Annotated in this window: 56 protein-coding genes, 3 tRNA genes and 1 riboswitch (2 of these 60 cut by a window edge); of the genes, 29 read left to right on the top strand and 30 right to left on the bottom strand. The window is 67.6% G+C overall.

Features of this window, described 5'->3' with window-relative positions:
- From MFF07_RS06320 to MFF07_RS06300, 5 genes are all read left to right on the top strand, one after another.
- A protein-coding gene (locus MFF07_RS06320; RefSeq protein ID WP_147813123.1) for an enoyl-CoA hydratase/isomerase family protein crosses the window boundary here: on the top strand, window positions 1–821 show its 3' portion. Its footprint begins 241 nt before the window's first position; 821 of the gene's 1,062 nt are visible here — the last part of the coding sequence; its start codon lies off the left edge, out of view; it ends in the stop codon at window positions 819–821.
- A 13-nt stretch (window positions 822–834) separates the two neighbouring features.
- The gene (locus MFF07_RS06315) at window positions 835–1,305 is read left to right on the top strand and encodes a DUF6163 family protein (RefSeq protein WP_147813125.1); all 471 of its coding nucleotides are present in this window, start codon (window positions 835–837) and stop codon (window positions 1,303–1,305) included.
- A gap of 231 nt (window positions 1,306–1,536) precedes the next feature.
- Complete coding sequence (locus tag MFF07_RS06310; protein WP_238231119.1) at window positions 1,537–2,211, top strand: PspA/IM30 family protein; 675 nt, start codon at window positions 1,537–1,539, stop codon at window positions 2,209–2,211.
- Window positions 2,212–2,250: 39 nt separating this feature from the next.
- Window positions 2,251–2,526, top strand: a complete 276-nt coding sequence (locus tag MFF07_RS06305; protein WP_147813129.1) for a YiaA/YiaB family inner membrane protein — start codon at window positions 2,251–2,253, stop codon at window positions 2,524–2,526.
- Window positions 2,527–2,605: 79 nt separating this feature from the next.
- On the top strand, window positions 2,606–3,301 hold the full coding sequence (locus MFF07_RS06300) for a hypothetical protein (RefSeq protein WP_238231116.1): 696 nt from the start codon (window positions 2,606–2,608) through the stop codon (window positions 3,299–3,301).
- Here the strand turns inward: MFF07_RS06300 and MFF07_RS06295 are convergent.
- Together MFF07_RS06295 and MFF07_RS06290 are read right to left on the bottom strand one after the other, a co-directional pair.
- Window positions 3,298–5,076 (bottom strand): ABC transporter ATP-binding protein, encoded by a 1,779-nt coding sequence (locus MFF07_RS06295; protein ID WP_147813133.1) that lies wholly within the window; start codon window positions 5,074–5,076, stop codon window positions 3,298–3,300. The genes MFF07_RS06300 and MFF07_RS06295 overlap by 4 nt on opposite strands.
- Before the next feature lie 832 nt (window positions 5,077–5,908).
- Window positions 5,909–7,633, bottom strand: coding sequence for a GGDEF domain-containing protein (locus MFF07_RS06290; RefSeq protein ID WP_147813135.1), 1,725 nt, complete (start codon window positions 7,631–7,633; stop codon window positions 5,909–5,911).
- Window positions 7,634–7,991: 358 nt separating this feature from the next.
- Between MFF07_RS06290 and MFF07_RS06285 the strand changes: the two genes are divergently transcribed.
- The gene (locus MFF07_RS06285) at window positions 7,992–8,369 is read left to right on the top strand and encodes a nucleotidyltransferase domain-containing protein (RefSeq protein ID WP_238231114.1); all 378 of its coding nucleotides are present in this window, start codon (window positions 7,992–7,994) and stop codon (window positions 8,367–8,369) included.
- Window positions 8,370–8,527: 158 nt separating this feature from the next.
- Here the strand turns inward: MFF07_RS06285 and MFF07_RS06280 are convergent, their stop codons facing one another.
- Together MFF07_RS06280 and parE are read right to left on the bottom strand one after the other, a co-directional pair.
- A complete protein-coding gene (locus MFF07_RS06280) occupies window positions 8,528–9,475 on the bottom strand; it encodes a hypothetical protein (RefSeq protein WP_238231112.1) in 948 nt (315 codons plus the stop codon).
- 64 nt (window positions 9,476–9,539) lie between these two features.
- On the bottom strand, window positions 9,540–11,606 hold the full coding sequence (gene parE / locus MFF07_RS06275; RefSeq protein ID WP_147813139.1) for a DNA topoisomerase IV subunit B: 2,067 nt from the start codon (window positions 11,604–11,606) through the stop codon (window positions 9,540–9,542).
- A 319-nt stretch (window positions 11,607–11,925) separates the two neighbouring features.
- On the opposite strand from parE, the gene MFF07_RS06270 reads away from it, so the two are divergent.
- A complete protein-coding gene (locus tag MFF07_RS06270) occupies window positions 11,926–12,120 on the top strand; it encodes a hypothetical protein (protein WP_147813141.1) in 195 nt (64 codons plus the stop codon).
- Window positions 12,121–12,130: 10 nt separating this feature from the next.
- Here MFF07_RS06270 and MFF07_RS06265 read toward each other — a convergent pair whose 3' ends face one another.
- The 10 genes from MFF07_RS06265 to MFF07_RS06230 form a co-directional block, all read right to left on the bottom strand.
- Entirely contained in the window at window positions 12,131–13,183 is a 1,053-nt protein-coding gene (locus tag MFF07_RS06265) for a threonine aldolase family protein (protein WP_373322256.1), read from the bottom strand.
- 33 nt (window positions 13,184–13,216) lie between these two features.
- Window positions 13,217–13,326, bottom strand: a riboswitch (SAM-I-IV-variant riboswitch).
- 43 nt (window positions 13,327–13,369) lie between these two features.
- On the bottom strand, window positions 13,370–13,495 hold the full coding sequence (locus tag MFF07_RS22475) for a hypothetical protein (RefSeq protein ID WP_283206812.1): 126 nt from the start codon (window positions 13,493–13,495) through the stop codon (window positions 13,370–13,372).
- Window positions 13,443–13,664, bottom strand: coding sequence for a type II toxin-antitoxin system RelE/ParE family toxin (locus MFF07_RS22655; protein WP_147813143.1), 222 nt, complete (start codon window positions 13,662–13,664; stop codon window positions 13,443–13,445). The genes MFF07_RS22475 and MFF07_RS22655 overlap by 53 nt, the downstream gene beginning before the upstream one ends.
- On the bottom strand, window positions 13,661–13,885 hold the full coding sequence (locus MFF07_RS06260; protein WP_147813145.1) for a hypothetical protein: 225 nt from the start codon (window positions 13,883–13,885) through the stop codon (window positions 13,661–13,663). The genes MFF07_RS22655 and MFF07_RS06260 overlap by 4 nt, the downstream gene beginning before the upstream one ends.
- Before the next feature lie 78 nt (window positions 13,886–13,963).
- Window positions 13,964–16,633: a type I DNA topoisomerase gene (gene topA / locus MFF07_RS06255; protein ID WP_238231110.1), complete on the bottom strand. Its 2,670-nt coding sequence runs from the start codon at window positions 16,631–16,633 to the stop codon at window positions 13,964–13,966.
- 137 nt (window positions 16,634–16,770) lie between these two features.
- Window positions 16,771–17,208 carry a hypothetical protein gene (locus tag MFF07_RS06250; RefSeq protein ID WP_147813149.1) on the bottom strand — a complete coding sequence of 146 codons (438 nt, stop codon included), beginning with the start codon at window positions 17,206–17,208 and terminating at the stop codon, window positions 16,771–16,773.
- Window positions 17,205–17,480 (bottom strand): type II toxin-antitoxin system Phd/YefM family antitoxin, encoded by a 276-nt coding sequence (locus tag MFF07_RS06245; RefSeq protein ID WP_306424627.1) that lies wholly within the window; start codon window positions 17,478–17,480, stop codon window positions 17,205–17,207. Before MFF07_RS06245 ends, MFF07_RS06250 begins: the two co-directional genes overlap by 4 nt.
- A gap of 114 nt (window positions 17,481–17,594) precedes the next feature.
- Window positions 17,595–18,587 (bottom strand): molybdopterin-dependent oxidoreductase, encoded by a 993-nt coding sequence (locus MFF07_RS06240; RefSeq protein ID WP_147813151.1) that lies wholly within the window; start codon window positions 18,585–18,587, stop codon window positions 17,595–17,597.
- A complete protein-coding gene (locus tag MFF07_RS06235; RefSeq protein WP_147813408.1) occupies window positions 18,584–19,441 on the bottom strand; it encodes a cytochrome b/b6 domain-containing protein in 858 nt (285 codons plus the stop codon). Before MFF07_RS06235 ends, MFF07_RS06240 begins: the two co-directional genes overlap by 4 nt.
- 108 nt (window positions 19,442–19,549) lie before the next feature.
- Window positions 19,550–19,846 carry a hypothetical protein gene (locus MFF07_RS06230; RefSeq protein WP_147813153.1) on the bottom strand — a complete coding sequence of 99 codons (297 nt, stop codon included), beginning with the start codon at window positions 19,844–19,846 and terminating at the stop codon, window positions 19,550–19,552.
- Window positions 19,847–20,081: 235 nt separating this feature from the next.
- Here MFF07_RS06230 and MFF07_RS06225 point away from each other — a divergent pair, with 235 nt between their 5' ends.
- The 5 genes from MFF07_RS06225 to dprA all read left to right on the top strand — a co-directional run bounded on the left by MFF07_RS06225 (window position 20,082) and on the right by dprA (window position 24,967).
- On the top strand, window positions 20,082–21,032 hold the full coding sequence (locus MFF07_RS06225) for an aspartate carbamoyltransferase catalytic subunit (RefSeq protein ID WP_147813155.1): 951 nt from the start codon (window positions 20,082–20,084) through the stop codon (window positions 21,030–21,032).
- A gap of 272 nt (window positions 21,033–21,304) precedes the next feature.
- A complete protein-coding gene (locus MFF07_RS06220) occupies window positions 21,305–21,841 on the top strand; it encodes an endonuclease domain-containing protein (protein WP_306424626.1) in 537 nt (178 codons plus the stop codon).
- Window positions 21,838–23,142 carry a dihydroorotase gene (locus MFF07_RS06215; protein ID WP_238231108.1) on the top strand — a complete coding sequence of 435 codons (1,305 nt, stop codon included), beginning with the start codon at window positions 21,838–21,840 and terminating at the stop codon, window positions 23,140–23,142. Before MFF07_RS06220 ends, MFF07_RS06215 begins: the two co-directional genes overlap by 4 nt.
- Window positions 23,139–23,741, top strand: a complete 603-nt coding sequence (gene plsY / locus MFF07_RS06210) for a glycerol-3-phosphate 1-O-acyltransferase PlsY (RefSeq protein WP_147813161.1) — start codon at window positions 23,139–23,141, stop codon at window positions 23,739–23,741. The genes MFF07_RS06215 and plsY overlap by 4 nt, the downstream gene beginning before the upstream one ends.
- A 35-nt stretch (window positions 23,742–23,776) precedes the next feature.
- The gene (gene dprA / locus MFF07_RS06205; RefSeq protein WP_147813163.1) at window positions 23,777–24,967 is read left to right on the top strand and encodes a DNA-processing protein DprA; all 1,191 of its coding nucleotides are present in this window, start codon (window positions 23,777–23,779) and stop codon (window positions 24,965–24,967) included.
- A 4-nt stretch (window positions 24,968–24,971) separates the two neighbouring features.
- On the opposite strand, the gene MFF07_RS06200 is transcribed toward dprA, so the two are convergent.
- A complete protein-coding gene (locus tag MFF07_RS06200; RefSeq protein ID WP_147813165.1) occupies window positions 24,972–25,649 on the bottom strand; it encodes a gamma-glutamylcyclotransferase in 678 nt (225 codons plus the stop codon).
- Window positions 25,650–25,810: 161 nt separating this feature from the next.
- Here MFF07_RS06200 and MFF07_RS06195 point away from each other — a divergent pair, with 161 nt between their 5' ends.
- Window positions 25,811–26,482, top strand: coding sequence for a DJ-1/PfpI family protein (locus MFF07_RS06195; protein ID WP_147813167.1), 672 nt, complete (start codon window positions 25,811–25,813; stop codon window positions 26,480–26,482).
- Here the strand turns inward: MFF07_RS06195 and ruvX are convergent.
- On the bottom strand, window positions 26,472–26,969 hold the full coding sequence (gene ruvX, locus MFF07_RS06190) for a Holliday junction resolvase RuvX (protein ID WP_147813169.1): 498 nt from the start codon (window positions 26,967–26,969) through the stop codon (window positions 26,472–26,474). The two genes, MFF07_RS06195 and ruvX, sit on opposite strands and share 11 nt — an antisense overlap.
- The gene (locus MFF07_RS06185) at window positions 26,966–27,568 is read right to left on the bottom strand and encodes an SMI1/KNR4 family protein (protein WP_147813171.1); all 603 of its coding nucleotides are present in this window, start codon (window positions 27,566–27,568) and stop codon (window positions 26,966–26,968) included. The genes ruvX and MFF07_RS06185 overlap by 4 nt, the downstream gene beginning before the upstream one ends.
- Before the next feature lie 163 nt (window positions 27,569–27,731).
- Between MFF07_RS06185 and MFF07_RS06180 the strand changes: the two genes are divergently transcribed.
- The 4 genes from MFF07_RS06180 to MFF07_RS06165 all read left to right on the top strand — a co-directional run bounded on the left by MFF07_RS06180 (window position 27,732) and on the right by MFF07_RS06165 (window position 30,283).
- Window positions 27,732–27,938 (top strand): hypothetical protein, encoded by a 207-nt coding sequence (locus MFF07_RS06180; protein ID WP_238231106.1) that lies wholly within the window; start codon window positions 27,732–27,734, stop codon window positions 27,936–27,938.
- A gap of 84 nt (window positions 27,939–28,022) precedes the next feature.
- Window positions 28,023–28,310 carry an Asp-tRNA(Asn)/Glu-tRNA(Gln) amidotransferase subunit GatC gene (gene gatC, locus MFF07_RS06175; protein WP_147813173.1) on the top strand — a complete coding sequence of 96 codons (288 nt, stop codon included), beginning with the start codon at window positions 28,023–28,025 and terminating at the stop codon, window positions 28,308–28,310.
- A gap of 174 nt (window positions 28,311–28,484) precedes the next feature.
- Complete coding sequence (gene gatA, locus MFF07_RS06170) at window positions 28,485–29,966, top strand: Asp-tRNA(Asn)/Glu-tRNA(Gln) amidotransferase subunit GatA (protein WP_147813175.1); 1,482 nt, start codon at window positions 28,485–28,487, stop codon at window positions 29,964–29,966.
- Window positions 29,967–30,016: 50 nt separating this feature from the next.
- A complete protein-coding gene (locus MFF07_RS06165; RefSeq protein WP_147813412.1) occupies window positions 30,017–30,283 on the top strand; it encodes a hypothetical protein in 267 nt (88 codons plus the stop codon).
- A 68-nt stretch (window positions 30,284–30,351) separates the two neighbouring features.
- On the opposite strand, the gene MFF07_RS06160 is transcribed toward MFF07_RS06165, so the two are convergent.
- From MFF07_RS06160 to MFF07_RS06150, 3 genes are all read right to left on the bottom strand, one after another.
- On the bottom strand, window positions 30,352–33,522 hold the full coding sequence (locus MFF07_RS06160; RefSeq protein WP_238231104.1) for a multidrug efflux RND transporter permease subunit: 3,171 nt from the start codon (window positions 33,520–33,522) through the stop codon (window positions 30,352–30,354).
- Window positions 33,523–33,537: 15 nt separating this feature from the next.
- Window positions 33,538–34,734 carry an efflux RND transporter periplasmic adaptor subunit gene (locus MFF07_RS06155; protein WP_238231145.1) on the bottom strand — a complete coding sequence of 399 codons (1,197 nt, stop codon included), beginning with the start codon at window positions 34,732–34,734 and terminating at the stop codon, window positions 33,538–33,540.
- Between the two features lie 379 nt (window positions 34,735–35,113).
- A complete protein-coding gene (locus MFF07_RS06150; protein ID WP_147813179.1) occupies window positions 35,114–35,437 on the bottom strand; it encodes a hypothetical protein in 324 nt (107 codons plus the stop codon).
- Between the two features lie 386 nt (window positions 35,438–35,823).
- Here MFF07_RS06150 and MFF07_RS06145 point away from each other — a divergent pair, with 386 nt between their 5' ends.
- From MFF07_RS06145 to MFF07_RS06135, 3 genes are all read left to right on the top strand, one after another.
- The gene (locus MFF07_RS06145; RefSeq protein WP_238231143.1) at window positions 35,824–36,354 is read left to right on the top strand and encodes a L,D-transpeptidase; all 531 of its coding nucleotides are present in this window, start codon (window positions 35,824–35,826) and stop codon (window positions 36,352–36,354) included.
- A gap of 257 nt (window positions 36,355–36,611) precedes the next feature.
- Window positions 36,612–38,855 carry a putative bifunctional diguanylate cyclase/phosphodiesterase gene (locus tag MFF07_RS06140; RefSeq protein WP_238231101.1) on the top strand — a complete coding sequence of 748 codons (2,244 nt, stop codon included), beginning with the start codon at window positions 36,612–36,614 and terminating at the stop codon, window positions 38,853–38,855.
- A 138-nt stretch (window positions 38,856–38,993) separates the two neighbouring features.
- Window positions 38,994–39,794: a TSUP family transporter gene (locus tag MFF07_RS06135; protein WP_147813414.1), complete on the top strand. Its 801-nt coding sequence runs from the start codon at window positions 38,994–38,996 to the stop codon at window positions 39,792–39,794.
- 44 nt (window positions 39,795–39,838) lie between these two features.
- On the opposite strand, the gene MFF07_RS06130 is transcribed toward MFF07_RS06135, so the two are convergent.
- Together MFF07_RS06130 and MFF07_RS06125 are read right to left on the bottom strand one after the other, a co-directional pair.
- Window positions 39,839–40,885, bottom strand: coding sequence for a MaoC family dehydratase (locus tag MFF07_RS06130; RefSeq protein ID WP_147813185.1), 1,047 nt, complete (start codon window positions 40,883–40,885; stop codon window positions 39,839–39,841).
- Between the two features lie 157 nt (window positions 40,886–41,042).
- On the bottom strand, window positions 41,043–41,333 hold the full coding sequence (locus tag MFF07_RS06125) for a YggT family protein (protein ID WP_147076177.1): 291 nt from the start codon (window positions 41,331–41,333) through the stop codon (window positions 41,043–41,045).
- A 119-nt stretch (window positions 41,334–41,452) separates the two neighbouring features.
- Between MFF07_RS06125 and MFF07_RS06120 the strand changes: the two genes are divergently transcribed.
- Window positions 41,453–41,528: transfer RNA gene (locus MFF07_RS06120), tRNA-Ala, on the top strand.
- Window positions 41,529–41,774: 246 nt separating this feature from the next.
- On the opposite strand, the gene MFF07_RS06115 is transcribed toward MFF07_RS06120, so the two are convergent.
- From MFF07_RS06115 to MFF07_RS06105, 3 genes are all read right to left on the bottom strand, one after another.
- Window positions 41,775–42,392 (bottom strand): SCO family protein, encoded by a 618-nt coding sequence (locus MFF07_RS06115; protein ID WP_238231098.1) that lies wholly within the window; start codon window positions 42,390–42,392, stop codon window positions 41,775–41,777.
- The gene (locus MFF07_RS06110) at window positions 42,385–43,503 is read right to left on the bottom strand and encodes an MBL fold metallo-hydrolase (RefSeq protein WP_238231095.1); all 1,119 of its coding nucleotides are present in this window, start codon (window positions 43,501–43,503) and stop codon (window positions 42,385–42,387) included. The genes MFF07_RS06115 and MFF07_RS06110 overlap by 8 nt, the downstream gene beginning before the upstream one ends.
- A 392-nt stretch (window positions 43,504–43,895) precedes the next feature.
- A complete protein-coding gene (locus MFF07_RS06105; protein ID WP_147813240.1) occupies window positions 43,896–44,174 on the bottom strand; it encodes a DUF2312 domain-containing protein in 279 nt (92 codons plus the stop codon).
- Between the two features lie 673 nt (window positions 44,175–44,847).
- Between MFF07_RS06105 and MFF07_RS06100 the strand changes: the two genes are divergently transcribed.
- Window positions 44,848–45,858 (top strand): NAD-dependent epimerase/dehydratase family protein, encoded by a 1,011-nt coding sequence (locus tag MFF07_RS06100; protein WP_306424628.1) that lies wholly within the window; start codon window positions 44,848–44,850, stop codon window positions 45,856–45,858.
- Between the two features lie 60 nt (window positions 45,859–45,918).
- Here the strand turns inward: MFF07_RS06100 and MFF07_RS06095 are convergent.
- The 3 genes from MFF07_RS06095 to MFF07_RS06085 all read right to left on the bottom strand — a co-directional run bounded on the left by MFF07_RS06095 (window position 45,919) and on the right by MFF07_RS06085 (window position 46,603).
- Window positions 45,919–45,994: transfer RNA gene (locus MFF07_RS06095), tRNA-Lys, on the bottom strand.
- 70 nt (window positions 45,995–46,064) lie between these two features.
- A tRNA-Leu gene (locus tag MFF07_RS06090) sits at window positions 46,065–46,149 on the bottom strand.
- Between the two features lie 148 nt (window positions 46,150–46,297).
- On the bottom strand, window positions 46,298–46,603 hold the full coding sequence (locus tag MFF07_RS06085; protein WP_147813244.1) for a FliM/FliN family flagellar motor switch protein: 306 nt from the start codon (window positions 46,601–46,603) through the stop codon (window positions 46,298–46,300).
- Window positions 46,604–46,747: 144 nt separating this feature from the next.
- Here MFF07_RS06085 and lipB point away from each other — a divergent pair, with 144 nt between their 5' ends.
- The 3 genes from lipB to MFF07_RS06070 all read left to right on the top strand — a co-directional run bounded on the left by lipB (window position 46,748) and on the right by MFF07_RS06070 (window position 48,274).
- The gene (gene lipB / locus MFF07_RS06080; protein WP_238231093.1) at window positions 46,748–47,449 is read left to right on the top strand and encodes a lipoyl(octanoyl) transferase LipB; all 702 of its coding nucleotides are present in this window, start codon (window positions 46,748–46,750) and stop codon (window positions 47,447–47,449) included.
- Window positions 47,450–47,621: 172 nt separating this feature from the next.
- Window positions 47,622–47,831: a hypothetical protein gene (locus MFF07_RS06075; RefSeq protein ID WP_147813246.1), complete on the top strand. Its 210-nt coding sequence runs from the start codon at window positions 47,622–47,624 to the stop codon at window positions 47,829–47,831.
- A 203-nt stretch (window positions 47,832–48,034) separates the two neighbouring features.
- Window positions 48,035–48,274 (top strand): hypothetical protein, encoded by a 240-nt coding sequence (locus MFF07_RS06070; RefSeq protein WP_147813248.1) that lies wholly within the window; start codon window positions 48,035–48,037, stop codon window positions 48,272–48,274.
- A gap of 80 nt (window positions 48,275–48,354) precedes the next feature.
- Here MFF07_RS06070 and MFF07_RS06065 read toward each other — a convergent pair whose 3' ends face one another.
- Window positions 48,355–49,134, bottom strand: a complete 780-nt coding sequence (locus tag MFF07_RS06065) for an MOSC domain-containing protein (protein WP_147813250.1) — start codon at window positions 49,132–49,134, stop codon at window positions 48,355–48,357.
- A gap of 236 nt (window positions 49,135–49,370) precedes the next feature.
- Between MFF07_RS06065 and clpB the strand changes: the two genes are divergently transcribed.
- The 4 genes from clpB to MFF07_RS06045 all read left to right on the top strand — a co-directional run bounded on the left by clpB (window position 49,371) and on the right by MFF07_RS06045 (window position 54,935).
- On the top strand, window positions 49,371–52,001 hold the full coding sequence (gene clpB, locus MFF07_RS06060; protein ID WP_147813252.1) for an ATP-dependent chaperone ClpB: 2,631 nt from the start codon (window positions 49,371–49,373) through the stop codon (window positions 51,999–52,001).
- Between the two features lie 81 nt (window positions 52,002–52,082).
- The gene (locus MFF07_RS06055) at window positions 52,083–52,757 is read left to right on the top strand and encodes a metallophosphoesterase family protein (RefSeq protein WP_147813254.1); all 675 of its coding nucleotides are present in this window, start codon (window positions 52,083–52,085) and stop codon (window positions 52,755–52,757) included.
- Window positions 52,758–52,820: 63 nt separating this feature from the next.
- Window positions 52,821–54,290 carry a short-chain fatty acid transporter gene (locus tag MFF07_RS06050; protein ID WP_147813256.1) on the top strand — a complete coding sequence of 490 codons (1,470 nt, stop codon included), beginning with the start codon at window positions 52,821–52,823 and terminating at the stop codon, window positions 54,288–54,290.
- Window positions 54,291–54,311: 21 nt separating this feature from the next.
- On the top strand, window positions 54,312–54,935 hold the full coding sequence (locus MFF07_RS06045) for a carboxymuconolactone decarboxylase family protein (RefSeq protein ID WP_147813258.1): 624 nt from the start codon (window positions 54,312–54,314) through the stop codon (window positions 54,933–54,935).
- A 3-nt stretch (window positions 54,936–54,938) separates the two neighbouring features.
- Here the strand turns inward: MFF07_RS06045 and MFF07_RS06040 are convergent, their stop codons facing one another.
- Window positions 54,939–54,962, bottom strand: the 3' end of a protein-coding gene (locus tag MFF07_RS06040; protein ID WP_147813260.1) for a DUF423 domain-containing protein. 348 nt of this gene lie beyond the right edge of the window; the window shows 24 of its 372 coding nt (coding positions 349–372); its start codon lies off the right edge, out of view; it ends in the stop codon at window positions 54,939–54,941.

Below are 54,962 nucleotides of genomic sequence, written 5' to 3'. Positions count from 1 at the left end.
GCTGCTTCGAGGAGACCCTCGCGTTCTGGCTCGCCGAGTACCAACTCGACGCCTACGTGAAGCGCTACCCGAAGCCCTACGTGGCCCTGATCGAGGGCGTGGTCATGGGCGGCGGCGTCGGCATCTCGGTGCATGGCGATATCCGCGTGGCCTCCGAAAAGTACATGTTTGCGATGCCCGAGACCGGCATCGGTTACTTTCCCGATGTCGGGATGACCTACGCGCTGCCGCGCCTGCCCGGCCGCACCGGCACCTACCTCGCGGTGACGGGCGCACGCGTGGGCGCGAGCGAGGCCCTCGCTCTCGGCCTTGCCACGCATTCGGCCAAGGCCGCCGACTTCGACGCCATCGTCGATGCGCTTGCCCAGGGTGACGACATAGAAGCGACGCTTGCAGCCTACGCGGCCGAGCCGCCCGGGACCGGCCCGCTCGTTACCGAGCGCAGCCTGATCGACGAGTGTTTTTCCGCCGACAGCGTGCACGACGTTCTCGGCCGCCTCGACGTGGCGGCTTCCTCCGGCGCATCCTTCGCCGCAGAGACGGCGGCCCTGATCCGCTCGCGCTCCCCGACGAGCGCGCTCATTGCCTTCGAGCAGATGCGGCGGGGCGTCGACTTGAGTTTCGAGGAAGCGATGCTGATCGAGTACCGCCTCTGCACCCGCGTGATGCGTGGCCACGACTTCTACGAGGGCGTGCGCTCTGTCATCGTCGACAAGGACGGCAAGCCCAGCTGGCAGCCGGCCACCCTCGACGCGGTCGACATGGCTGCAATCGCCACCGCTTTCGAGCCGATCGGCGGCTCCGAACCGTCCTTCGCTTGAGCAGGCCACATCTGTGAAGGCTCTGACCAAAGTCGGTACCACACGGGACGGCCGCGGCCGTATCGGCAGTGCCGAGGGCGCCAACGACCGTATTGAGCGCGTCGAACGCCGGCAGACCCGCTGGGACACCGTCCTCGTCTGGTTCATGCGCATTGTAGCGCTTGTCTGGATCGCCAAGGGTATTCTGACCTGGGCGGACATCGTCGATGTGCTGCCCGGCGCACCTTCCTTCGAAAGCGAGCCGCTCGGCCGCCAGACGGTGATCGTCTACTTCGCCGTGATCGACTTCACCGCCGCGGTAGGCCTCTGGCTGACCAGCGCATGGGGCGGCGTGGTGTGGCTCCTCGCTGCCACCAGCGGCATCACGCTGGCCGTACTGACACCGCAGTTGCTGCCGATGCCGATCGTGCTGGTCGCAATCCAGGGCTTGGCCATCTTCGTATATTTCACGCTGTCCTGGCTCGCCGCCCGCGAGAACCAGTGAGTTTCTCGAAGCCGCGATGGCGGACCGGGTGCCGCCTCCGAGGCACCGGAAGACTGCCAATTTCGAGACCGCGCGCCGTGACGTGAACAACGGCAGTGCATCGTACCGTCCACGGATCGCCTACCCGATCGAAGCCTCTCTTTGCACGACGTGCAAAATGTCACTTGAACAGCGTGCAAACTCGTGTGACTCATCCTGCGTGACACCGCTCACGCATGTGGAGACGCAACGATGTTCAAGCTGGTCCGCATCCTCGCCAGAGGCGCCACCGCCCGCGCCAGCGAGGAATTTCTCGATCGTAATGCCCTTCTGATCCTCGACCAGCAGGTCCGTGAGACCCGCGCCTCGCTCGAGCGCAGCCGGCGGGCGCTGGCAGCGGCAGTCGCCGCCGATCTCGCCGAAGGCCGCAAGCTTGCGGAGGTGGAAGCCCGCGCCGCAGACTTGGAAACGCGCGCCGTCGCCGCGCTCTCCGGAGGCCGCGAGGATCTCGCCAGAGAAGCCGCGCAGGCCATCGCAGAGCTCGAATCCGAGCGCGATGCGATCCGCGCTGCCCGCAGCCGCTACGAGACAGAGGTCGTCCGCATCCGTTCTCTCGTTGCCGACGCCAACAGGCGACAGGCCGAACTCGAGCGCGGACGCCGGACTGCGGCCGCCGCGGAAGCGGTCCGCCGCATGCGGGTTAATCCGGGCCCAGGCGAGTTGGCGACACTTTCCGAAGCCGAGTCCACGCTCGAGCGCCTGCGTGAACTGCAGCAGGAGGCCGCCGACACCGAGGCTGCGCTCTCCGAAGCCGATCCCGGCGCCGACATCGCCGAGCGCATGGAGCGCGAAGGTTTCGGCCCGCACAGCAACACGAGCGCCGATGCCGTTCTCGACCGCCTGCGCCGACGGGCCGAAGCCGCCTGACCCCTCACCGCATCACAGCCGTCCAAAGGAGCCTCCGCCATGACCACCGAAACCATTCATCAGCATTCCGGCGCCTGGGTGACCTTCACCTACGGCTCCTTCATCGCCTCGGCCGGCATGGTCGCCATCGGTATTCTGTTCATGCCGATCGATTTCTGGATGAAAGGCTACTTCGCCATGGGCGTGGTGATGCTCGTCCAGTCCTGCGTGACCTGCACCAAGACGATGCGCGATGTTCACGAAGGGCGCCGCATGCATAACCGTATCGAGGATGCCCGCACCGAGCGCCTGCTGATGTCGGTCGGCAAGGATTGAGGAAACGCACCGCTTGCACTCGCGGCGGTACGATGCCGCCGCGGGCCATCACCAGCCGATGAACGCCCCGGAGACGACGATGACCTCCCCGACCGCCGTCTCGACGGCAGCCATCAACTCGCCGCCAAACGACAAGAAAATCCCGATCGCAGTGAAGCTCGCCTATACGGCCTTCGCCGCCCTGCTTCTCCCGGTCTACCTCACCCATTACGGGCCGACGAACTTCCTTTACTTCTGCGATCAGGCCGTGCTGCTGACGCTGGTCGGGATCTGGATCGAGAGCCCACTGCTGATCTCACTCTGCGCCGTCGGCATCCTCGCACCGCAGTTGCTCTGGATCGTCGATTTCCTCGGCGGTGCCGTCGGAATTCCGATCACCGGCATGACGGAGTACATGTTCGACGCCTCCAAACCATTGCTCTTGCGGGCGTTGTCGGGCTTCCACGGCTGGCTGCCGCTGCTGCTCGTCTTCCTGGTCGCCCGGCTCGGCTACGACCGGCGGGCGCTACCGATCTGGAGCGCGATGGCGGTCGCAACCCTTTTGATCTGCTTCTTTCTGATGCCGTCGCCGCGGCCGGATGCCGGCCTACTGCCGGTGAACATCAACTACGTCTGGGGCTTCAGCGATGCGGTCGCGCAAGCCTGGATGCCGGCCTGGGCCTGGCTCGCGGCGATGGTCGTCGGGCTGCCGGCCCTGCTGTTCCTGCCGACGCATCTCGTGCTTCGCCGGCTGATGCCCAGCGTCGGCGGGACACGCATCCTGGCAGAGGCTTAAGCCTCCGTCGTCTGTCCCGGCAGAACCTTGGCGAGTTCGGGGATCACGATCTCCGGCGGGCCGGAAGTCACCAAGCGGCCGGCCTCCAGAACGTGGACCATGTCGGCGTGGCGCAGCGAGGTCAGGCGGTGGGCGATCATGATGATCGTGCGCGTGCCGGCAAGCGCTCCGAGGGCCGCCATCACCGCCGTCTCGGTCTCAGCATCAAGGGCGCTGGTGGCCTCGTCGAACACGATGACGTCCGGGTCGTGATAGAGCGCGCGGGCGATGCCGATGCGCTGGCGCTGGCCGCCACTGAGCCGGGTACCGCGCTCGCCGACGCCGGTGGCGTAGCCCTGGGCCAAGCCGAGCACGAAATCGTGGATGCCGGCGAGCCGCGCGGCACGCTCGATCGCACCCTGGTCCACCTCATCCGCCGGAACGCCGAGCGCGATGTTTTCGGCGATCGTCCCGTCGATCAGGAAGACGTCCTGCGGCACGTAGCCGATGCGGTTCTGCCAGGCCGGCAGACTCGCCGCATCGAGGGCGTGACCGTCGATGCGGATGGTGCCGCGGGTGGGCGTCAGGATGCCGAGCACGAGCCCCACCAGCGTCGACTTGCCGGACCCTGTGCGGCCGACGAGCCCGATGGTGGCGTTGGCCGGGATCGTCAGGTCGATGCCGTCGAGCGTTGGGCGGCCGGGCTCGTAGTCGAAGCCGAGGCCGCTCAGCCGTATCGCCTTCGAGAAGGGCAGGCGTTCCTGCCCACGCGGTTCTGGCAAGCGCTCGCTCTTCAGTTCGTCCGCCACCACCTTCACTGCCGGCAGGTAAAAGCGGATGAGCGCCAACGAGTTGAAGATGTTCTGGAAGGCCGGCAGCATGCGGTAGCCGGCGAAGGCGAACAGCCCGAGCAGCGGTAGCAGCCCGGCGGTATCGTAGCCCCGAGACAGGGCGAACAGCACCACGACGATGACGCCGCCGAAGGCCAGGGATTCGATGACGTAGCGCGGCAGTTGCCCGGTCACCAGGCTCTCGGCGGAGTCCCTGGCATAGGCCCGGGCCGGCGCATCGAAGCCCGAGGAGAAGGTCTCGGCCCGTCCGTAGAGCTTCAGTTCCGTCAGCGCCCCGAAGGTCTCCTGCACGATCCGGTAGCGCCGCTCGTTGTCGACCACCGCACGGGCGCCGATCCGCGCCAGCCGCGCCCGCATCACCAGGAAGATCAACACGTAAAGTCCGCCGAAGCCGCCCCCGAGGAGCAGCGCGAGACGCGGCTGATAGAGGATCAGAAACACGATCACGGCGAGCGCCGAAGCGCCGCGCGAGGCGATCACCAGGGTCGGCGTCAGCACGCCGACGACGAGCCGGTCGGTCTCGCTGAGCACGTTCTTGGCGAGTTCGGCGCTGTTCGTATGCGCGAAGAACATCCGCTCGCGGTCGACATAGACGGCGAGCAGGCGCCGCGCGAAGCCGTAGCCGGCGAGGTTCGTGAAGAGGAGCTGGGTGAATGCGAGAGCGGCGTTGACGACGCTGGTGGTGAGGATGGCGATGAGGGCCGCGATCCCCGTCGTCACTAGGAAGGCGTGGTCGTCGACGAGGCCGAGCGATTGCCGGATCGCGGCGAGGGCAGGGATGCGCGCCGCCGCCGCCGGGTCGCCGACGAGCGTCAGGAACGGCACCACCGAGGCGACGCCGACCACCTCGAACAGGGCCGCCAGGGCGAGCCCGATCAGCAGCAGCACCAGCCGCCGCCGGTCGCGGGGGCGCATCACCCGCACGAGATCGACGAGGGGCTTCACGCCGCGGCTCCGGCGGGGCTCGAATGGGCAGGCGTGTCGCTCACGGGTGTCCTCAAGCCGTCGATGCCCGGTCTCTGCTCGCTCAGGCCGCGCAGGGCAAGGGCGGGGTCACGGCCGCCAGTCGCTGACGCCGGCGACGCAGCCGAGCCGGCGGTGGGCGAGGAGGGCCGGGGTGGCGAGGCTCTGGCGGAAGTCGGGGAGCACGGTCGGGGCGTATCGCACGAGTACCCGGCCGGGAAAAAGGGCGCCGGCCCGAGGGGCTCGGCCGCCGTTCGTTTCGCCGGAAATTCGGGACGTTCGTCCCGCCTGTCCCAGGCCGTCCCACGCGATCCGGGCCGCGAAACCGCCCCGTTTCGTCGCGCGCACGCGACGCCGGACGGTCTTGACGGCGCGCCGCTCCTATGCTAATAATCCTACACTATCCAGAAGACCACCGTCTGCGGTCGTGGGGCCGGCGAGGGGCGCCAGCCGCGAACGTGGGAGTGAGACCGTTTCCAGCAGATCAGGTTGCTTGGTGCGCGTGCCCCCTCTCCCCGCATGCTGGGAGTGGCCCGCACGGACCGTATCGTCCATGTGGGTAGCGGAGGCGAAGCCGAAGCGACGGTGAGGGGGCGACGCCGATCGTGGCTCCTCCGCCGAAGCCCCCTCACCGTCGTCTGCCACCACGCTTCGGCGACGACGAGGTCGCCGAAGCCCTCTCCCCGCAAGCGGGGCGAGGGGATGCGCACGGCCCGACCGGATCAACCGGAAGCGGTACGAGGGACAGGGACGCCGACACTGCAAGCTACGGCTTCCGACACGCCGCCATCACCAATGCGCCTCTCCAAAACCATCACTCCGCGGCGATGGGCAACACACCATCCCCGCTCTCGCCCCCGTCCGCCCAGCTGCGCCGTCCCGCGCGCACCGGGGCGAGCGCGACCCGGTTGCGACCGTTGTGCTTGGCCTTGTAGAGGGCGGTGTCGGCCGCCTTGACGAGGTCGGCGCTGTTGCTCGACGTGCAGGGCACCGAGGAGACGCCGAGGGAGGCCGAGACCTGGGCGCCGTGGGCGCCCGAGAGGCTCTCGATGCGGGCGCGGATCTGCTCGGCCTTGATCGCCGCGTCCTCGAGGCTGCAGTCGGGCAGGAACACGATCATCTCCTCGCCACCGTAGCGGCAGGCCACGTCGGTCTCCCGCAGGGTGCCGACGATCGCCGCCGCGGCCTCGCGCAGCACGGCATCGCCGGTGGCATGGCCGTGCTCGTCGTTGAGCCGCTTGAAGTGGTCGAGGTCGATCATGATCACCGAGACCTTGCGGCCCTCGCGCTCGGCGAGGCGCACGTAGCGGTCGAGGCTGTCCTCCATGTAGCGCCGGTTGTAGAGGCCCGTCAGCGGGTCGCGCAGGGCCTGGTTGCGCAGCTTTTCGCGCAGAGCGATGTTCGAGAGGGCGAGCGACATGGCGTCGCCCAGCGCCGAGCTCAGCGGCAGGATCGCCGCCAGCCGCTCTTCGGCACCCGCCCCGTGCGCGAAGATCTGCAGGAGGCCGAGATTCTCGCCGCGCGCCGCCATGGGGATTTCCAGGGCGGCGAGGCTGGAGGCGTGGTGCTCGCAGCAGAGCGCCCGCGCGCCGCTGCGGTTGATGTGCGGCTTGCCGCGCTTCATCGCCCAGCACTGATTGACCGTGATCTGCTCGGGCAAAGCCGCGGCATCGTCGCAGGCCCAGGAGGTCGAGAGCACGAGGCGGTCGCGCGAGTTGTTGAAGACGTAGAGCGCGCCGCCGAAGCCGCCGATCAGCTCGCCGGCCGTCGCCCGCAGCACCGCGTTCGCATCGTGATGGTCCGCTGCGCTCTGCAGCATGTCGGTCATGCCGAAGAGGTGGCCGACCTGGGTGCGCGACCGGTCCATCTCGGCCATGGCGGCGAGCCGCGCCTTCGCATCCCGCGCGCCGGAGCGGAAGGCGAAGATCATCATCGCGCCGATCAGGATCTGAGCGACGAGCACGAAGACCTTGCCGATCTCGATGCGGCTCTCGTGGATCGCGAAATGCGCGTTCCAATCGGTGAGGAAGGCGTCGAACGCGCTCCGGAGCCGGGCCACCTGGGCCGCACTGCGGCGCTGCTGCAGCAGACCCCGCGCCTCGGCGAACCGGCCGTCGCGCGCGACCGCCAGGACCTCCGTCCAGCTCGTCTCCAGCGCCTTCACGAGCGCGACCGCCGAGGGCCGCGTGCCGTCCTGCGCTCGCAGGAAGCGGTCGAGCTGCGCCAGCTTGTCTTCACGGCTGTGCAACGCCTCGAAGGCCCGGCTGTAGGCGGAATACTCTGTGTCCTGGTCGCCGAGCGAGGTGTTCAGAACATAGGCCTCGGCCTCCATCAGGCCTTCCTGCGCAATGCGCATCTGCCGCCCGCCCTCGCGCAGGTCGATCAGCCTCTGCTGGTTCCAGTTGGTGAAGAAGAACCCCGACAGGACGATGGTGATCATCAGGCCGACGAGGCAGATCTGCCCGACGAGCCGCCGCCCGATCCGGCCGCCGCGCCCGCCGGGCTCGGACGGCGCCGGCGCGGTGTCTGTCGTGATCATGGCGCGCGCTTTCAGCTCTCGGTGATCGAGACTGTCACCCGGCACCACAGCACGGGGGGTGAAACGCCGACGTTAAGATGTATCGTAAATTGCATTCTGGAGGTCGGGCCAGTGACGGTCCGCTCGGCTTCGTCCGAGACGATGCCGGCATGGCTCCGAGGGCCGCCAACGGCGTCGCAGCCCGCTCCGTCATCGCGAGCGCAGCGAAGCGATCCAGGGCCACAACCGCACCGTCGGCGCGTCGGCCCTGGATTGCTTCGGCTCCGCCTCGCAATGACGGCGAAGCCTCCTGCTGATGACGCGCTGGCCGGCGACGCCGACGGGGAACGCGAGAGTTGCGGGCGGCGAGCCCCGCCCCGTGGCGGAACTGCCGATCTCCATGCTATTTCTCACGCATCCGAGGAAGGCAGTCATGGCCGTCAATCCAGCGGACGATCCAGTCTTGATGCGCTTCCGCACCGCCGTGGACCGTATCTACGGCAAACGGATCGACCGCATCGTGCTGTTCGGCTCGCGGGCGCGAGGGGACGCACGGCCCGATTCCGATTACGATATCGGCCTCTTCCTGACCGAGCTGCATAGCTTCGACCGCGAGTCCCAGGCTCTCGCCGAGATCGAAACCGATATCCTGATGGCGACCGGTGCCGTCTTCAACGCTCTGCCGCTGCAGGCCGGCGCCTACACAGAGCGGACTGCATGGATGGGCGAACTGCGGCGCGACGGCGTGACGCTGTGAAACCGGGGGTGAGCCTATCTTGACAAAGCCGCCGAAGACTTGACGGACGCCCGGAAAATCATGACAATTTTCTTGCCGAACGTTAATACTGAGAACGTCCGAAATTTTGCGCCTTACGCGATTTTTGGCACTTCTCGGCACTGAAAATATTTCCGGTACTATTTATTTTTTAAATGTTTATTTAGAATGACCGGAAATTTTTTCCCGCCAATGTCGAAACTTAGTTCAGACCAATTAAATTCTGCATTGGTCGCATGAATAGCGGCATGTAGATTAGGAGATAAAACAATCATATTATCCTTTTCATCAGAGCCCCCGCGCGTTAGCCATCTAATATGATGGGCCTCTGTTATATCTACTGAAAAATCTTCCAAGACTTTCTGACCGGAAATCTGGCATCGTCCACCATACAGCTTTTTTAATTCTTTCACATGCTTGGCATCTCGGACAAAAACTTCGCGTAGATACTCTCTACGCTCAGAAGTAGCCCCATCAAGATTGTCGATAATATTTTTTAAAGCTTTATTTTCTAAAATGCTTTTTGTTTCAATATAATCTCTAAGACTTAAAATCCATTCTTGATTGCTGTTTTCGCTGGGATAAAATGCAGGCGATACGCCTGGGTACCCTTTTATCATAGCTGGAACTTCAAATATTCGATCTACTTCTTTAAGGAGACAGCAATCAAAAGCATTTGCAGAGGCTATATATATAAGTTTGTCTATATCCTTTAATTCTTTTGCAGCCGCTATTTTGGACCGCTCCAGCATGTCGGCCGAGACACGGGCTTTGTTATACCACCCTACGACGTATCGATATCTCCGTTTGCTTATCGGATCTCTTTGAGAAGGGTGCGTTGCAGTCCAAATAACGAGAATATTATCTAAGTATTCAGCCTCGGTATCACCACCAAGCTTTTGGAGATTTACACGACCATTGCTAACAGCAGCATAACCATAACATCGGTCTTTATAGGGAAGAAAATTGAATGCTTTGTGAGGGCTTCCACCCTGTGTCATATGCCCAAACTGACCATAAGGCTTATCATTTTTTAACCCACAGTAATCTCTCATCCAAGCAATATGCAGAATCAAAATCTGTTTCATGCCTTAGCTCACAGGTAATTTTTGGACGTTTCCGTCTCTCAAACTAACTGCTCAATCAGAAAATTCAAATATCCAACTCAGCCCCATCCGCGAACGCTGCCCGCTCCTGAATGAACGCGAACCGCGCCTCCGGCTTGTTGCCCATCAGCCGGTCGACGGTGTCGCCGGTGCTCTCGCGGGCCTCGTCCAGAATCGCGACCCGGAGCAGCGTGCGCTTCTTCGGGTCCATCGTGGTCTCCTTCAACTGGGCGGGCATCATCTCGCCGAGGCCCTTGAAGCGGCCGATCTCGACCTTGCCGGCCTTGAAGACGGTCTTGATGATCCGGTCCTTGTCGGCGTCGTCGCGGGCGTAGTGGATCTTCGCGCCCTGCTGCAGGCGGTAGAGCGGGGGGATCGCGAGGTAGAGGTGGCCCTTGTCGATCAGTTTCGGCATCTGCCGGTAGAAGAAGGTGATCAGCAGCGAGGCGATGTGGGCGCCGTCGACGTCGGCGTCCGTCATGATGATCACCTTGTCGTAGCGCAGGTCCGCCTCGCGGAAGTTGGCGAGGGTGCCGCAACCGAGCGCCAGGGTCAGGTCGCCGATGAGCTGGTTGGCGCCGAGCTTGTCCCGGCTGGCCGAAGCGACGTTCAGGATCTTTCCGCGCAAGGGGAGAATGGCTTGGGTCTTCCGGTCGCGCGCCTGCTTGGCGGAGCCGCCGGCCGAATCGCCCTCGACGATGAAGATCTCGGAGCCGGCCGTGCCGGCGGCCGAGCAGTCGGCCAGCTTGCCGGGCAGGCGCAGCTTGCGGGTGGCGCTCTTGCGGGCGACCTCCTTCTCCTGGCGGCGGCGCAGGCGCTCCTCGGCGCGGTCGATCACCCAGTCCAAGAGCTTGTTGGCCTGGGCCGGGGAGGCGGCGAGCCAATGGTCGAAGGCGTCTCGGATCCCGGTCTCGACGATACGCGAGGCCTCGACGGTGGCGAGCTTGTCCTTGGTCTGGCCCTGGAATTCCGGCTCGCGGATGAACACGGACAGCATCGAGGCGCAGGTGGCCATGACGTCGTCGGTGGTGACGTGGGCCATGCGCTTGGCCTGGTTCACGCGCTCGGCATGCTCGCGGAGCGCCCGGAGCAGCGCGACGCGCAGGCCCGCCTCGTGGGTGCCGCCCTCGGGCGTCGGGATCGTGTTGCAGTAGGAGGACGACACCCCGTCGTCCTGCACCATCCAGGCGACGGCCCATTCCATGGAGCCGTGGCCGCCGGGCTTGGTGATCTTGCCCGAAAACACCGCTTCGGTGACGAGCTCCTTGCCGTCGATCTCGCGGCCGAGATAGTCGCGCAGGCCGCCGGGGAATTTATGCACGGCTTCGGACGGGACTCCCTCCATGCCCTCGACGAGGGACGGCGCGCAGCGCCAGCGGATCTCGACGCCGCCGAAGAGGTAGGCCTTGGAGCGCGCCATCTTGAAGAGGCGGCGCGGGTCGAAATGGTGGGCCCCGAAGATTTGGGCGTCGGGGTGGAAGCGCACGCGGGTGCCGCGCCGGTTGTTGACGCGCCCGACCTCGACGATCGGCCCCTGCGCATGCCCGCGGGAAAAATTCTGGCGGTAGAGGGTCTGGTTGCGGGCGACCTCGACTTCGAGAACGTCCGACAGGGCGTTCACCACCGAGATGCCGACGCCGTGCAGGCCGCCGGAGGTCTCGTAGACCTTGGAATCGAATTTACCGCCGGCATGCAGCGTGGTCATGATGACCTCGAGCGCCGACTTGCCGGGAAACTTCGGGTGCGGGTCGATGGGGATGCCGCGGCCGTTATCGGTCACGACGAGGCTGCCGCCTTCCTCGAGCTCCACCTCGATGAAGCTGGCATGGCCCGCCACCGCCTCGTCCATCGAATTGTCGATCACCTCGGCGAAGAGGTGGTGCAGGGCGCGGTCGTCCGTGCCGCCAATATACATGCCGGGCCGGCGCCGCACCGGCTCCAACCCCTCCAGCACCTCGATGTCGGAGGCGTTATAGCCCGCCTCGGCGCTCTCGACCGCCGGCACGACCGCGACCTTGCGGCGGCGCTCGGCGGCGTCCGGCTGGACGTCCTTCGGCGTGGCGGCTGCTCCCTTGGCTCCGGGACCGAACAGATCGCGTGCGGGGTCGCTCACGCGGCGGCTCCGGACGCCTGGGTTTGGTCGCGCAGCATTCGCCTTCATCCCTCGATCGTACCAGAACAGAACGGAAACAAACAGCGCGATTCCGTCGCCCGGGCGCAGCGCATCATCGCATGCGGGCCGGGGCCGAGCCAGTGAGCGGCCGACACGCCGGCCGGCGCAGGCAGCCCGGTGTCATCGGAGTGTCGGCTCGCCGTGGTTAACATCGCGTCGCAGGCCGCCTCCGGCACGGAACCGGGTGCGACATTCGCGCGTTGGTTAACGCAATGGTCAAGCTTTGCCGCCGACCCGACGCCACAGGGAGACTTTTTCGATGACCACCGCCGCCGCCCAAGCGCGTCATCTCTCCCTCGTCCGCCTCGAGCAGGCGGCCGGACAGGCTTTCGGGTGTGCCGACGAGGGGGAGCGGGTCTCCGCCCTGCGCGGGCCGATGCTGCTGACGCCGGCCGCGATCACCCTCGCGACCTTCGCCACGGCCGTTGCCGCGACGATCACCTACCTCGTTTGACGCGGAAGCCTCAGGCCGCCACCGGCACCGCGCAGGCGCGGATGTCCCGCGCCAGGGCATCGACCCGCTCGGGCGCCGTATCCCAGGCGAACATGAACCGCGCTCCGCCGCCGATGAAGGTGTAGAAGCGCCAGCCCCGCCGGGCGAGGGCGTCGAGCACGTCCGGCGCCGCCGATAGAAATACGGCGTTCGCCTCGACCGGGAACATCGCGGACACACCCGGCACGTCGGCCACCGCGGCGGCGAGCCTTCGGGCGCAGGCATTGGCGTGCTCGGCGTTGCGGAGCCAGGCTCCGCTCTCCAGCATCCCGACCCAGGGGGCCGAGAGGTAGCGCATCTTCGAGGCGAGCTGGCCGGCCTGCTTGCAGCGGTAGTCGAAGTCCTCCGCCATCGCCCGGTCGAAGAACAGGATCGCCTCGCCCACCGCCATGCCGTTCTTGGTGCCGCCGAAGCAGAGCACGTCGACGCCGGATTTCCAGGTCAGCTCTGCGGGCGAGCGCTGCAGCGAGGCGCAGGCGTTGGCGAAGCGGGCACCGTCCATGTGCAGGCGCAGGCCGAGGCTCCGGCAGGTTTCGGAGAGCGCCTGCAGTTGCGCGACGGAATAGACCCGGCCGGTCTCGGTCGATTGCGTGATCGTCACCGCGCGCGGCTTCGGGAAGTGGATGTCGCTGCGCCGTCCGGCCACCGCCCGCACCGCCTCGGGCGTCAGCAGCCCGTCCGTCGTCGGCGCGGTCAGCAGCTTCGAGCCGCCGGAGAAGAATTCCGGCGCGCCGCACTCGTCGGTCTCGACATGGGCGCTCTCGGCGCAGATCACGCTGTGATAGCTTTGGCAGAGCGAGGCGAGCGCCATCGAATTCGCCGCCGTGCCGTTGAAGGCGAAGAACACCTCGCAGTCGGTCTCGAACAGGTTTCTGAAGGCTTCCGCCGCCCGCTCGGTCCAAGCATCGGCGCCATAGGCGGGGGCGTGGCCCGTGTTGGCCTCGGCCATCGCGTTCCAGGCCTCCGGGCAAATCCCCGAATAATTGTCGCTGGCGAATTGCTGCTCGGTGAGGATGTCGGCCACGGCTCTTTTCCATTCGGATGAGCTGACGCGCGGCGAAGTCCCCTTGGTTGCCGGACCGGCCGCATCCCCTGTTTGATCAGGGCGCCACCTTGCCGGGAAGGGCAGGTTGGCGTTGAGCGTCGGCTCAACTCGTGATGCTGAATGGAAAACTAGGCGGGTCGGGGATTGGCCGCAAGGGCGCTGCCGTCACACACTCTGGAACGGCTGCTCGCACGCCGGATGCAGTATGGCGAGGATCGAGACCAAATCGGCCTGCGGATCAACGTGGTAGTAGATTGCGTAGCGATAGCCGGGCGACACGATCCGCCGCACGGCTTCCTCGTTCCTGCTCACGGCCGCTGAAGGGATGGTCGGCGAGGCGATCTACGGCAGCGCGGATGTCGACGCGCAGTCTCTCACCGGCATAGGGGTTTCGCGGGGCGAGATAGGCGATGATGCCGGCGAGATCGTCGAGCGCGTTGCGGGTGTACTGAACTCTCAACGGCCGAAGCGACGGTAGACGGCTTCGACCTCGGCGTCGGCGGCGGCGGCAATCCGGCCGTCTCGTAGATCAGCGAGGCCACGGATCACCGAGGCCCGGTGCTCGTCAGGGATCGTCTCCAAACGGAGGGCGTCCGCGGCGAACCGCGTTTGGTCCGCCGAGCCCGCAGGAGGGTGCTGCGGCGCAGGGTCAATCGTGGAGCTATCGGAGCGATCAGCCATGTAGACAGCCTAACGCAGTGCAGTGGATTCGAGAACTACGACTCTGCACTGCCCGGTGGAAGCCGAGGGCAATGGCCCTCAGCTCGCGCTCTTCTTCGCCGCCGCCTTCTTGGCCGCCGGCTTCTTCGCCGGAGCCTTCTTCGCAGCTCCCGCCGCCGGCTTCTTTGCCGCCGTCTTGCGGCCCCGCGCCGGCGCCTTCTTGCCGCCGCCCGAGGCGCGCTTGGCGTTCACCAGGTCGATGCCCTCGGCGAGCGTGAGGGCGTCGGCGGACATGGACTTCGGCAGCGTGGCGTTGACGTCGCCGTCGCTGACATAGGGCCCGTACTTGCCGGCCTTGACCACGAGGTCGCGGCCCGTGGCCTCGTCCTTGCCCAGCGCGCGGCACGGATCGCTCGACGGCCGGCCGCGGCCGCCGCCCTGCTCCTTGGCGACGATGAGGTCGATGGCGCGATTGCCGCCGATCTCGAGCACGTCGTCGTCCTTGCCGAGGTTGGCGTAGGTCTTTCCGTGCTGCACGTAAGGGCCGTAGCGGCCGATGCTCGCGAGGATCGGCTCACCGCTCTCGGGGTGCTTCGCCACCTCGCGCGGCAGCGACAGCAGCCGCAGGGCGATGGCGAGATCGACGCTGGAGGCCGCCATGCCCTTCGGCAGCGACGAGCGCTTCGGCTTCGCGGCGTCCTTCTCGGTGGAGGCCTCGCCGAGCTGCAGGAACGTCCCGAAGCGCCCGTCGCGGATGGTTACGGGCAGGCCGGTGGCGGGATCGTCGCCGAGCACCCGCACGCCCGGCTGGCCGCCCTCGGACGTGCCGTCACCCTCGCCCTCGGCACCGGAGGTGGCGAGCTGGCGGGTGAACTTGCAATCGGGATAGTTCGAACAGCCGACGAAAGCGCCGAACTTGCCGAGCTTCAGCGAGAGTTGGCCGGTGTTGCAGGTCGGGCAGGTGCGCGGGTTCGAGCCGTCGGCCTTCTCCGGAAAGATGTGCGGACCGAGGAGGCCGTTCAGCGCCTCCAGCACCTCGGTGACGCGCAGCTCCTTGGTACCGCCGATCGCGGCAGAGAAGTCGCGCCAGAAGTCGCGCAGAACGTCGCGCCAGTCGATCTCGGCGTTGGAGACCCGGTCGAGCTGGCCTTCGAGGTCGGCCGTGAAGTCGTACTCCACGTAGCGCTTGAAGAAGCTCTCGAGGAAGCCGGTAACGAGCCGACCCTTGTCCTCCGGCTGCAGCCGCTTCTTTTCGATCTTGACGTATTCTCGGTCGCGCAGGGTCTGGAGCACGGCGGCATAGGTCGAGGGCCGGCCGATGCCGAGCTCTTCCATGCGCTTGACGAGGCTCGCCTCCGAAAAGCGCGGCGGCGGCTCGGTGAAGTGCTGGGTCGAGGCGATGCGCTCGCGCTTGAGCGGGTCGCCGGCGGCCATCGGCGGCAGGCGCTTGCCGTCCTCGTCCTCCTCGTCGTCCTTGCCCTCCTGGTAGAGGGTGAGGAAGCCATCGAATTTCACGACCTGTCCGGTGGCGCGCAACTCGATGGTGCGCGGGCCGACCTTGGCGGTGATCTCGACGGTGGTGCGCTCGAGTTCGGCCGATTCCATCTGGCTCGCGACGGTCCGCGTCCAGATCAGGTCGTAGAGCTTGGCCTGCTCGGAATCGAGCATGCGCGCGACCTGCTTCGGCAGCCGGCTCATCTCGGTCGGGCGCACGGCCTCGTGGGCCTCCTGGGCATTCTTGGCCTTCACCGTGTACTTGCGCGGCACGTCCGGCACGTAGCGCGGGCCGTATTCCTTGCCGATCACGGAGCGGGCGTCCTTGATCGCCTCCGGCGCCATGTCGACGCCGTCGGTCCGCATGTAGGTGATCAGGCCGACCGTCTCGCCGCCGATGTCGACGCCCTCGTAGAGGCGCTGCGCGACCCGCATCGTCTGGGCCGGCGCCATCCCGAGCTTGCGGGAGGCCTCCTGCTGCAGCGTCGAGGTCGTGAAGGGCGGGGCGGGGTGGCGCTTGGCGGGCTTGGCCTCGACCGAGGCCACCTGGAAGGTCGCGAGTTCGAGATCCTTCTTGAAGCGCGCGGCGTCCTCGCCGTTGCCGACGTCGAGCCGCTGGATCCGCTTGCCGTCGGCCCCGGTCAGCCGGGCCTCGAACATCGCACCCTCTTCGGTCACGAGCGTCGCCACCAGCGACCAGTACTCGCGGGGCTTGAAGCGCTCGATCTCCATCTCGCGCTCGACGACGAGCCGCAGGGCCACCGACTGCACGCGACCGGCCGACTTGGCCCCGGGAAGCTTGCGCCACAGCACCGGCGAGAGGTTGAAGCCGACGAGGTAATCGAGAGCGCGGCGCGCCAGATAGGCGTCGACCAGCGCCTGGTCGATCTGGCGCGGCTTCTTCATCGCCGCGTCAACGGAGGCCTTGGTGATGGCGTTGAAGGTCACGCGCTCGATCGGGATGCCCTTGAGCGCCTTCTTGGCGGTGAGCGCCTCGACGACATGCCAGGAGATCGCCTCGCCCTCGCGATCCGGGTCGGTCGCGAGGATGAGCTTTTCCGCGCCCTTGATCGCCCGGGCGATCTCGGAGACGCGCTGCGAGCCCTTGTCCTGCAGCTCCCACAGCATCGCGAAGTCGGCTTCCGGATCGACCGAGCCGTCCTTGGCCGGCAGGTCGCGGATATGGCCGAACGAGGCCAGGACCTCGTAATCCTTGCCGAGGTACTTGTTGATCGTCTTGGCCTTGGCCGGCGACTCGACGACGACGACTTTCATGAACCTCTGCCCCTCACGAAGCCTCGGCGCGACGACCTGTTATTCGGAAATGCGCCGACGCGCTCCCAGCAACAGCCGGGGCCTCGTACCGCGACCGAAGTGGGTTAGGCCGGGCGGGTTGTCAAATCGGAGCGGAGTCAGTCGGTCCGAATGACGCGAAGGTTCCGGCGCTCGCGTGCCAACGCAACGAACCGGCGTCGCAGCTCTGCGAAGAAGCGCGGCGGCAGGAAACCGTAGGCGATGGACGCATCACACTGCGTGCCGGCCCGGCGGAGATCGGGGCCGGGCCAGACGAAGTCGTTACATTCGGACAGGATGACCCAGGACCGCTCGGAATCGAGGCCGAGATGCCTCTTCGCCTCGGGAGGCAGTTCGAGCGCTTCAGTCGATGTACTCGGTGCGCTGTGGGTGACGGGTACGACAAGGCAGCGCGTCACGTCAGCCTCGTCGGCTACGGTCAGCACGATCGCACACGGCCGATCCTTCACGCCTTCTTCGCATCCGGCACGATGTTCGGAGAGCCAGGGGTAGGCGTAGCGGATGACGAGGCCGGGCTCCGGCCTGGGCAGAGTCACGGCGTCCAGTCGACCAGGAGCGAATCAAGATGATCGTGGCGCGGGTCCATCTCGCTGCGCTCGACCAAATCGAGCGCGGCATCGGACAGGTCCGCAACGTCATGGACTCTGCGGTCGCGACGCTTGAGCCGAGCGTATTCCTCGACTGACAAGAGTACGAGGCGGTCACGACCGTTACGTGTGATCGCGACCGGCTCGCTCAAAGCCCTATCCGAGAGCGACCCGAAATTTCGAACTAGCTCTTTCGAACTTACCCGGGTCAGGTCACTCACGATCAGCCTCGGGACAGACGTTACGTACGGTACGTATTATACGGGCCTGTTGCCATTCCTGCAAAGCGCCTTCTGTCATCAGAGACGGTAATCGCAGATCAGGCTCGGTAGCCTTCAAATCCCCGCGTACCACTCGTACCCGTTGTCCTCCCAATAACCGCCGTTGCCCTGGCCGAACTTTGCGAGGCTGTCGGCGACCTCGATGCGCATGATGTACTTGGCCTGCTTGTAGCCGAGCTGGCGCTCGACGCGCAGGCGCAGCGGCGCTCCGTTCGAGACGGGCAGCGGCTTGCCGTTCATGTCGTAGGCGACGATGGTCTGCGGGTGGAAGGCGTCGGTGAGGTCGATGCTCTCGTAGTAGCGGATCGGCCGGCCGCCGGGCGCGTCCGAGGGCGTCTCTTCGCTGGCGGCCGCCTTCTTCGCGTCGGGCTTCTTCCCCTTGGCATCGCCGCCGCCGGTCATCTTCGCACCGGTATCGGCCGAGCCGGCATCCGCGGCGGCGCTGCCGCCGTCGGATTCGGCCTTCGCGTCCGTTGGCGCCGCATCGTCTGCGGCCTGCTCATCCGTGTCGCCGCCCGGCGCCAGTTCCATCGTGTCGGCGCAGTGGAAGACGATGTAGCGCGCCTGCGGCTTCAAGCCGGCCTTCTTCAAAAGTTCCGACAGCGGCACGCCGGTCCACTTGCCGATGGCGCTCCAGCCCTCGACGCAATCGTGCCGGGTGATCTGTGTGCGGGAGGGGAGGGCACGCAGATCCGCCAGCGACAGCGTCTGGGGATTGTCGACGAGGCCGTCGATGCGCAGCTGGAAGGTCTCGAAACCCTTGGCTGCCAGCGCCTTGTAGGGCTTGTCCTCGGGGTCGGTCGTGCCGTTCGGCTTGAACCACTTCGAAATGTCGGCTTCCGAAAATTCGCGTGCGAGCGACGCCGGCGTCAGGGCGAGACGCTGGACGTACATGTTGGCGTCTTCGCCGAGCTTCAGGGTCTCTACACCCCGCGTGCTCTCCGCGAACTTATCGCAGCCGCCGAGCGACGCCACGCCGAACAGGCCGGCGAACCCGGTGAGGAAGCCCCGGCGATGCGGAACGGGAATGTTCAGGCGGCGCGTCATCGTCCGGCTCTCCGCTCGTGGGTCGTCTCGTCCTCGATCGTGTACCAACCGGTCAGCATCGAGCGCATGTTGTTCCAGACACCCGATACGAGCACCAGCAACACGTGCACGATCACGAACAGGATCAGTAGGTTCACGACGATGAAGTGGATCGTTCGGGCGGATTGCCGGCCGCCGAACACGTCGAGGATGAGGGGTGCGACGGCGTTGACGCCCGGCGACATCCCGAGACCGGTCAGCACCATCAGCGGCAGCAGCCCCAGTACGACGATCAGGTAGGTCAGCTTCTGCAGCACATTGTAGCGCCGCGCCTCCTCGCCCTTCGGGAAATGCAGCGTCAGGTGCTCGCGGATCGAGGACCAGAAGCCCTTGATCTGATCTCCGTCGGGAATGATGCGGCGGCGCAACTGCCCGCTGCCGATCCCGTAGAGCAGATAAATGAACCCATTGATGACGAAGGCCCAAGCGAACAGGAAGTGCCAGCGCCGGCCCGTCGCGAGGTTCTGGCTCGCCGGCAGCGTGGCCCAGGCCGGAAAGGCGCGGGCGACATCCTCGCCCTGGTAGGTCGAGAGCCCGAGCCAGCCGGTGGTGTCGAAGGTGTGACCCGCGATCTGGACGATCCCGCGCGCCGTGCCGTCCGCGGTCTGGTCGTCGGTGATGGCGAGCGCCGGCGCGTCGAAGGTCGACTTCGAGCCCCAGTACAGGGCCGGATGCGCGTTGAAGATCTGCAGGCCGCTCATCAGCAGCACCGCGAGGCAGACCACGTTGATCCAATGGGCCAGCCGGATCACGAGGGGATGCCGGAAGGTCCATTTCCGTCGCACCGTCTCGGTGTGGTCGGTGGGGGCGGGCATCGTGCTGGCGGCCAAGGCTTCCACGTCCATGCTGTTCGAACGACGACCGCCCGCCCGGTCGAACCGGACGGGCGGACATAAGGTCATACGGCGATCGAGGACGAAAAGTTACATCCCGTCGTCGGCGCCGCCTGCGGCTCCTGCGCCGCCCTGCTCCATGCCGGAGCCCTGGTTCATGCGGGAATTGCCGCGCATCGCCTTCTGGCTCTTCATGGACTTCTTCATCTTCTTCTTGGACGCCGTGCGCTTCATCGGCCGCTGCTCCTGGCCCATGTCGTCACCCATCTGGCCCTGCTCCATGCCGGGCTGTCCCTGCATCGGCTGCATGCCCTGCGCGACGGCGGCGGAGGACAGGCCGAGACCGAGCGAGAGGGCGCTGGCGGTGAGGAAAAGACGAACCTTCATCGGGTACCTTTAGGTTTCTGCAGGCTCGTTCGAGTCGCGTCGCCGCGCCGCACGAAGTCGCCTGCCGGACACCTCAGAAACGGAGTTAGCCGGCGATCGTTCAATATTTTCTCGAGGACGTATTCGGGGCTGGGACGAAACTCTGTTCCGAACGGGGGGCTCGAACCGATTGTCCTGGAGCTCGATGCGCGCCTTGCCGCCCCGTTCGCCCCTGAATATAGCCTCAACCCCTGTGATGACCGCCGCCTCCGCCCCGACGCGCTTCCCCCACCGCCATCTCCTCGGCATCGAGGGGTTGTCGCGCCTCGACATCGAGGCGCTGCTCGATCAGTCCGAGGCGGCGGTCGCGCTGTCGCGGCAGGTCGAGAAGAAGCGCACCACGCTGCGCGGCCGCACGCAGATCAACCTATTCTTCGAGCCCTCGACGCGCACGCAATCCTCGTTCGAGCTCGCCGGCAAGCGGCTGGGCGCCGACGTGATGAACATGTCCGTCGCCTCCTCCTCGGTGAAGAAGGGCGAGACGCTCATCGACACCGCGGCGACGCTCAACGCCATGCGACCCGACATCATCGTGGTGCGTCATCACGCGGCCGGCGCCGTGCATCTGCTCGCTCGCAAGGTCGACTGCTCGGTGGTGAATGCCGGCGACGGCGCCCACGAGCACCCGACCCAGGCGCTCCTCGACGGGCTCACCATCCGCCGCAACAAGGGCCGCATCGAAGGCCTGCGCGTCGCGATCTGCGGCGATGTCCTGCACTCGCGCGTCGCCCGCTCGAACATCATCCTGCTCCAGGCGCTCGGCGCCCGCGTCCGCGTCATCGGCCCCTCGACCCTGCTCCCCACCGGCATCGAGCGCTTCGGCGTCGAGGTGTTCACGGACATGCGCAAGGGTCTCGACGGCTGCGACATCGTCATGATGCTGCGCCTCCAGCGCGAGCGGATGAACGGCTCGTTCGTGCCCAGCGTGAAGGAGTATTTTCGCTATTACGGTCTCGACGCCGACAAGCTGGCGCTGGCCGCCCCCGACGCCCTGGTGATGCATCCCGGCCCGATGAACCGCGGCGTCGAGATCTCGTCAGAGATCGCCGACGGAGCGCAGTCGCTGATCCGCGAGCAGGTCGAGATGGGGGTGGCGGTGCGGATGGCGGTGCTCGAAGTGCTCGCGACGCATCTGCCGAACGGGTGATTGTGGTCGCTTTTTTGATTTTGAAAGGTTGAGTCCTCTCACGACGCGCCGTTTCGCTGTGGCATGATCTGTGTCCGGGAGGCACGCGATGCATCACAAGAGGAAGCGACCGAAAAACGCCCGGTCGGGCTGCCTGCTCTGCAAGCCCCACAAGGCAAACGGGTGCTGCGCCGATCACAGGAACATGCGTGCCGGTGACCTTCGCCGATATCAGGCAGGTACCTCCCAGATGCGTTGTGAGGCGGAAGACTGAGGGACGACCTTGGCATGTCATGCGGGAGTCGGCCGTGATCGAACGCTCTGGTTCGCTGAACCCAGTCGACCGAGGGCTTCGCGCTTTCGCCCGTGGCCAGCGCAGCGCCATGACGCAGGCGGAAGCCCTGTTCTGGCAACAGGTTCGCGCCGGTCGCTTCGGCGGGATCAAGTTCCGGCGACAGGTGCCGATGACACCTTACATCGTCGATTTCCTCTGCGCGTCGGCCCGTGTCGTGGTCGAGCTTGACGGGCCGCCGCGCGAAGCGGAAACCCGGCGCCGACGCGATGCCGAGCGCGATGCTTGGCTAAGGCAACAAGGGTTTCAGGTGCTTCGGTTCTCGAATGATCTGGTGCTGAGCAGTTGCGATGCGGTGCTTGAGGTCGTTGGCGCCGCAGTAGAAGCTCGCGCACCCAGTCCTCCCCCCTCTGCGGGGGAGGGTGGCCCTCGCGTCAGCGAGGGTCGGGAGAGGGGAGCGCCATCTCCGGAAACGTCGCTCCCCTCTCCCGAGCCGCTTCGCGGGCCACCCTCTCCCGCAGAGGGGAGAGGGGAATGACCGCGCTCGTTCTGTCCAACGCCACCCTCCTCGACCCGGCCACCGGCCGCGAGGGTCTCGGCTCCATCCTGATCGAAGACGGCCGCATCGCCGACATCGCCTGGGGCACCGCCCCCGGCACCCCCGAAAATTCGCAAAAAATCGACTGTGGCAGCCTGCTGCTCACGTCCGGCCTGATCGACCTGCGTGCCTTCGTCGGCGAGCCCGGCGCCGAGCATCGCGAAACCCTTGCGAGCGCCAGCGCCGCCGCGGCGGCCGGCGGCGTCACCACGCTGGTCTGCATGCCCGACACCAACCCGGTGATCGACGGCGCGCCGATCGTCGACTTCGTGCTGCGCCGGGCGCGCGATACGGCCTGCGTCACCGTGCTGCCCGCCGCCGCCATAACGAAGGGGCTGGCGGGTAAGGAGATGACCGAGTTCGGCCTGCTGCAGGAGGCCGGCGCCGTCGCCTTCACCGATGGGCTCAAGGCCGTCACCAACGCGCAGGTGATGCGCCGCGCGCTGACCTATGCCCGCGATTTCGGCGCGCTGCTGATGCAGCATGTCGAGGAGCCGGACCTCGTCGGCGAAGGCGTGATGAACGAGGGCGAGATGGCCTCGCGTCTCGGCCTCACCGGCATCCCGCGCGAGGCCGAGACGGTGATGCTGGAGCGTGACATCCGCCTCGTGCGCCTCACCGGCGCCCGCTACCACGCAGCGATGATCTCCTGCGCCGACTCGGTCGAGATCGTCCGGCGGGCGAAACAGGACGGGCTGCCCGTCACTTGCGGCGTGTCCGTGAACAACCTCGTGCTGAACGAGGGCGACATCGGTCACTATCGCACCTTCTGCAAGCTCTCGCCGCCGCTGCGTACCGAGGCCGACCGGCACGCGGTGGTGCAGGCGCTGAACGACGGCGTCATCGACGTGATCGTCTCCGATCACAACCCGCAGGACGTCGAGACCAAGCGCCTGCCCTTCGCCGAGGCCGCCGACGGGGCGCTCGGCATCGAGACGCTGCTCGGGGCGGCGCTCCGCCTCGTCCATACCGGCGACATGCCGCTCGCCCGGTTGCTCGCCGCCCTCTCGGCCAACCCCGCGAAACTGCTCGGCCGCGAGGCGGGCCGGCTCGCTGTCGGCGCACCGGCCGACCTCGTGCTGATCGACACCGACGTGCCTTACGTCCTCGACAAGCGCGCGCTGAAGTCGCGCTCCAAGAACTCGCCGTTCGACGAGGCGCGGCTGCAGGGCGCGGCGATGCTGACGCTGGTCGGCGGCCGCATCGTCCACCGCTCCGATTTTTTTGAGAGTGCCGCATGAGTTTCGATGCCGGCTGGCCTCTGATCCTGGCGGGGCTCGCCCTCGGCTACCTGCTCGGGTCGATTCCCTTCGGGCTGATCCTCACAAAGTTCGCCGGGCTCGGCGACGTGCGGTCTATCGGCTCGGGCAATATCGGCGCGACCAACGTGCTGCGCACCGGCCGCAAGGGCCTCGCCGCCGCGACGCTCCTGCTCGACGCCCTCAAGGGCACTCTGCCGGTGCTGATCGCCGGGCTCTGGGGCGAGGGGCCGGCGCTGGCGGCCGGGCTCGGCGCCTTCCTCGGCCATCTCTTTCCGGTCTGGCTCGGCTTCAAGGGCGGCAAGGGCGTCGCGACCTTCCTCGGCGTGCTGCTGGCCCTGAGCCCGCCGGCGCTGCTCGCCTTCGCCGCGATCTGGCTCGGACTCGCCTTCACGCTGAAATACTCGTCCCTCGCCGCTCTCGTGGCCTCGGCCGCGACGCCGCTCGTCCTGTGGGCATTGGATCATCGGCAGGTCGCGCTGCTGTTCCTCGCACTCGCCGCGCTGCTATGGTGGAAGCACGCGCCCAACATCCGCCGGCTGATCGGCGGCACCGAAGGGCGCATCGGGCAGAAGGGCTGATTTTTCGCGATCACCCTCCCGGCACGGAGGGGGCGATGCAGCTCACAGACGCGCAGCGCCTCGACTGGCTGCGCCTGATCCGCACCGACGGCGTCGGCCCCCGCACGTTTCGCGGTCTGATCAACCGCTTCGGCGGTGCCTCAGGGGCGCTCGACGCGCTGCCCGAGATCACCCGGCGCGCCGGCAAGCCGGTGAAGCCGCCCTCCCGGGCCGAGATCGAAAAGGAGATCGCCGCCGCCGGCCGTCTCGGCGTGCGCTTCCTCGCCACCGGTGAAGACGCCTTTCCGCGCAGCCTGCAGGCGACGGACGCCGCACCGCCGCTGATCGCGGTGCGCGGCAACGTCGATGCGCTGGCGAAACCCGCGCTCGCCATCGTCGGCTCCCGCAACGCCTCCGCCGCCGGGATGACCTTTACGGAGCGGCTGGCCCGCGGCCTCGGCGAGGCCGGGCTGGTGATCGTGTCGGGGCTCGCCCGAGGCATCGACGCCGCCGCGCACAAGGCCTCGCTGCCCACCGGCACCGTCGCGGTCCTCGCGGGCGGTCACGACCGGATCTACCCTGCCAACCACGCCGCGCTCGTCGAAAAGATCCTCGACGGGGGAGGGGCGCTGGTGGCCGAGATGCCGATGGGCTGGGAGCCGCGCGGGCGCGACTTTCCCCGGCGCAACCGCATCATCTCGGGGCTCGGCCTCGGAACGCTGGTGGTCGAGGCGGCGCGGCGATCCGGCTCGCTCATCACCGCCCGCTATGCCCTGGAACAGGGCCGCGAAGTCTTCGCGGTGCCGGGCTCGCCGCTCGACCCGCGTGCGGAGGGCACCAACGACCTGATCCGGCAGGGCGCGACCCTGGTGGGGGAGGTGGATCACATCCTCGCGGTAATCGCCCCGCTCGTGGAGCAGGCCGACGTCTACGGCGAAGGCGCGGCCCTCGGCCCGAAGCGGCCGGCCCTGGAGGAGCAGCCGGACTTCTGGGACGAGATCGAACTCGACGGCACGGCCATCCGGGTTCCGTCGGCCTCCCTGGACTTCGACCCGGATGCCGAGGAGCCGCGCGACGACCGCACCCGGCTGCTCGCGTTCCTCAGCCCGACGCCGATCGGTACCGACGCCCTGTCCCGCGCCGCCGGCCTCCCGGTGCGTGTCGTCCAGACGACGCTCCTCGAACTCGAACTCGACGGCCGCGTCGAGCGGCATGCCAACGGCGCGGTGTCGCTGACGGCCCGCTGATGCCTCAGGCCCCCAACCGTTCCGCCACCAAAGCCTGCAACCGCCACAGGTGCGGATCGTGGATGCCGAGCGCGGCACAGGCCGTGACGGTGTGGAACAGGTACTCGGCGCTAGGGCCGAGATGCCCGCAGCCCGTCGCGATGGTGTCGGCGATCGCCGGCTCGTCGAGGCGGCCGGTGTAGCGGTCGCTGGCGCGGTTCACGACGAAGGTCAGCGCGGTGACCGGCCCCTCGCCGGTCTCGACGGCGACCCAGCGTGCCGCGTAGCCCCGGCCCTTCATCTCGCGCCGCCAGACCGGCATCAGCACGGCGTGGGGATCGCGCCCGTCGAGCCGGAAGGCGACGCCGCGGCACGAGCCGCCCCGGTCGAGCGCCAGCACGACGCCGGGCCGCTCGGGCGTGCCGCGAAAGCGGCGTTGCAGCAGGCAGAACCGCCGGTGCCAACCGCGCAGATGCCCGATCCGCCGCTCGGCGACCGCGAATTCCGGGTTCCACATCAGCGATCCGTAGGCGAAGACCCAGAGCGGTGCGTCGGCGCCCGAGCGGGCGGCGATGGCCCGGGCGAGGCCGGGCGCGAGCTCCGCGTCGGTAAGCACCTGCAGGGCGGTCTCGTCGTCGGCGACCGGCGCCGGATGGGCACGCGCGATCAGCGCGGCAGTGAGAGTGAGGGAACGCGGGCTCATGTCGCCCGAGTCTTCACGGCACGCCAGCGCCGGCAACGGTGCCGTGGGCGTTCGTGCGTCGTCCTGCGCGCATGGCTGCCGGGCAGACGGCGAACAGGCATGAGCGCGGACGATCCGTTAAGGCTGCAACATCCTGCCATTCCGGAATTGAAGCGAAGCCCTTGCCCCTTCAGATCGGCCTCCTGACCTTCCCCAAGGTCCAGCAACTGGATCTCACCGGCCCTTACGAGGTCTTCGCCCTGCTGCCGAACGTCGAGGTCCACCTCGTCGCCAAGACCCTCGACCCGATCACGAGCGCCACAGGCCTCGTCCTGACGCCGACGACGACACTCGGCGATTGCCCGAAGCTCGACGTGATCTGCATCCCCGGCGGCGCCGGCGTGAACGCCCTCCTCACGGACGAGACGATCCTCGATTTCATTCGCCTGCAGGCCGCGAGCGCCCGCTACGTCACCTCCGTCTGCACCGGATCCCTGGTGCTCGGCGCCGCCGGGCTGCTGAAGGGGCGCAGGGCGACGACGCATTGGGGGGCGCACGACCTGCTCGCGCCCTTCGGCGCCATCCCGACCAAGGGCCGCGTCGTTCAGGACGGCAACCTGATCACCGGAGGCGGCGTGACGGCTGGGATCGACTTCGCCCTGACGCTCGTCGCCGAACTCGTCAGCGACGACGCGGCCCGGGCGATCCAGCTCCACCTCGAATACGCCCCGGCGCCGCCCTTCGAATCCGGCACGCCGGAGCGGGCGCGGGCCAGCGTCGTCTCGGCCGTGAGGGAGAGACTGGCCGCCAGCCGGCGCGAGCGCGAGGCAGTCATCGCGCGCATCACCAGGTAGCGGGCTCTTCGGTCTCGGCCTCCAGAAGGCCCCGCATCACGTCGAGAAACCCCTGCAGGATGTAGGCGGCGGCGAGCTTGTCGACGACCTCGCCCCGCCGCGCGCGGGAGGTGTCGGCGTCGATCAGCATCCGGTTCACAGCGGCGCTCGACAGGCGTTCGTCGTGGAAGAAGACCGGAAGCGGCAGGATCGGCTTGAGGTTGCGCACGAAGCTGCGGGTCGATTGCACCCGCGGCCCTTCCGAGCCGTCCATGTTCAGCGGCAGGCCGATGACGAGGCCGCCGACCTGATGGCGTCCGCACAACTCGGCGAGACGGCCGGCATCGGGCGTGAATTTTACGCGTCTGATCGTCTCCAGCGACGAGGCGATCTGCCGGCCGACATCGGAGAGCGCGAGACCGATGGTCTTGGTGCCGAGGTCGACACCCATCAGCCGCGGCGCCCCGCGCGACGCCTCGACGAAGGCCGCGATCGCCTCCCGGTTCACGCCCGACCTTCGGCTGGCGCGGCCTCCGCGCCGATCCGGGCGAGGGCTTCGGCGTCGTCGCCCGCGAACGCGGCGGGAAGGGGGGCCTCGGCACCGCCGAGGATGTGCAGGATTTCGGCGCCCTGGAGGCCGCGCACCAGGGCGAGCAGGTCGGGCCCGCCGTAGTGGATGGTTTCGAGATCGGCATCGAGCGCCCAGATCTCGTACTCGGAGGCGTCCGGGATCACGTCCCAGAACAGGAAGCTGCCGCCCTCGGTCTCGCCGAAGAACGCGGCCCGCTCCATCAGCGCCGCGTCGGAATCGCCTTCGACGGTGAAGCGATGCGGCTCGTCGCGGGTGAGGGGATTCTCCTTGAGGCTGTCGATCGCCACGGCGACGCTGTGGGCGATGACATGCGCGCGGGTGACGAGGTCGGCGGCGGTCTCCGGCACCGGCGTCGCGATGCGCAATTGCCCGCCGATGCGGCCCGCTCCGCATTCGCGGGCGAAGGCCCGGTAGGAGGCGGGGAGTGCGAAGCCGAGCTCGGCCTCGGCCCGGTCGAGATCCACCTCGGTCGAGAGGAGCCCCGGCCGGAACTCCGTGAAGACGCCCTGCCACATGATCGGCCTCCCGGAAAAGCGCAGCGATGGAAACGGGCTTACGTCCCGCGCGACCGGGTTGTCCACCGGCCGCTTCACCATACGCAGAGATCATCATGGCGCGACCGGGATCGGGTCCGGCATGGTAGCGTTAACGATTGCTTAACCATTTTTCGGACCGCCCTTGACCGCAGCCAGCCCGACGATGGATCGCGCGAAGCCCGACCCGGCGGTCGTCAGGCTGGGGCAGTGGCGGCTGCGGCGCCGGCATCTCCTGATGCTGGTCCTCGCGGTCGAAGTGCTGGTGATGGGCGCGCGGCGGGCCGAACTGTATCACCCGCCCGGGATCTCGGTGAACCTGCCGAGCACGCACGGCCACATCATCACGTGACGGCCCCTGCGCCTGCGAGCGTTGCCCGCGTGCGAGCGGCGGTGCTATAGCCAGCCGTTCCCGGTGAGGGCGGTAAAGGGCGGCATGTCGGTCGACGCGAAGACGGTACGGCGCATCGCGCATCTGGCGCGCATCGCGGTCGCGGATGAGGACGTGGCGCCGCTGCAAGGCGAGCTGAACGCGATCCTCGCCTTCGTCGAGCAGCTCAACGCGGTCGACGTCGACGGCGTCGAGCCGATGACCTCGGTCACCCCGATGGTGATGAAAAAGCGCGTGGACGCAGTCACCGAGGGTGGCCGCGCGGGCGACATCGTCGCCAACGCCCCGGAGACCGAGGACGGCTATTTTCTGGTTCCGAAGGTCGTCGAGTAGATTAGGATCAAGGCGCGAACCGCCTTCCCTCGCCCCTTTGGGGAGGGATAGAGGGTGGGGGTGGTTCCGCCTGATGCCGCGCAGACGAGCGGCACCACCCCCACCTCCTTCCTCCTCCCCACAAGGGGGAGGAGAGCGCCCGTCTCGCCCACGAGGCGACCATTCGGAAGTCGCATGACGGCACTCAACGAACTCACCCTGGCCGAAGCCCGCGACGGGCTCGTCTCAAAGACATTCTCGGCGCGCGAGATCGCGCAGGCGCATATCGATGCGCTGGAAAAGGCGCGGGTGCTCAACGCCTATCTCGTCGAGACGCCGGACCGCGCGCTCAAGATGGCCGAGGTCAGCGACGCGAAGATCGCCAAGGGCGAGGCGCGGCCGCTGGAAGGCCTGCCGCTCGGCATCAAGGATCTGTTCTGCACCCAGGGCGTCCACACGACGGCTGGCTCCAAGATCCTCGAAGGCTTCGAGCCGCATTACGAGTCGAACGTCTCGACCCAGCTCTGGCGCGACGGCGCGGTGATGTTGGGCAAGCTCAACCTCGACGAGTTCGCCATGGGCTCGTCGAACGAGACCAGCGCCTACGGCAACGTGATCTCGCCTTGGCGCCGCAACGGCTCCGACGCGGCGCTCGTGCCCGGCGGCTCCTCGGGCGGTTCGTCGGCCGCCGTCGCCGCGCATCTCTGCCTCGGCGCCACCGCCACCGACACCGGCGGCTCGATCCGCCAGCCGGCCGCCTTCACCGGCACCGTCGGCATCAAGCCGACATACGGGCGCTGCTCGCGCTGGGGCATCGTCGCCTATGCCTCGTCCCTCGACCAGGCCGGTCCGATCGCCCGCACCACCCGCGACTGCGCGATCCTGCTCGGCTCCATGGCCGGCCACGATCCGCGCGACACCACCTCGGTGGACGTGCCGGTGCCGGATTTCGAGGCGGCGGTCTCGCGCGGCGTGAAGGGCCTGACCATCGGCATACCGAAGGAATACCGGGTCGACGGCATGTCGCCCGAGATCCAGAAGTTGTGGGACCAGGGCGCGGAATGGCTTCGGGCCGCCGGCGCGACCATCAAGGAAATCTCGCTGCCGCACACGCAATACGCGCTGCCGGCCTATTACATCGTCGCCCCGGCCGAGGCCTCCTCGAACCTCGCCCGCTACGACGGCGTGCGCTACGGCCTGCGCGTGCCCGGCAAGGACATCGCCGGGATGTACGAGAACACCCGCGCCGCCGGCTTCGGCCCGGAGGTGCGCCGCCGCATCATGATCGGCACCTACGTGCTCTCGGCCGGCTATTACGACGCCTACTATGTGCGCGCCCAGAAGATCCGCACGCTGATCAAGCGCGACTTCGAGCAGGCCTATGCCGCCGGAATCGACGCGATCCTGACGCCCGCAACCCCCTCCGCCGCCTTCGGCATCGGCGAAACCACCTCGGCCGACCCGGTCGAGATGTATCTCAACGACGTGTTCACGGTGACGGTGAACATGGCCGGGCTCCCCGGCATCTCGGTGCCGGCTGGCCTCGACGCCCAGGGCCTGCCCCTCGGCCTCCAGCTGATCGGGCGCCCGTTCGACGAGGAAACGCTGTTCGCGGCCTCTCAGGTGATCGAAGACGCGGCCGGGCGCACGCGCCTGCCCAAGGCCTGGTGGGCGTGACCCCCGCCGAGCATCTCTCCGTTCCGGTCTACCCGTTCGCCGTCTGGATCATGGCGGCGTTCGACCCGGTGCTGATCCTGGTTTCTGTCTTGCTCGGCTGGAGCGCGAACCAGTTCGGCAAGCTGTTTCTGGCGGCTATCGCCGGGCTCGCGGTTTCCGTGCTCGCGTCGTGGATGATCACCGCCATCGGCATCCCGTGGCCGGCCCCGGTCGCGTCCGACCTACCGACGTTCTTTCCGGTGCGGACGGTGGGTGCGTTTCTCTGGGCGCTGGTCGGGTACGGCGCGCGGCGGGTTGTGCGTCCCAGGAGCGGTTGAGCCCTCTGGACGACGCTTCGAGGCCCGCTGTCGCGGGCCCCGAAGCACGGCCGACGCCGATCCCAGCCTTACTCCGCAGGCACCGAATGCGGCGCCATCCCACGCGTGGCCCCCGGCTCCGTGGTAGCTAGCTCCCCGGCCTCCACCTCCCGCCGCTTGAACAACCGCATCACCACCACGAAAAACACCGGCACGAAGAACACCGCGAGCACGGTGGCCGAGATCATGCCGCCCATCACGCCGGTGCCGATGGCCTGCTGGCTCTTCGAGGCGGCGCCGGTGGCGATGGCGAGCGGCACCACGCCGAAGATGAAGGCCAGCGAGGTCATCACGATCGGGCGGAAGCGCAGGCGCGCGGCGGTGATCGTCGCCTCGACGATCGAGGTGCCGGGCTTCCAGAGGTCTTTTGCGAATTCCACGATCAGGATCGCGTTCTTGGCCGAGAGGCCGATGATCGTGATGAGGCCGATCTTGAAATACACGTCGTTCGGCATGCCGCGCAGGTAGACCGCGGCCACCGAGCCGATGACGCCGAGGGGGATCACCAAGAGCACAGAGAGAGGAATCGCCCAGCTCTCGTAGAGCGCCGCGAGGCAGAGGAAGACGATCAGCACCGAGAGGGCGAGGAGCAGGCTCGCTTGGCTGCCGGCTTCCTTCTCCTGCAGAGACTGTCCGGTCCAGGCGTAGCCGAACCCCTTCGGCAGGTAGGTCATCAGCCGCTCCATCTCCCTGATGGTGTCGCCGGAGGTGTAGCCGGGGGCGGGCTCGCCGGTGAAGCGCACCGACTGGTAGCCGTTGAAGCCGACGATCTGGGCCGGGCCGACGCTCCATTTCAGGTCGGCGAAGGACGACATCGGCACCATAGTGCCCTGCGCGTTCTTCACGGCGTAGTTCAGCAGGTCCGATGCGCCGAGCCGCTGCAGGTCGTCCGACTGCACGATCACGCGCTGCATCTTGCCCCGGTTGGGGAAGTCGTTGACGTAGACCGAGCCGAGATTGACCTGGATCGTCTCGTTGATGTCCTCGAACGCAACGCCGAGGGCGGCGGCCTTTTCGCGGTCGATCACGAGTTCGGCCTGGGGTGCCGGCGGCAGGCCTTCGATCTTCATCTTGACGAGGACGGGGCTCTTCTTGGCGAGCGAGAGCAGCTGCTCCTGCGCCGCGAGAAGCGCCGAATAGCCCTTCTGGGCACGGTCCTGCAGTCGGAACGAGAAGCCAGCGGCGTTGCCGAGGTTGTCGATCGGCGGCGGCTCCTGCGCGTCGAAGACCGCGTCGCGATAGCCCGCCATCGCATCGTTGGTGCCGCGCACCAGGGCGGCGGCGGACTGGCTGGCGTCGCGCTCCGACCAGTCCTTGAGTGTGACGAAGGCCTGGCTCGTCATCTGGCCCTGGCCGGAGAACGAGAAGCCGTTGATCATCGTCACCGTGGCGACGCCGGGCTGGGCGAGCAGGTGGTCCTCGACCTTCTTCACCGCCGTGATGGTGCGGTTGTAGGACGAGCCCGGCGGGGTCTGGATGTCGACGGTGAAGAAGCCCTGGTCCTCCAGCGGCAAGAAGCCTTCGGGCATGCGCATGAAGGCGAAGGCGACGCCCGCGACGAGGGCGAGGTAGATCACCATGACCCGCCCGGCCTTCTTGATGAACCAGCCGACACCGCCGGCATAGCGGGCGGTCTCGCGGTCGACGACGCGGTTGAACCATCCGAAGAACCCGCCCTTGGCGTGGCCGTGGCCCTTCTCGATGGGCTTGAGCAGCGTGGCGCAGAGGGCCGGCGTCAGCGAGAGGGCGAGGAGCGCCGAGAAGGCGATCGAGGTCACCATCGCGATCGAGAACTGCCGGTAGATGATGCCCACCGACCCGGGGAAGAACGCCATCGGGATGAACACCGCGATCAACACCAGCGTGATGCCGATGATGGCGCCGGTGATCTGCTCCATGGCCTTCTTGGTGGCCTCCTTCGGCGGAAGACCCTCCTCGTTCATGATGCGCTCGACGTTCTCGACGACGACGATGGCGTCGTCGACGAGGATGCCGATGGCGAGCACCATGCCGAACATGGTCAGCACGTTGAGCGAGAAGCCGGCGAGCAGCATCACCGTGCAGGTGCCCAGCAGCGCGATCGGCACGACGATGGTCGGGATCAGCGTGTAGCGGATGTTCTGCAGGAACAGGAACATCACGATGAAGACGAGCACCACGGCTTCGACCAGCGTGTGCAGCACCTTTTCGATGGACGCTTCGACCGCGGGCGTGATGTCGTAGGGGATGTCCCACTTCACCGTGTCGGGGAAGAACTGGGACAGCTCCACCATCTTGGAGCGGATCGCCTTGGCGGTCTCCATGGCGTTGCCGTCCGGCGCCAGCGTCACCGAGATGCCGGCGGCCGGGCCGCCGTTGAGGCGCGTGGTGAACTTGTAGTCGTCGCCGCCGAGCTCGATCCGCGAGACGTCGCGCAGGCGTACGTTCGAGCCGTCCGGGTTGGCCCTGAGCACGATGGCGCCGAAGGCGTCCGGCTCCGTCATCTGGCCCTTGACGATGATGGGGTAGTTGACCGCGTGCGTCTCCGGGCTCGGCTGAGCGCCGACGGCGCCCGAGGCGATCTGGACGTTCTGCTTCCCGATCGCCTTGGTGACGTCGGCGGCATTGAGCGAGAGGCCGCGCAGCTTGTCCGGATCGATCCAGATGCGGAGCGAACGCTCTGTCGAATAGAGCGTCGCGCGCCCGACGCCGGGGATACGGCGGATCTCGTTGATGACGTTGCGGATCAGGAAGTCGCCGAGGCCGACCTCGTCGGTCTTTCCGTCGGTGGAGATCAGCGTGATGATGTTGAGGGTGGCGGCGGAGGCCTCCTCCACCAGGATGCCCTGCTGGCGCACTTCCGCGGGCAGACGCGCTTCCACGCGCTTCAGGCGGTTCTGCACCTCGACGCCGGCATAGCCGGAATCTGTGCCGGGCTTGAAGCTCGCGGTGATCTCGACGACGCCGAAGCCGTCGGAGGCGGATTCGAAGCTGAGGATGTTGGCCGCGCCGTTCAGCTCGTCCTCGATCAGGCGCGTCGTGCCGGTGTAGAGATTTTCGACGGACGCCCCGGGATACTGGGTCGAGAGCGCGATCGCCGGCGGCGCGATCACCGGATACTGCGCGATCGGCAGCATCGGGATCGCGAGCGCGCCGCCCAGCATGATGAACAGGGCGACGACCCAGGCGAAGACCGGCCGGTCGATGAAGAAGCGAGCCATGCTGTTCGCCTAACCTCAGCGAGCCTGAGCGACGGGCTGGGCCGGCACGTCGGCCCCGGCCGAGTCCTTGTCGGAGGCGTCGGCATCGTGCGGCTTGTCGCCGGCCGGCTCCTCGGTCTTCCAGCCGTGGGTCGTCACCTCCATGCCGGCGACGATCTTCTGGAAGCCTTCGACGACGACGGTCTGACCGGGTTCGAGCCCGTCGCGGATCACCCAGTTGCCGTCGACCACCGGCCCGACCTCCACGGGCTGCAACATCACGCGGCCGTCGGCCTTCACGATCCAGACCTCGGACTTGCCGTCGTTGGTGCGCTGGATCGATTGCTGCGGCACGGCGATGGCGTCGACGTCGATGCCCTGCTTGATCCGGGCGCGGACATACATACCGGGAAAAAGCTCGTCGTGCGGGTTCGGGATCAGGACGCGGAGCGTGACCTGACCGGTGCTCGGGTCGGCGGTGACGTCCGAGAACAGCAGGCGGCCGGCCGAGCCATAGAGGGCGCCGTCATCCATGATCAGGTGGACGTTGGCCGCGTCGTGCGACAGCCGGTCGAGCTCGCCGCTGGCGAAGTCGCGGCGGAGCTTGTTCAGCTCGCCGACCGACTGGGTGATGTCGACGTAGATCGGGTCGAGCTGCTGGATCGTGGCCAGCACCCCCGTGGTGCCGGATTCGATCAGCGTGCCCTCGGTGAGCAGCGCCCGGCCGATGCGGCCGGAGATCGGCGCGCGCACGTCGGTCCAGGACAGGTTGAGTTTCGCGCGGTCGCGCGTCGCCTTGGCCCCGGCGACCTCGGCCTCGGCCTGCTTCTTACCGGCATAGGCGGTGTCGTACTGGGCCTGGCTCGCGGTGTTGCGCGCGAGCAGCGTCTCGAGCCGTTCGGCCTGCTGCGAGGCGAGCACCAGGGCCGCCTCGGTCTTGGCCAGCGTGGCCTCGGCGCTGGCGAGGTCGACCTGATAGGGTGCCGGGTCGATCTTGTAGAGGATGTCCCCCTCGTGGACCGCGCTGCCCTGCTCGAACAGGCGCTTGGTGACGAGGCCGGAGACGCGCGAGCGCACCTCGGCGATCCGCATCGGGGCCACGCGGCCGGGCAGGTCGCGCACGTAGGGAATTGGCTGCGACTTGACCTTCACCACGCTGACCTCCGGCGGCGGAAGCGGCACGGGGGCGGCAGCCTTCTGTTCGTTGCAGGCGGAGACCGCGACGAGGATCAGGCTGGCGGCGAGCGTGGCGGTCCAGGTCCGGCCGGCATGTGCGGCTCGGCCGAGGTTTGGGCGGGACGACGTCACGATGGGTTCGCTCCTGCGATACGCTCAAGTCGGAGGCGCCGGGGCCTCCTCGGATCCGATTGGCCCGGACCTCCGGGTCCGCTCCCGGAGGGAGGCGCGAAGGGTCTCGAAGCCGTGGTCTCGTCGGGCCCGACCGGTAATCGGCCGGGCGCGCGGTTGGAGCGCATCGACGAATGCGGCGACCGTGCCGGTCCTGCACGGTGTCGTCGGCATCGCTCGATAGCGGGAAATCTTGGCGATCCCGCGACGATGCGATCCGGGCGGCGGACCTGCCGGCTGGTGCCGGGGGCAGGTCCAGGCGCGGTCAGTGGCGGGGCGGACGCTCCGGCAGCGGCCTTTCGGCCCCGACAGGCCCCGTATCCCCCGTCACCACGGACCTGCTCGACGCGAGGCACAGCGCCGGCACGCCGGCATCAGCGAGGGGCAGCCGGCCATGCTCGAAGGGGTTGTCGGAATCGGCGACGGCACGACCCGACACGTAGGTGGATGGGAGATCCCGGCCCCCTTCCGACGTGAAGGCGGTCTCGACCCGCGACCGCAGAGAACCCGAAGGCGCGGCCTTCGACGCGGATGCGTCGGCCAGCGCGAACAGAGCCGTCGTCAGGACGCAGAGGAGAGCAACCAGCACGCAACCGGCAGCTCGGCCTGTCCATCTGGAGAGGTACGTAGCCGTCACGGGGATGGACATTGGGGAGATTCCTCTCTCCGCGCAATCCACCGCGACATTGTGTCCGTACATTCGTGCATTCTGGAAGGGAACCAAACTACCGCGGTGCGCGTGCGCGGGCGGCACGTTCCTGCCTTCGTCGGGAGAACGGGGACGTCCCGCGTCGTGTCGGTTTCGCGAGGCTGTTGCCCGAAGCGCACAGACGCGCCTCCCTTCCGCCCCAACTCCACTGCCAATCCGAACAGGCTCGCGCAGGGCCCCGACAGACGGCTTCGCGCACCGGACCGACGAGGAGCAGTTTCGGCATGACCTTCCGCCACACCATCGCACCGGCCGCCATCGCCGCGATGCTCTGCTTGGGCTCCGCGCCCCAGGCCGGCGCCAACCCGCTCGACAGCGGGCCGCTCGCCGACTTCATGAACATCTTCAAGACGCAGGCGATCCCGCGCGACACCGTCGCCTGGCGCGGCAAGGAGAAGCCGGGGACCGTGGTGGTGTCCACGAGCGAGCGCCGGCTCTACTACGTGCTGCCCGGCGGGGAGGCGGTGCGCTACGGCGTCGGCGTCGGCCGGCAGGGCTTTTCGTGGTCCGGCGTGAAGAGCGTCACCATGAAGAAGGAATGGCCGGACTGGCGCCCGCCGTCGCAGATGCTGGCCCGGCGCCCCGACCTGCCGCGCTACATGGCCGGCGGCCAGGACAACCCGCTCGGCGCGCGCGCCATGTATCTCGGCTCGTCGCTCTATCGCATCCACGGCTCGAACGAGCCCGAGACCATGGGCGCCGCCGTCTCGTCCGGCTGCATCCGCATGACCAACAAGGACGTCGTCGACCTCTACGACCGGGTGAAGGTCGGCACCAAGGTGGTCGTGCGCAACTGACGCGCAGGGACATACCCGGCGGCTTCAAGAAGAACCTGCTTGGATCCGCCGGTCTCGGTGGGATCGCGTCGTCGCGCGATCTCGGAAGGGAACCGAAAACGGTCGGGCCTAGCGTGTCCCGGCAGGTGTCGCGGACGACAATAGTGCCGACGACTTCGTCCTGTGTGCCGCGTCCATTCGGTGGCGGGCCTTAACTCTTTGAAAGCAGGTCGCGGGGAAGGTGGTTTCGCTGAGATACGGCGAGGATCGCCCGACGCATGCTCGACGACGCGATAAGGCCAACCGGTGCGGCCGGCCCGACGGACCGAGACACGGTCGCCACGGCGCCCGCGGGCTGCCTCGGCATGGCCTCGGCCGACACATGCGAGCCGCGCGACACGTTCGGTCTCGGCCGCCTGCTCGGATTCGCAGCCGACATCGCCGACACGCCGATCGCCGCGATCTCGCTTCTCGGCGGCAACCGGGAATGGCTGAGGGGCTGCGCGAGCCTGCCCGGCCTCACCGATTTCGCCCACGCTCGCGGCGCCTGCCCGCACGGGATCGAAGCGGACGGCGCCGTGATCGTGCACGATGCCCTCGCTGATCCGCTCCGCCGCACCCATGCGGTCGTGACCGGAGAGGCCGGCATCCGGTTCTACGCGGGCGTTCCGCTCCTCGGCCCGAAAGGCGACATTCTCGGCTGGCTCTCCGTGGCCGACCGGCTTCCCCGCGCGGCCTTTCCCGGACGGGCGCGCACGCGCCTCAAGCGTCTCGCCCGGATCGCGACGGAGCGTCTCGAAGCCGGGCGCGCCGGCGCGGTCCGCGATCACGCCCACAGCTTCATGGGTGCGAGCCAATTCGCCATGCTGATCTCCGACGGCGTGGGCACGATCAGGCTGGCCAACCCCGCCTGCGAGCGGATGCTCGGCTACGAACCGGGCGCCATGCTCGGGCTCAACGTGCGCGTGATCGTACCGGCCCGGTTCCACGGCCCGCACACCGCCGGAATGGCCGCGATGGTCGCCGGCGGAACGCCGCGGCTCGCCGGCAAGTCTGTCGAAGTCACGGCGGTGAAGCGCGACGGTACCGAACTGCCGATCGAGCTGTCCCTGTCGAGCTGGCGCAGCGAGGCGGGCCTCGCCATCGGCGCGGTGATCCGCGACAGCTCGGAGCGCCGCAACCGCGACGCCCGCCTGCTGCGTCTCGCACACCAGGATCCGCGCTCCGGCCTGCCCAACCGCAACCGGGTCGTCGAGGAACTCGGCGCCATCCAGGCCGGCGGCGGCGAGGCGACGGTGCTGGCGCTCGGCGTCGAGGGCCTGCGCGGCGCCAACGACAGCCTCGGCTACGCCATCGGCGACGCCCTGCTCGAAGCCCTCTCCGTCCGCCTCACCGCCCGGCTCGATGCCGGCGCCCTTCTGGCGCGGATCCAGGGCGACGAACTCGCCGTGCTGTTGCCGGGGCGCGCCGATCCGCTCGCGGCGCAGGCCTGCGCGCAGGCGCTGGTCTCGGCCTTCGCCGAGCCGATCCAGGTCGGAGACCACCCGCTCCATGTCGGTGTCGCCATCGGCGCAGCTCTCGTGCCGAACCACGGCAGCGAAGCCGAGGAGGTGCTGGCGAGCGCCGACCTCGCCCTGCATCAGGCGCGCCGCGACGGCGGCCGCTGCTTCCGGCTGTTCGAGCCGGCGATGCGCAGCGCGGAGGCCGCCCGCCGCGACCTACTCGACCGGCTGCGCATCGCCGTGGAGCTGGGGGAACTCGAGCTGCACTACCAACCGCAGGTCGACATCGAGACGGGCCGGATCTGCGGATCCGAAGCCCTGATCCGGTGGCGCCATCCCGAGCGCGGGCTGCTGCTGCCGGGCGAGTTCCTTCCGGCGATCGAGGCGAGCGTCCTCGCCCTCTCCGTCGGCTGGTGGACCATCGACGAAGCCTGCCGGCAGACGGCGGCCTGGCGCGCCTCCGGGCTTCCGGCCGCCCGCGTCGCCGTGAACCTTTTCGGCGCCCAACTGCGTGCCGGCACCCTCGACGCGGTCGTCGCCGAGGCGCTGGAGCGCCACGGCCTCGCCCCGGCCGACATCGAGATCGAGGTCACGGAGACCACCGCCCTGCGGCCAGACGACACCATGCTGCGGCCGCTGCGCAATCTCCACGCGAGCGGTGTCGGCATCGCCTTCGACGATTTCGGAACCGGCTTCGCCTCGCTTTCGACGCTCAAAAACTTCCCGCTGACGAAACTCAAGATCGACCGCAGCTTCGTGCGCGATCTCCTGACCGACCCGTTCGATGCGGCGATCGTCAAGGGCATGCTCGACATCGGGCGCGGCCTCGATCTGCACGTGATCGCGGAAGGTATCAAGACGGCCGAGCAGGAAGCGGCTTTGCGTGACATGGGCTGCCGGCTCGCCCAGGGCTTTCGGTACGGCAAGGCCCTGGAGCCGCATGTGTTCGCGAGCCGTCTGGCCGCGGATGCCGGCCATCCGGCTGCGCTACCGCTCGCGGATCTGCGGCAGGCATCCTGAGACGGCGCAGAATGCGGGTCGCCGTCGGCGCGAGACGACGTTCTCCGGCGGAACGGCCCGAGCTACAGCATGCGCGCCGACCCGGCGCGGAGCCTCGATCCCCGTGAGCGCAATCCAGACAGCCGACCGGTTTTCCACATGATCGGCGGCGTCGACACCGGCACGCTCGCCGGCCTGTTCGGGATCGCCGTCGTCGCGGGCTGCTTCGATGCCATCGCCGGCGGCGGAGGCCTGCTGACCTTGCCGGCCCTGCTGCTGGCCGGGCTCGATCCGGTCAGCGCCATCGCCACCAACAAGCTCCAGGGCAGCGGCGGCTCCGTCTCCGCCAGCATCGCCTTCGCCCGCCGCGGGCTGATCCGCTGGCCGGAGGCGATCCCGGCGGCACTCGCGGCCGGCGCTGCCTCGGTCGCCGGCGCGCTCTGCGTGAGCCTGCTTCCGAAAAGCGCCCTCGACACGATGGTACCGCTGCTGCTCGTCGGCATCGCGCTCTACTTCGCGACCGCGAGGCGCCTCGGCAACGCAGATGCCACGGCCCGGATCACGCCGCGGCTGTTCGCGCTGACGCTGGCGCCCGCAATCGGCTTCTACGACGGCGTGTTCGGGCCGGGCGCCGGCTCGTTCTACATGATCGGCTTCGTGACGCTGCTCGGGCTCGGCGTGGTGCGCGCCACGGCCCATACCAAGCTGGCCAACGCGGCGAGCAACCTGGGCAGCCTCGCGCTGTTCGCGGCGCAAGGCGTCGTGGTCTGGCCAGTCGGCCTCGCCATGGCGCTCGGGGCCGTCATCGGCGCGCAGGCCGGATCGGCGCTGGCCGTGAAACTCGGCGCCCGCCTGATCCGCCCACTCCTCGTCGTCATCGCCTGCACGATGGCCTTACGCCTGCTCTCCGACCCGGCGAACCCGCTCAGGCGCGCCGTGCTCGGATCGCTCGGTCTCTGACCCGCCGGCCTTTCGACAGACCGGCGGTTTTTCGGGTCCGGGCCTCAGCGCGGCATGAAGGCCCAGTAGTCGAGGTCGAGGATGACGGCGGGGTCGTAGCCGTCGCCCTGGCGGTCGGGGTAGTTGCTGCAGGGCTGGTTCTTGGTGGCGACGGTGCGCAGGCGCAACGCGCCGATATCCGTGCGGCCCGGGAGCTCGGCCGTCTCCAGCACTTCGCTCCAGGCATAGACGGTATCGCCGGCAAACAGCGGCGCCACGTGGCGTCCAGCGTTGATGCCGGCGAGCGCGAAGGCGTTGGCGAGGCCGTTGAAGCTCAGCGCGCGGGCGAGCGAGATGACGTGGCCACCATAGATCAGCCGCCGGCCGAACCGGGTCTCCTTCACCGCATGCGCGTCGAAATGGACCTTGGCGGTGTTCTGGAACAGCCGCGTGGCGATCTGGTGCTCGGCCTCCTCGACGGTCATGCCGTCGACATGGTCGATGCGCTCGCCCGCCACGTAATCCGAGAAGCGATAGGGGCTGCCGGCAAGGTCGAGATCGTAGGCCTCGGCCGAGAGCGGCGGCAGCGAATGGGCGAGGTCGGCCGGGTCGACCACCTTGGCGAGGTCCGGCACGCGCTCCTCGGCGATCTTCGCGTCGGGATCGCGTTTGCGCACGAGCACCCAGCGGCAATAGCTCAGCACGGTCTTGCCGGCGGAATCCGAGCCGGTCGAACGCACGTAGACCACGCCGGTCTGCTTGTTCGAGCTCTCCTTGAGGCCGATGACCTCGGAGACCGTCGAGAGCGTCTCGCCCGGATAGACCGGCCTGTGGAAGCCGCCCTCGGCATAGCCGAGATTGGCCAGCGCGTTCAGCGAGATGTCCGGCACGGTCTTGCCGAAGACGACGTGGAAGGTGAGCAGGTCGTCCAGCGGGCTCGCCGGATAGCCGATCGCCTTTGCGAAGGCGTCCGAAGACTGCACCGCGAAACGCGGGCCGTAGAGCGCCGTGTAGAGCGCGACGTCGCCGGTGGTGACGGTGCGGGGCGTCGCGTGGCGGATGGTCTCGCCGAGGCGGAAATCCTCGAAGAAGCGGCCGGGATTGGTCTTCATGCGTCTCGTGGTCCTGGACATGGCGTAGGCCGCGCGGGGCGCGGGAAAGGGCGCAAAGATTGGCACGCGTCGCGGCGCGGCGTCCCCAGGCAACGCCCGACCACGCCGATATCTCCAAAAGGAGACGTTCGTTCGCGCGCGTGCCGGCGAAAAACTCTCAGTAGGCCACCTGGATGACGAGGTCGGTCACCAGCTTCTGCACGAAGAGCAGCAGCAGGATGAGGATGACCGGCGAGACGTCGACGCCACCGAGGTTGGGCAACAGGTTGCGGATCGGGCGCAGGACCGGCTCCGTGACCCGATACAGGAAGTCGCCGATCTGGGAGACCACCGGGCTGCGCACGTTCACCACGTTGAACGCGATGAGCCAGCTCAGCACGGCGCTCGCGATCAGGATGTAGATGTAGAGCTGAATGAGAGTGTTGAAGAGCCAGAGAAGAGCGTTCATCCGGGGCTTGCTGTTCCGCGCGCCCGCACACCCGCAATGGCAGCGCCGGAGGGCGGCCACGGGCTCTTGCGGCAATTGACAGGGCGAGGCGCCCAAGCCTACAAGGCCGGCGCCTCGACGGGGCTGTAGCTCAGATGGGAGAGCGCCGCAATCGCACTGCGGAGGTCAGCGGTTCGATCCCGCTCAGCTCCACCAGGTTTTCAGGCTTGGTGGTCGATCGTTTGACGGCGGGACCGACCCTGCCCTGGCGATGTTTCGGCAGCTCCGGCGTAACACCGGCCCCTGAAACTCGTCGTTCCGCGTTTCGCATCTATCCGATCCAGAGGCTGCTCAGATCGCGAACGCGATCCCGAGGACCATGGAAATGGGGTTGCTCGAAGGGCTCAAGGCATCCGGGCCGACCACACGCGACACCGATCCCCTAACAAGAGCGCAGCGACCTCAGCGCCGCGCCAGATGCGGCCGGATGATCGTCAGCATCCGCTCGGCCGAGGTGCCCGGCGGGAAGAAGCCGAGATAGCCGCCGGACCGGTCCATCAGATAAATGAAGGCCGAGTGGTCGATCGTGTACTCGCCGTTCGCGCGCGCGACCTTCTCGTAGAAGACCTTGTAGGCGTCGGCGGCCACGCGGACGCTCTCGACACTCCCGGTCAGGCCGACCAGACGCGGATGGAAGTTCGGCACGTACTCGGCGAGCGCGGCGACCGTGTCGCGCTCGGGATCGAGCGTGACGAAGAGCGGCTGGATCGCGTCGCCCTCGTCCCCGAGCATGGTCAGGACCCGCGCGATCTCTTGGAGGTCCGTCGGGCAGATGTCGGGACAGGACGTGAAGCCGAAATACACGAGCAGGAGCCTGCCGCGGACATCCGCCTCCGTCCTCGGGCGGCCCTCGTGATCGACGAGCGCGAACGGGCCGCCGACCGGCTCGCGATTCCACATCAGCACGTCCATCAGCTCGGCCGCGGAGCGCTGACGGGTCGGGCTCTCGCCCGATGCCGGCAGCGCCGGGTGGCAGCCGAGGACCGCCAGAAGCGCCGCACCGGCCGCGAGGCTACGCACCGAACGTGAGCCGGCTGCCCGTCGTCGGAACGAGGATGCCGGCCGGCATCTGTGCCTGCGCTTCGAGCGCGAAATTCAGGCCACTGCAATGCATCGGGATGACGACGTCGGGCTCGAGCTTCCCGATCTCGGCGACGACCTGGCTGAGATACTCCTTCGGGGCCGGCCCGAGATGGAAGCCGCCGACGATGGCGTGAACCTTCTTCACGCCGGAGACCTCCTGGGCCTGCCGGACAGAGTTCACGATGCCGACATGGCCGCAGGAGCTGATGACGACGAGCCCCTTGTCCTTGATGTTGAAGCACGTCGCGTGCTCGTGGACGTGCTCGTCCGGCAGGATCTTGCCCTGCAGTTCCGGCGGCGAATAGTGGCTCGCACCGCAGCCCAGGCCGTCCTTGCTGCCGCGCTCCACGAACGTGTTGGGCAGGATGCGCTCGATCGACGAGCGCTTGATCTGGCCCGTGGTGAAGGCGTGGCCGGCCACCACCGTCGGCGTCTCGCACAGGACGGTGGTGATCCGCCGCGCGGCCAGTTCGCGTCGATCGAGCTGGCCGAAATCCGTGAACTGGCCCTGCACGCCGCTCGGGCTGACGCGGTGGCAGAAATTGTCCTCGCCGTCGGCATAGAGCTTCACGTCGGGTGCGAGCTTGTCCCGATAGCTGTCGAGAAATCCGGTCAGGCCGCCGTAATGATCGTGATGGCCGTGGCTCACGATCAGGGCGTCGATCTTGGTCGGGTCGACCTTCAGGATCTCGATGTTGTTCAGGAGCGCGTCGGGGCTGTAGCCGAAATCGAGCAGGATCGTCCGGGACTCGTCCGCGCGCTGCGATTCGACGAAGAGGGACAAGCCCCACTGGTTGTGCAGGACCTTGCGATAGTCGCTCCCGCGGCCATTGCCGGGCGGCTGATGCACCACGCCCCGGACCGTGCTGGGCTTGAGGAACTGATCGTGAGCCGAATCGATCAAGACGCGCAGGCTCAACCTGTCGATCGTCGGTATCTCGATCGGGGCAGCGCTGGCGAGCTCGATGCAGGAGAAGCCGGCTGCCGCCCCCGTCGCGAAAGCCGTGGACGCCTTCAGAAAACCGCGCCGATTCAGAACTTCGACCATGTCAGCCGACCCCGTCCGCATAATATTGTATGCGATCGATATAGCCGAGGTCCGGCGAAATCTGTTTCTTTGTTTTGCAGCCGCAGTAGAAGATTCTCTATCGATGGATCCGATTCTTGCGAAAGACCGTGCCGACTGAGTTCGCAGGCGCTTCGAGAAGCCACCGCGACGCGTCCCGGCGGCCCGGCCTCGGTACGCGATGCGACGGGCAACACCCCGGCATCCTTCGGTTCGATCCGTTCCCGACGAGGTGCCTCACGATCATGGCCAGATGGCGCAATCGCCGTCAGACCGCAAATCAAAGCCCGACCGATCTCAAACAACTGCTATCGGCCGGGCCAATTCCAAAATGTTTTCAGCCTTCAAATATAGAATAATTTACAATCTCATTTTCAGACCATGCCGAGAGCCTGCATATAGAGATCCAAGATCGCTTCTTCTTCCTGGCGCTCGCTATGATCTTTCTTACGCATGCGGATCAATGTCCGCACGGCCTTGACGTCGAAGCCCCTGCCGCGAAGTTCCTGGAAGACCTCCTTGATATCGCCGCCAATGCCCGCCTTCTCTTCCTCCAGCCTTTCGATCCGCTCGATGAACTGCCTCAGTTCGTCGGCCGCGACACCTTCGGATGAACTGACGTCGGCGCTTTTCGACGTGGGGTTCTCACTCATTTCCGTTCGTCCCGTGCGTTGGATCGGATCAGGCAGCGGATGCGAGGTCCGCCACGAATTTCAGTTGGATCGAGCAGGTCGCGCTCCTTTTCAGCTGCGTGCCTCGTAGATCAGGCGACGATTCAGCTGGAGGGTGCGCACGACCGGCTCGGGCTTCGTGGAGATTATGCAGAGCCGCTCGAGTTGTTGATTCGGCGTTTCGACGACGCGAATAGATTTCACGAGACGCCATGAGCATTCGGCCCAGCCCTGAATCGCTGGCTTTCGCCGATGAGGGCCCGATACTATTCGTTCCTGCGCGCGCCGAACGCTGGCGGCTCGCCGACGGTGAAGCCCTCGGAGGGCCGGTCCCGGGAGCCAGGCCCCGCCTGTGCGTTCATGACGAGGGGCTCCGTGCGGTGGCTGCGTGAACAGGCGCGGTGTCGGATGCGGCCATAGGCGGCGACGGACCGAGAGTCGATGATAGGCCTCCCCGACATGCGGCGAGCAGCGCGCTCGCGATGCGTTCGTATCGGCTCGGGCTTACCGGGCCGTGAACTCGCGGTGATGGACGGGGGCCCCGGCGCCGCGCTCGATCTTCCTTGCGGCACCCATCGCGTCATAGCTCTGAATTGGCTTGAGGACGGCGCCGATGGGCGAAACTCGTCTGCAAGCCGGATTTGTCCGATAAGCCATCGGACCGCGACGCGACGTCCGTCGCGTCGAGCAAGGGGAGCGGACGCTGCCACGTATCCTGATCACCGGCGTCGGCGGCTTCGTCGGCCGTCACGCGCTGCGGGCTCTGGCCGAGGCCCAGGCGCCGGGCGACGCACTGGCGGGGCTCGACCTCCACATCTCCAAGGCCGCGCCCGAAGGCGCGATCCTGGCCGCGATCGACCTGCTCGACCGTGACGGCCTCTCGCGCTTCGTCGCCGGCTTCGCGCCGACCCACATCCTGCATCTCGCAGGTCTCTCATCCGTGAGTCAGGCCGGCGGCTCGCCGGCGGAAACCTGGCAGGCGAACGTCGTCGGGTTGCTCAATCTCGCCGAGGCCGTGATCGCGGGTGCGCCGGGCTCCACCCTCCTGTTCGCGAGTTCCGGCGAGGTCTACGGGCGCGCCTTCCTCGCAGGCACGGCACTCGACGAGCGCACCGTGCCGATGCCCGCCAACACCTATGCCCGCACGAAGCTCGCGGGAGAGCGCCTGCTCGCCGACGTACTGCCCGCCGCCGGCATCAGGTCGGTCGCGCTACGGCCGTTCAACCATATCGGCCCAGGGCAGGACGAGCGCTTCGTCGTCGCCTCCTTCGCCTGCCAGATCGCCCGGATCGAGGCCGGGCTGTCCGAGCCGGTGCTGGAGGTCGGCGACCTGTCCGCCCGGCGCGACTTCCTAGACGTCGGCGACGTCGTTGCCGCCTATGCCGCCGTGATCCGCAGGACGGACGACTTTGAGACGGCCAGCATCTTCAATGTCGGGTCGGGTCGCGCCCGGCCGATTTCCGAACTGCTCGACGGCCTGCGCGAAAGGGCGCGGGTGCCGTTCGAAATCCGCATCGCGACCGACCGGCTGCGCCCCTCCGAGATTCCGACGGCCAGCGGCGACGCCTCGGCGCTCACCCGCGCGACGGGCTGGCAGCCGCGTATCGCTCTGGCGAACTCCCTGGCGCGCATCCTCGACGAGGCCCGCACACGCATACAATCATGAGGAGGTGAGATCTTGCGGGATCACCCGCACGCCGGGCCTCGGCAGCCCGTCCGAGCAATGTGGTGAGCGCGCTGGGACTCGAACCCAGGACCTACAGATTAAAAGTCCGTTGCTCTACCAGCTGAGCTACGCGCTCGCCTCCGAGGGCAAAGTCTGCGCCTCGATCGTCGGAAGCGTCGATCTAGAAAAAACACCAACCGTTAGGTTGGTGCGGCCAAGAGGACTCGAACCTCCACCCCTCGCGGGACTAGCACCTCAAGCTAGCGCGTCTACCAATTCCGCCATGGCCGCTCGCCACATGTCCCGGGCCAGCGCCGCGAGCGGGGCCGGTCAGCCCGTGTGAGCGGCGCAGCGAGTACCAGATGGTTTCGGCAGGCACAAGCGCGGTTTCCACTTTCGCCGAGCCAATCGCACGACGGCGCCGGCTCGCCCCCTTGCGTCAAGCGCGGTCGTCGCCCCGTTCGAGGATCGGGACCTCGCCTTCGCCGATGGTCACGCCGGGGGTGCGGATGACGGAGGCCTTGCGGATCAGCTCGGTGACCTCGATCGATATGCGGTTGCCCGTCACCACGATCTGGCCGCGCGCGATCGGGTGGTCGTTGGCGAGAATCTCGACCATATCGGTCTCGGTGGATTCGAGTTCGATCACGGCGCCGCGGCCCATGCGCAGCAGCATGTGCAGCGGCATGTGGCTGCGCCCGAGCACCACCTTGAGGTCGACCTTGAGGTCTTCGAGAACGGCCACGCCACGTTTCCTGTACCGATGGCCCCGGCGCCGACGCGGCGGGATCCATGGGTATGATGCCAGCACCGACCTTCCGCGCGTTATGGTGAAGCCTTGGTAAACGACGGGGCGATCGGCCCACGAAACTCCACCCCGCGCCTGTCGGTGAGCCCGGTCTCGTTCCTGCCCGCGTCCGGCTCGCCGCCGGTGGTGTGGCGGGTGAGCGATACGCCGGTCGGCTACGAGGAGGCCGTGGAGGCCATGGAGGCGCGTGCGGCCGCCATCGCGCGGGGAAATGCCCCAGAGCTCGTCTGGCTGCTGGAGCACCCGCCGCTCTACACCGCGGGCACCTCCGCCCAGGACGTCGACCTCGTCGAGCCGGAGCGCTTTCCCGTGCATCGAACGGGGCGGGGAGGGCAGTTCACCTATCACGGACCGGGCCAGCGCGTGGCCTACGTGATGCTCGACCTCGGCCGCCGCCGGCAGGATCTGCGTGCCTACGTGGCCAGCCTGGAGGCCTGGCTCATCGCCAGCCTCGACGCCTTCAACGTGCGCGCGGAGCGCCGCGAGGACCGCGTCGGCGTCTGGGTGCGGCGTCCGGAGAAGGGGGAGGGCGTCGAGGACAAGATCGCGGCGATCGGCATCCGCGTCCGGCGCTGGGTGAGCCTGCACGGCATCAGCCTCAACGTGGAGCCGGATCTCTCGCATTTCTCGGGCATCGTGCCGTGCGGGGTGCGCCGGCACGGCGTCACCAGCCTCGCCGACCTCGGGCGGATCGTCTCGATGGACGAAGCCGACATGGCGTTGCGGGCGGCTTTCGTCCCGATCTTCGGCGAGGTCGGCGGCGAGGCGAACGGATCGGATTAGCCCCCGGCGCTGCGGAACAGCGCGCCGGGCGCACGTCATGCCGGGATAAGATCGACGGTGCTGGCGAAAGCTTCGGCAGACTGCTTAACGAGCGGGCCTTAACAAAAGATCAAATTTAACGCTCGATTAACCATGCCGACGGATAGTGTTCCTGCCGCCCAGGAACACGACCATGCTCGATACCGACCTGTTCACCCCGCGCCCGACACTGACCAGCCCCAATCTCCTGGCGCGCGCGCTCCACGCCTTCGGTCAGAATGCGCCGTCGCAGGCCGAGATCTGGGATCGCCTGACCCAGAACTTCACCGTCGACCTCGACGCCGTGGCCGCCCTGATGCCGCGCAGCGAGCCTGAGCCGGCCTGGCTCAAGGCCCGCGACTGACCGTTCGACCTCGCCGCGCGCTGTGACATGCATCACACGTCAGGCCCCCAACCGGGAGTGCTCAGGCAGATTTGGCACGGCCTCTGCGTGATACGCCCGCAAGACGATAAGCAAGAGGGGGACGCCCAGGCAACGACCACGCGGTGACTCCCACGCCGGAGCAACCCCGCGGACCTTTTCGCAACACGAAAATGGGGTCCGTCATGCCTGAACTTCTCGCCGTCGCCCTCGTCTGCGCGACCACGCTCTCCTCCGTGGACTGCTCGCGCGATACCGCCCTCGACATCATCGTCGCACCGGCACATTCGGCCATGGAGTGCATGATGCACGCCCAGGCCTCCGCTGCCTCGGCAGGCCTTCCAGGCGGAGACGGACGCTACCTCAAGATCATGTGCGAACGGCGCACCAAGCTCGCCGCGGTGGCCGAGCCTGTCGATCACTGACTGTCGTTCGCGCGACCCTCGGCCGAGGGTCGCGTTCCGCGCGCCCGGCGGATGACCGCCGCCGCGCGGAACGCGGCGCTTTACCTGTCGAGCGTGAGAGCGTCGCCCTCGCGCAGGACGCCGCCTGCGATCACCTCGGCATAGACGCCGCAATCCATGTGGCCGAGCCGCTCGTCGAGCGCGCGCGGGATCGCGAGATCGCGAAAGCCGGTCTGCGGATCGACGTTCGTCGCCGCGCAGCGCTGCGTCCGCGCGGTAACCTTGAGCCGGGCGCCCCCCGGCGCCTCGACGATGCGGCCGACGAGGTCGAGTTCGGCCCAGGGGTCGAGACCGTCGAGGAGGACGTTGCCGCGAAAACGCAGCGGGTCGACCGGCGCGCCGACGAAGTCCTCGACCGCGCGCACGCTGGCGAGATTGATGAACGACACGAAGCCCGTCCGCGAATCCGTGAAGCGGTAGCCCGGGGGGGCCTCCAGCACCCGCGGCTCGCCACGCAATTCGTGCGGCAGAAAGCCTTTCATGAACGCGGCGAGTGCATCGCGCCCCTCACGGCTGCCGAGGTCGTAGACGACCGGGGCATCGTCTCCGTACTCGATGGTGAGCCTGTGTGATGCGTCGTCGAAGCGGGTGCGCAGCCGGGCCAGCGCCTCGTTCCGCATCAGCATCAGGTAGACGATCTTGGGCAGGTGGCGCGGTGCGACCTCGTTGAAGCCCGAAGGCCCGTTCTCGATCGCGTAGAGCCGGTCGCCGGGAAAGTAGCCGCTGGTTTCCAGCTCGGCCGAGGCGACGCGTTCGGGGGAGAGCCCTTTGACAGGGTAACGATAGAGATGCGCGATGCGGATTTCCGAAGGCTGGCTCATGAAACCGGGCTAATCCCGGCGCTGCCTCGCGACAAGCCACCAAGCAGCGATCTCGGCTTACGCAGTCGGCCCGTTCAGACCCCTTGTGTCACGAATATACAACACCAAATTCCTCTCACCGGCGGCCTCATGAGGCGTCGGTGTCCCGGCGGGGCCGACCCCGCGGGAGGTCGCATCGGGCGTGGCTGTGCCGGTTGGCCGGGCAGGGCGTTCGATCGGGATGAGGGTATCGACGCATGAATTTCGAGAAATACACGGAGCGGGCTCGCGGCTTCGTCCAGGCGGCGCAGTCGCTGGCGATGCGCGAGGGGCATCCGCAGCTCGCCCCGGGGCACCTGCTCAAGGTGCTCCTCGACGACACGGAAGGGCTCTGCGCGGGCCTGATCGACCGAGCCGGCGGCCAGTCGAAGGTCGCGCTGGCCCAGATCGAACAGTGGCTCGCCAAGCAGCCGAAGGTTTCGGGGAACAGTGCGCAGCCGCAGGCGACGCGCGATCTCGTGCGCCTGTTCGACACGGCGGAAAAAGCCGCCGAGAAGGCTGGCGACAGCTACGTCACGGTCGAACGGCTCCTACTCGCCTTCGCCGTCGAGAAGGAATCCGAGGCCGGCCGGGCGCTCGCCGCCGCCGGCGTCACAGCGGCCTCGCTCAATGCCGCAATCAACGCATTGCGCAAGGGCCGCACCGCCGACAACGCCTCGGCCGAGAACGCCTACGACGCGCTGAAGAAGTACGCCCGCGACCTCACGGAGGCTGCCCGCGAGGGCAAACTCGACCCGGTGATCGGGCGTGACGAGGAGATCCGCCGCACCATCCAGGTGCTGTCACGGCGCACCAAAAACAATCCCGTCCTCATCGGCGAGCCCGGCGTCGGCAAGACCGCCATCGTCGAGGGGCTGGCCCTGCGCATCGTCAACGGCGACGTGCCGGAGAGCTTGAAGGAGAAGAGCCTGCTGGCGCTCGACCTCGGCGCGCTCATCGCGGGCGCCAAGTACCGCGGAGAATTCGAGGAGCGGCTGAAGGGCGTGCTGTCCGAGGTCACGGCTGCGGCCGGCGGCATCATCCTGTTCATCGACGAGATGCACACGCTGGTCGGCGCCGGAAAGGCCGACGGCGCCATGGATGCGTCGAATCTTCTGAAGCCCGCTTTGGCCCGCGGCGAGCTGCACTGCGTCGGCGCGACCACGCTCGACGAGTACCGCAAGCATGTCGAGAAGGACGCGGCTCTGGCCCGGCGCTTCCAGCCGGTCTTCGTCTCCGAGCCCACCGTAGAGGATACGGTCTCGATCCTGCGCGGCCTCAAGGAGAAGTACGAGCAGCACCACGGCGTGCGCATCCAGGATTCCGCCCTGGTCGCGGCGGCGACGTTGTCGAACCGCTACATCACCGACCGCTTCCTGCCCGACAAGGCGATCGACCTGATGGACGAGGCCGGTTCGCGCCTGCGCATGCAGGTCGATTCGAAGCCGGAGGAACTCGACAACGTCGACCGCGAGATCGTGCGGCTCAAGATCGAGGGCGAGGCCCTCAAGAGGGAGACCGACGCCGCCTCCCGTGACCGGCTCCAGCGCCTGCAGAAGGAGCTGGCCGAGCTCGAGGAGCAGTCCGCGTCGATCACGGCCCGCTGGAAATCGGAGAAGGACAAGCTCGGCGCCGCGGCCGACCTCAAGAAGAAGCTCGACGAGGCCCGCACCGACCTCGCCAACGCCCAGCGCCAGGGCCAGTACCAGCGCGCGGGCGAGCTCGCCTACGGCGTGATCCCGGGACTGGAGAAGACGCTCGCCGAGATCGAGGCCGCGGCCGAATCCGCTGCGGACCGCGACGGCATGATGGAGGAGGCGGTGACGCCGGCCCACATCGCCGGCGTGGTCTCGCGCTGGACCGGCGTGCCCGTCGACAAGATGTTGGAGGGCGAGCGCGAAAAGCTGCTGGCGATGGAAGATGCGTTGGCGAAGCGCGTCGTCGGCCAGCGCGAGGCGGTGGAGGCGGTCTCGACCGCCGTGCGGCGGGCGCGGGCCGGACTGCAGGACCCGAACCGGCCGATCGGCTCGTTCATGTTCCTCGGCCCCACCGGCGTCGGCAAGACCGAGCTGACCAAGGCGCTCGCCGGCTTCCTGTTCGACGACGACACCGCCCTCGTGCGCATCGACATGTCGGAATACATGGAGAAGCATGCGGTCGCCCGGCTGATCGGCGCGCCTCCCGGCTATGTCGGCTACGAGGAGGGCGGGGCGCTGACCGAAGCGGTGCGGCGGCGGCCCTATCAGGTCGTGCTGTTCGACGAGGTCGAGAAGGCGCATCCGGACGTGTTCAACGTCCTGCTGCAGGTGCTCGACGACGGGCGCCTGACGGACGGGCAGGGCCGCACGGTCGATTTCCGCAACACGCTGCTGATCATGACGTCGAATCTCGGCTCCGAATATCTGGTGAATCAGCCGGCGGGCGAGGACACGGACGTGGTGCGCGAGGAGGTGATGGGCGTGGTGCGCGGGCACTTCCGGCCGGAATTCCTCAACCGGATCGACGAGATCATCCTGTTCCACCGCCTCGCTCGCTCCGAGATGGGTGCGATCGTCAAGATCCAACTCGCCCGGCTGCAGAAACTGCTCGACGAGCGCAAGATCGCCCTCGATATCGACGACGAGGCCGAGGGCTGGCTCGCCGACAGGGGCTACGACCCGGCCTACGGGGCACGCCCGCTCAAGCGCGTGATCCAGAAGACCGTGCAGGATCCGCTCGCGGAACTGCTGCTCTCCGGGCAGCTCCACGACGGCGAGGCGGTGCCGGTGCGGCTCGGGCCGATGGGGCTGATGATCGGCGACGTTTCGGTTGGCGGCGAGCGGCGGCCGTTGGGGGCGACGCTGAACTAAACGCTCTGCCGGCGGCGGTCATCGCCGCCGGGTGTCGTCCTCGTCATTGCGTCGGCAAGACTTTGCCCCGACAACGAGAGGATGATTGCGGCAACGCTGACATACGCCATCGGCGACATCCACGGCTGCGCCGACCTTCTCGACGCCCTGCTCGAAAAAATCGACGCTCACGCGGCGTGCCGCGCGCGGAAACTCGTCTTCCTCGGCGACTATATCGACCGCGGCCCCGACAGTGCGCGAGTGATCGAAACCTTGCGCAAGCTGCAATGGCGCGAGGAGGAGGCGGTCGTCTGCCTGATGGGCAACCACGAGGCGATGCTGTTGAAGACACTGCAGGAGCGCGGCGCCCTCGATCTCTGGCTCCAGAACGGCGGCGCGGAGACGCTCGCCGCGTTCGGCGCCGCGGGGCCGGAAGAGTTGCCCGGCGACGTGCTCGACTGGATCGAGGCGCTGCCGACGCTGCACGAAGACGCCCTGCGCTGGTACGTCCATGCCGGCTTCCGGCCGGAGGCTGAGGTGCCCGATCCCGACATCGAGACGCGACTCTGGATCCGCGAACCGTTTCTCTCAGAGCCTCACGATTTCGGCCGCCACGTTGTCCATGGACACACGCCGCTCTCGGACACGCGCGCGGAGGTTCATGCCTATCGCACCAACCTCGACACCGGCGCGGTCTATGGCGGCGCGCTGACCGCGGGCGTCTTCGTGGCGGAACAGGCGAAGGCCGTGGAATTCCTGAGCGTTCGCGCGCCTTGAGCGCCGTAGTCCCTTGAGGCCGCGCCCGGTTTCGGCGCCTATGCTGCGCAGGAGAGGGCGACCATGGCCGAACACGCGCAGCGGACACCGAGGCAGGGCAGCGACCCCGACCGAGGACCACGCAAAGAGGAAAGCGCCCTGGCGCGTCTGGCGCTCCGCTTCACCGAATGGGCGGAGAAGTGGTTCCCGGACGCCTTCGTGTTCGTGGCCATCGCCGTGGTCATCGTGGCGGGGGCCGCGCTCCTCAACGGTGCGCCGGTCCAGGCGGTCACCAAGAGTTTCGGCGACGGCTTCTGGAGCCTGATCCCCTTCACCATGCAGATGGTCTTCGTGACCATCGGCGGCTACGTCGTCGCGACCTCGCCGCCCGTGCAGGCCCTGATCGACCGCATCGCGCTGGTGCCGAAGACGGGGCGCGGCGCGATCGGCCTCATCGCCATCGCGACGATGCTGTCCTCCCTGCTGAGCTGGGGCCTGAGCCTGATCTTCGGCGGACTTCTGGCCCGCGCGCTGGCGCGCCGCGAAGATCTGCGCATGGATTACCGCGCGGCAGGCGCCGCCGCCTATCTCGGCCTCGGCGCGACCTGGGCCATGGGCCTGTCGTCCTCGGCCGCACAACTCCAGGCCAACGCCAAGAGCCTGCCGCCGAGCCTCTTGCCGATCACCGGCGTGATCCCCTTCAGCGAGACGATCTTCCTCTGGCAGTCGATGCTCATCGCCGCCGTGCTCGTCACGATGTCGGCGGTGATCGCGCTCGCCTCCGCCCCGGGCCGCGACAGCGCGGTGACGGCGCAGGATCTCGGCATCGATCCGCGCCGCGAAGAGGAGCCGATCACCGGCCCCCGACAGCCCGGCGAATGGCTGGAACACGCCCCGCTGCTCACCATCCTGATCGGATTTCTCGCCGTCGGCTGGCTGATCCAGGAATTCGCGCGCCAGGACTGGATCGTCGCGATCTCGAACCTCAACACCTACAACTTCCTGTTCCTGATGCTCGGCTTCGTTCTGCATTGGCGGCCGAAGCGCTTCCTGAACGCGCTTGGGAAAGCGGTGCCCGCCACCGCCGGTATCCTGATCCAGTTCCCGTTCTATGCCGCCATCGCCGCGATCCTGACGGGCGCCAAGAATGCCGCCGGCAGCAGCATCGCCGACGTCATCACCCACGCCTTCGTCGCGCTGAACACGCAGGGCAGCTTCCCGCTGGCGATGGGCGTCTATTCGGCCGTGCTCGGCTTCTTCGTGCCGTCCGGCGGGGGCAAGTGGCTGCTGGAGGCGCCTTACGTGATGCAGGCGGCCAACGAGCTGAAAGTGCATCTCGGCTGGGCGGTGCAGGTCTACAACGCAGCGGAGGCCCTGCCGAACCTGATCAACCCGTTCTTCATGCTGCCGCTGCTCGGCATCCTCGGCCTGAAGGCGCGCGACATCGTCGGCTTCAGCTTCCTGCAACTGATCTTCCACCTGCCGGTTGTGCTGTTCCTGCTGTGGGCGCTGGCCTTCACGCTGGAGTATCATCCGCCGGTTTTGCCCGGCTGACGGCCGACGGGATTTATGAACATGCGTACGCGCATTGCACTCGCCTTCGCGTTCGGCCTCCTGGCACCCTCAGCCGCACGCGCGCAGGACCGGATGCCGGAGATCCCGGCCGACACGCAGACCGAGGCCCAGAAGAAGGCCTCCGAAGAGTTCCTGGTGGCCCGCAAGGTGCCGGTGTTCGGCCCGTTCGTGCCGCTGCTGCGCAGCCCGCAACTGATGCTGAACGCCAGCAACATGGGACTCTACCTGCGCTACAACAGCGTCGTGCCGCTGAAGCTCAGCGAGTTCACAATCCTGCTCACGGCGCGAGAGTGGAGCCAGCAGCTCGAATGGCAGATCCACGAGCCGATCGCGCGGAAGGCCGGTCTCGATCCGGCCATCGTCGAGGCCGTCCGGGAGGGACGCCGCCCCGACGCGATGGGCGAGGACGAGACCCTAGTTTACGCCTTCGCGACCGAGCTCCACCGCAACAAGGCGGTCAGCGACAAGACCTACGCACGTGTCGTGGAGAAGTTCGGGGAACAGGGCGCGATCGATCTCGCCGGGATCAACGGCTACTACACGTTGCTCGCCATGACCCTGAACATGGCTCGCACCGCGTTGCCGGCGGGTGTGACGCCGCCATTGCCGGACCTGATCAAGTAGGAGTCAGCGGCGCACGGGCACCAAGGC

The organism is Methylobacterium thuringiense (assembly GCF_022179645.1).
Taxonomy (GTDB): Bacteria; Pseudomonadota; Alphaproteobacteria; order Rhizobiales; family Beijerinckiaceae; genus Methylobacterium; species Methylobacterium thuringiense.
This window is presented reverse-complemented; position numbering and strand designations above follow the sequence as displayed.

Coding starts and splice junctions, on each gene's coding strand:
- MFF07_RS06310 (WP_238231119.1), top strand. CDS start 1,537: ATGTTCAAGCTGGTCCGCATCCTCGCCAGAGGCGCCACCGCCCGCGCC.
- MFF07_RS06305 (WP_147813129.1), top strand. CDS start 2,251: ATGACCACCGAAACCATTCATCAGCATTCCGGCGCCTGGGTGACCTTC.
- MFF07_RS06300 (WP_238231116.1), top strand. CDS start 2,606: ATGACCTCCCCGACCGCCGTCTCGACGGCAGCCATCAACTCGCCGCCA.
- MFF07_RS06290 (WP_147813135.1), bottom strand. CDS start 7,633: ATGATCACGACAGACACCGCGCCGGCGCCGTCCGAGCCCGGCGGGCGC.
- MFF07_RS06280 (WP_238231112.1), bottom strand. CDS start 9,475: ATGAAACAGATTTTGATTCTGCATATTGCTTGGATGAGAGATTACTGT.
- MFF07_RS06270 (WP_147813141.1), top strand. CDS start 11,926: ATGACCACCGCCGCCGCCCAAGCGCGTCATCTCTCCCTCGTCCGCCTC.
- MFF07_RS06260 (WP_147813145.1), bottom strand. CDS start 13,885: ATGGCTGATCGCTCCGATAGCTCCACGATTGACCCTGCGCCGCAGCAC.
- topA (WP_238231110.1), bottom strand. CDS start 16,633: ATGAAAGTCGTCGTCGTCGAGTCGCCGGCCAAGGCCAAGACGATCAAC.
- MFF07_RS06240 (WP_147813151.1), bottom strand. CDS start 18,587: ATGACGCGCCGCCTGAACATTCCCGTTCCGCATCGCCGGGGCTTCCTC.
- MFF07_RS06235 (WP_147813408.1), bottom strand. CDS start 19,441: ATGCCCGCCCCCACCGACCACACCGAGACGGTGCGACGGAAATGGACC.
- MFF07_RS06230 (WP_147813153.1), bottom strand. CDS start 19,846: ATGAAGGTTCGTCTTTTCCTCACCGCCAGCGCCCTCTCGCTCGGTCTC.
- MFF07_RS06225 (WP_147813155.1), top strand. CDS start 20,082: ATGACCGCCGCCTCCGCCCCGACGCGCTTCCCCCACCGCCATCTCCTC.
- MFF07_RS06220 (WP_306424626.1), top strand. CDS start 21,305: ATGCGGGAGTCGGCCGTGATCGAACGCTCTGGTTCGCTGAACCCAGTC.
- MFF07_RS06215 (WP_238231108.1), top strand. CDS start 21,838: ATGACCGCGCTCGTTCTGTCCAACGCCACCCTCCTCGACCCGGCCACC.
- plsY (WP_147813161.1), top strand. CDS start 23,139: ATGAGTTTCGATGCCGGCTGGCCTCTGATCCTGGCGGGGCTCGCCCTC.
- dprA (WP_147813163.1), top strand. CDS start 23,777: ATGCAGCTCACAGACGCGCAGCGCCTCGACTGGCTGCGCCTGATCCGC.
- MFF07_RS06200 (WP_147813165.1), bottom strand. CDS start 25,649: ATGAGCCCGCGTTCCCTCACTCTCACTGCCGCGCTGATCGCGCGTGCC.
- MFF07_RS06185 (WP_147813171.1), bottom strand. CDS start 27,568: ATGTGGCAGGGCGTCTTCACGGAGTTCCGGCCGGGGCTCCTCTCGACC.
- gatC (WP_147813173.1), top strand. CDS start 28,023: ATGTCGGTCGACGCGAAGACGGTACGGCGCATCGCGCATCTGGCGCGC.
- gatA (WP_147813175.1), top strand. CDS start 28,485: ATGACGGCACTCAACGAACTCACCCTGGCCGAAGCCCGCGACGGGCTC.
- MFF07_RS06165 (WP_147813412.1), top strand. CDS start 30,017: ATGGCGGCGTTCGACCCGGTGCTGATCCTGGTTTCTGTCTTGCTCGGC.
- MFF07_RS06160 (WP_238231104.1), bottom strand. CDS start 33,522: ATGGCTCGCTTCTTCATCGACCGGCCGGTCTTCGCCTGGGTCGTCGCC.
- MFF07_RS06145 (WP_238231143.1), top strand. CDS start 35,824: ATGCTCTGCTTGGGCTCCGCGCCCCAGGCCGGCGCCAACCCGCTCGAC.
- MFF07_RS06140 (WP_238231101.1), top strand. CDS start 36,612: ATGCTCGACGACGCGATAAGGCCAACCGGTGCGGCCGGCCCGACGGAC.
- MFF07_RS06135 (WP_147813414.1), top strand. CDS start 38,994: ATGATCGGCGGCGTCGACACCGGCACGCTCGCCGGCCTGTTCGGGATC.
- MFF07_RS06130 (WP_147813185.1), bottom strand. CDS start 40,885: ATGAAGACCAATCCCGGCCGCTTCTTCGAGGATTTCCGCCTCGGCGAG.
- MFF07_RS06125 (WP_147076177.1), bottom strand. CDS start 41,333: ATGAACGCTCTTCTCTGGCTCTTCAACACTCTCATTCAGCTCTACATC.
- MFF07_RS06110 (WP_238231095.1), bottom strand. CDS start 43,503: ATGGTCGAAGTTCTGAATCGGCGCGGTTTTCTGAAGGCGTCCACGGCT.
- MFF07_RS06105 (WP_147813240.1), bottom strand. CDS start 44,174: ATGAGTGAGAACCCCACGTCGAAAAGCGCCGACGTCAGTTCATCCGAA.
- MFF07_RS06075 (WP_147813246.1), top strand. CDS start 47,622: ATGCTCGATACCGACCTGTTCACCCCGCGCCCGACACTGACCAGCCCC.
- MFF07_RS06070 (WP_147813248.1), top strand. CDS start 48,035: ATGCCTGAACTTCTCGCCGTCGCCCTCGTCTGCGCGACCACGCTCTCC.
- MFF07_RS06065 (WP_147813250.1), bottom strand. CDS start 49,134: ATGAGCCAGCCTTCGGAAATCCGCATCGCGCATCTCTATCGTTACCCT.
- clpB (WP_147813252.1), top strand. CDS start 49,371: ATGAATTTCGAGAAATACACGGAGCGGGCTCGCGGCTTCGTCCAGGCG.
- MFF07_RS06055 (WP_147813254.1), top strand. CDS start 52,083: ATGATTGCGGCAACGCTGACATACGCCATCGGCGACATCCACGGCTGC.
- MFF07_RS06050 (WP_147813256.1), top strand. CDS start 52,821: ATGGCCGAACACGCGCAGCGGACACCGAGGCAGGGCAGCGACCCCGAC.
- MFF07_RS06045 (WP_147813258.1), top strand. CDS start 54,312: ATGCGTACGCGCATTGCACTCGCCTTCGCGTTCGGCCTCCTGGCACCC.